This is a genomic window from Providencia sp. Me31A (assembly GCF_050487165.1).
Classification (GTDB): Bacteria; Pseudomonadota; Gammaproteobacteria; order Enterobacterales; family Enterobacteriaceae; genus Providencia.
Genome location: NZ_JBKQGZ010000004.1, coordinates 1 through 57,671, shown reverse-complemented (window position 1 = coordinate 57,671; position 57,671 = coordinate 1). Strand labels below are relative to the sequence as shown.

Annotated in this window: 53 protein-coding genes, 1 riboswitch and 1 other annotated feature (1 of these 55 running past the window's edge); of the genes, 36 read left to right on the top strand and 17 right to left on the bottom strand. The window is 40.3% G+C overall.

Translation table 11 applies throughout. The annotated features are described in order from the left end of the window. On the bottom strand, positions 1 to 106 hold the 5' portion of the coding sequence (rpiB, locus tag ACLPIE_RS04220) for a ribose 5-phosphate isomerase B (protein WP_430259979.1). Its footprint begins 347 nt before the window's first position; the window shows 106 of its 453 coding nt (coding positions 1-106); its start codon is at positions 104 to 106; its stop codon lies beyond the left edge, outside the window. 325 nt (positions 107 to 431) lie between these two features. On the opposite strand from rpiB, the gene ACLPIE_RS04215 reads away from it, so the two are divergent. The 6 genes from ACLPIE_RS04215 to crcB all read left to right on the top strand — a co-directional run bounded on the left by ACLPIE_RS04215 (position 432) and on the right by crcB (position 6,584). Then, positions 432 to 1,544: an MDR/zinc-dependent alcohol dehydrogenase-like family protein gene (locus ACLPIE_RS04215; RefSeq protein ID WP_430259977.1), complete on the top strand. Its 1,113-nt coding sequence runs from the start codon at positions 432 to 434 to the stop codon at positions 1,542 to 1,544. A 128-nt stretch (positions 1,545 to 1,672) separates the two neighbouring features. Then, positions 1,673 to 2,944 (top strand): MFS transporter, encoded by a 1,272-nt coding sequence (locus ACLPIE_RS04210; RefSeq protein ID WP_430259975.1) that lies wholly within the window; start codon positions 1,673 to 1,675, stop codon positions 2,942 to 2,944. Between the two features lie 12 nt (positions 2,945 to 2,956). Then, positions 2,957 to 3,958 (top strand): dihydroxyacetone kinase subunit DhaK, encoded by a 1,002-nt coding sequence (locus ACLPIE_RS04205; protein ID WP_430259973.1) that lies wholly within the window; start codon positions 2,957 to 2,959, stop codon positions 3,956 to 3,958. An 11-nt stretch (positions 3,959 to 3,969) separates the two neighbouring features. After that, complete coding sequence (gene dhaL / locus ACLPIE_RS04200) at positions 3,970 to 4,623, top strand: dihydroxyacetone kinase subunit DhaL (protein ID WP_430259971.1); 654 nt, start codon at positions 3,970 to 3,972, stop codon at positions 4,621 to 4,623. A gap of 158 nt (positions 4,624 to 4,781) precedes the next feature. Further along, complete coding sequence (locus ACLPIE_RS04195; RefSeq protein WP_430259969.1) at positions 4,782 to 5,744, top strand: sugar-binding transcriptional regulator; 963 nt, start codon at positions 4,782 to 4,784, stop codon at positions 5,742 to 5,744. 279 nt (positions 5,745 to 6,023) lie between these two features. Then, positions 6,024 to 6,093, top strand: a riboswitch (Fluoride riboswitch). Between the two features lie 110 nt (positions 6,094 to 6,203). Further along, a complete protein-coding gene (gene crcB / locus ACLPIE_RS04190) occupies positions 6,204 to 6,584 on the top strand; it encodes a fluoride efflux transporter CrcB (protein WP_430259967.1) in 381 nt (126 codons plus the stop codon). Between the two features lie 264 nt (positions 6,585 to 6,848). On the opposite strand, the gene ACLPIE_RS04185 is transcribed toward crcB, so the two are convergent. Next, entirely contained in the window at positions 6,849 to 7,799 is a 951-nt protein-coding gene (locus ACLPIE_RS04185; protein WP_430259965.1) for a sugar-binding transcriptional regulator, read from the bottom strand. A gap of 177 nt (positions 7,800 to 7,976) precedes the next feature. On the opposite strand from ACLPIE_RS04185, the gene dalD reads away from it, so the two are divergent. The 6 genes from dalD (at position 7,977) to ACLPIE_RS04155 (ending at position 16,567) form a co-directional block, all read left to right on the top strand. Beyond that, entirely contained in the window at positions 7,977 to 9,365 is a 1,389-nt protein-coding gene (gene dalD, locus ACLPIE_RS04180) for a D-arabinitol 4-dehydrogenase (protein WP_430259964.1), read from the top strand. Positions 9,366 to 9,376: 11 nt separating this feature from the next. Next, a complete protein-coding gene (gene xylB, locus ACLPIE_RS04175; protein ID WP_430259962.1) occupies positions 9,377 to 10,846 on the top strand; it encodes a xylulokinase in 1,470 nt (489 codons plus the stop codon). Positions 10,847 to 10,935: 89 nt separating this feature from the next. Beyond that, positions 10,936 to 12,225, top strand: a complete 1,290-nt coding sequence (locus ACLPIE_RS04170; protein ID WP_430259960.1) for an MFS transporter — start codon at positions 10,936 to 10,938, stop codon at positions 12,223 to 12,225. A 636-nt stretch (positions 12,226 to 12,861) separates the two neighbouring features. Continuing rightward, positions 12,862 to 14,085: a hypothetical protein gene (locus ACLPIE_RS04165; RefSeq protein WP_430259958.1), complete on the top strand. Its 1,224-nt coding sequence runs from the start codon at positions 12,862 to 12,864 to the stop codon at positions 14,083 to 14,085. 6 nt (positions 14,086 to 14,091) lie between these two features. Further along, positions 14,092 to 15,327, top strand: a complete 1,236-nt coding sequence (locus ACLPIE_RS04160; RefSeq protein ID WP_430259957.1) for a Zn-dependent hydrolase — start codon at positions 14,092 to 14,094, stop codon at positions 15,325 to 15,327. Positions 15,328 to 15,382: 55 nt separating this feature from the next. Then, positions 15,383 to 16,567, top strand: coding sequence for an amidohydrolase (locus tag ACLPIE_RS04155; protein WP_430259955.1), 1,185 nt, complete (start codon positions 15,383 to 15,385; stop codon positions 16,565 to 16,567). Positions 16,568 to 16,677: 110 nt separating this feature from the next. On the opposite strand, the gene ACLPIE_RS04150 is transcribed toward ACLPIE_RS04155, so the two are convergent. Beyond that, on the bottom strand, positions 16,678 to 16,854 hold the full coding sequence (locus tag ACLPIE_RS04150; RefSeq protein WP_430259953.1) for a DUF2526 family protein: 177 nt from the start codon (positions 16,852 to 16,854) through the stop codon (positions 16,678 to 16,680). 66 nt (positions 16,855 to 16,920) lie between these two features. Next, a complete protein-coding gene (locus ACLPIE_RS04145; RefSeq protein WP_430259951.1) occupies positions 16,921 to 17,526 on the bottom strand; it encodes a helix-turn-helix domain-containing protein in 606 nt (201 codons plus the stop codon). 34 nt (positions 17,527 to 17,560) lie between these two features. On the opposite strand from ACLPIE_RS04145, the gene ACLPIE_RS04140 reads away from it, so the two are divergent. Together ACLPIE_RS04140 and ACLPIE_RS04135 are read left to right on the top strand one after the other, a co-directional pair. Beyond that, entirely contained in the window at positions 17,561 to 18,229 is a 669-nt protein-coding gene (locus ACLPIE_RS04140) for an AzlC family ABC transporter permease (protein WP_430259949.1), read from the top strand. Between the two features lie 2 nt (positions 18,230 to 18,231). Beyond that, positions 18,232 to 18,549: an AzlD domain-containing protein gene (locus ACLPIE_RS04135; protein ID WP_430259947.1), complete on the top strand. Its 318-nt coding sequence runs from the start codon at positions 18,232 to 18,234 to the stop codon at positions 18,547 to 18,549. Positions 18,550 to 18,590: 41 nt separating this feature from the next. On the opposite strand, the gene ACLPIE_RS04130 is transcribed toward ACLPIE_RS04135, so the two are convergent. Both ACLPIE_RS04130 and ACLPIE_RS04125 read right to left on the bottom strand, forming a co-directional pair. After that, positions 18,591 to 18,779, bottom strand: coding sequence for a YegP family protein (locus tag ACLPIE_RS04130; RefSeq protein WP_430259945.1), 189 nt, complete (start codon positions 18,777 to 18,779; stop codon positions 18,591 to 18,593). 291 nt (positions 18,780 to 19,070) lie between these two features. Continuing rightward, positions 19,071 to 19,466, bottom strand: coding sequence for a hypothetical protein (locus ACLPIE_RS04125; RefSeq protein ID WP_430259943.1), 396 nt, complete (start codon positions 19,464 to 19,466; stop codon positions 19,071 to 19,073). A gap of 176 nt (positions 19,467 to 19,642) precedes the next feature. On the opposite strand from ACLPIE_RS04125, the gene ACLPIE_RS04120 reads away from it, so the two are divergent. Continuing rightward, positions 19,643 to 20,647 (top strand): luciferase-like monooxygenase, encoded by a 1,005-nt coding sequence (locus ACLPIE_RS04120; protein ID WP_430259941.1) that lies wholly within the window; start codon positions 19,643 to 19,645, stop codon positions 20,645 to 20,647. 100 nt (positions 20,648 to 20,747) lie between these two features. Here ACLPIE_RS04120 and ACLPIE_RS04115 read toward each other — a convergent pair whose 3' ends face one another. The 4 genes from ACLPIE_RS04115 to hxpB form a co-directional block, all read right to left on the bottom strand. Further along, complete coding sequence (locus ACLPIE_RS04115) at positions 20,748 to 21,134, bottom strand: YkgJ family cysteine cluster protein (RefSeq protein ID WP_430259939.1); 387 nt, start codon at positions 21,132 to 21,134, stop codon at positions 20,748 to 20,750. Positions 21,135 to 21,381: 247 nt separating this feature from the next. Beyond that, complete coding sequence (locus ACLPIE_RS04110) at positions 21,382 to 22,773, bottom strand: L-cystine transporter (protein ID WP_430259937.1); 1,392 nt, start codon at positions 22,771 to 22,773, stop codon at positions 21,382 to 21,384. A gap of 181 nt (positions 22,774 to 22,954) precedes the next feature. Beyond that, a complete protein-coding gene (locus ACLPIE_RS04105; protein WP_430259935.1) occupies positions 22,955 to 23,530 on the bottom strand; it encodes a metal-dependent hydrolase in 576 nt (191 codons plus the stop codon). Between the two features lie 191 nt (positions 23,531 to 23,721). Next, entirely contained in the window at positions 23,722 to 24,387 is a 666-nt protein-coding gene (hxpB, locus tag ACLPIE_RS04100) for a hexitol phosphatase HxpB (protein ID WP_430259933.1), read from the bottom strand. 281 nt (positions 24,388 to 24,668) lie between these two features. Here hxpB and ACLPIE_RS04095 point away from each other — a divergent pair, with 281 nt between their 5' ends. Then, positions 24,669 to 25,208 carry a YniB family protein gene (locus tag ACLPIE_RS04095; protein WP_430259931.1) on the top strand — a complete coding sequence of 180 codons (540 nt, stop codon included), beginning with the start codon at positions 24,669 to 24,671 and terminating at the stop codon, positions 25,206 to 25,208. A gap of 416 nt (positions 25,209 to 25,624) precedes the next feature. Here the strand turns inward: ACLPIE_RS04095 and ACLPIE_RS04090 are convergent, their stop codons facing one another. Beyond that, the gene (locus ACLPIE_RS04090; RefSeq protein WP_430259929.1) at positions 25,625 to 26,494 is read right to left on the bottom strand and encodes a fructosamine kinase family protein; all 870 of its coding nucleotides are present in this window, start codon (positions 26,492 to 26,494) and stop codon (positions 25,625 to 25,627) included. Between the two features lie 275 nt (positions 26,495 to 26,769). Between ACLPIE_RS04090 and ACLPIE_RS04085 the strand changes: the two genes are divergently transcribed. Genes ACLPIE_RS04085 through ACLPIE_RS04070 form a run of 4 tightly spaced genes read left to right on the top strand, consistent with a single transcriptional unit; the run spans position 26,770 to position 36,919 of the window. Next, entirely contained in the window at positions 26,770 to 28,611 is a 1,842-nt protein-coding gene (locus tag ACLPIE_RS04085) for an AAA family ATPase (protein ID WP_430259927.1), read from the top strand. A gap of 1 nt (position 28,612) precedes the next feature. After that, positions 28,613 to 29,245, top strand: a complete 633-nt coding sequence (locus tag ACLPIE_RS04080; RefSeq protein ID WP_430259925.1) for a 4Fe-4S single cluster domain-containing protein — start codon at positions 28,613 to 28,615, stop codon at positions 29,243 to 29,245. Between the two features lie 16 nt (positions 29,246 to 29,261). Beyond that, positions 29,262 to 35,570, top strand: coding sequence for a protein kinase domain-containing protein (locus ACLPIE_RS04075; RefSeq protein ID WP_430259923.1), 6,309 nt, complete (start codon positions 29,262 to 29,264; stop codon positions 35,568 to 35,570). Next, positions 35,567 to 36,919 (top strand): hypothetical protein, encoded by a 1,353-nt coding sequence (locus ACLPIE_RS04070; RefSeq protein WP_430259921.1) that lies wholly within the window; start codon positions 35,567 to 35,569, stop codon positions 36,917 to 36,919. Before ACLPIE_RS04075 ends, ACLPIE_RS04070 begins: the two co-directional genes overlap by 4 nt. A 122-nt stretch (positions 36,920 to 37,041) precedes the next feature. Here the strand turns inward: ACLPIE_RS04070 and ACLPIE_RS04065 are convergent, their stop codons facing one another. The 4 genes from ACLPIE_RS04065 to ACLPIE_RS04050 are packed head-to-tail and all read right to left on the bottom strand — an operon-like array spanning position 37,042 to position 40,591. Next, positions 37,042 to 37,908 (bottom strand): metal ABC transporter permease, encoded by an 867-nt coding sequence (locus ACLPIE_RS04065; RefSeq protein ID WP_430259919.1) that lies wholly within the window; start codon positions 37,906 to 37,908, stop codon positions 37,042 to 37,044. Then, positions 37,901 to 38,791, bottom strand: a complete 891-nt coding sequence (locus ACLPIE_RS04060; RefSeq protein WP_430259917.1) for a metal ABC transporter permease — start codon at positions 38,789 to 38,791, stop codon at positions 37,901 to 37,903. Before ACLPIE_RS04060 ends, ACLPIE_RS04065 begins: the two co-directional genes overlap by 8 nt. Then, the gene (locus ACLPIE_RS04055) at positions 38,788 to 39,678 is read right to left on the bottom strand and encodes a manganese/iron ABC transporter ATP-binding protein (RefSeq protein WP_430259915.1); all 891 of its coding nucleotides are present in this window, start codon (positions 39,676 to 39,678) and stop codon (positions 38,788 to 38,790) included. Before ACLPIE_RS04055 ends, ACLPIE_RS04060 begins: the two co-directional genes overlap by 4 nt. 1 nt (position 39,679) lies before the next feature. After that, positions 39,680 to 40,591, bottom strand: a complete 912-nt coding sequence (locus ACLPIE_RS04050; protein ID WP_430259914.1) for a metal ABC transporter substrate-binding protein — start codon at positions 40,589 to 40,591, stop codon at positions 39,680 to 39,682. 291 nt (positions 40,592 to 40,882) lie between these two features. Here ACLPIE_RS04050 and ACLPIE_RS04045 point away from each other — a divergent pair, with 291 nt between their 5' ends. Continuing rightward, a complete protein-coding gene (locus tag ACLPIE_RS04045; protein ID WP_430259912.1) occupies positions 40,883 to 41,542 on the top strand; it encodes a transglycosylase SLT domain-containing protein in 660 nt (219 codons plus the stop codon). Here the strand turns inward: ACLPIE_RS04045 and ACLPIE_RS04040 are convergent. Beyond that, complete coding sequence (locus ACLPIE_RS04040; protein WP_430259911.1) at positions 41,536 to 42,240, bottom strand: MarC family NAAT transporter; 705 nt, start codon at positions 42,238 to 42,240, stop codon at positions 41,536 to 41,538. The two genes, ACLPIE_RS04045 and ACLPIE_RS04040, sit on opposite strands and share 7 nt — an antisense overlap. An 886-nt stretch (positions 42,241 to 43,126) precedes the next feature. Between ACLPIE_RS04040 and ACLPIE_RS04035 the strand changes: the two genes are divergently transcribed. The 15 genes from ACLPIE_RS04035 to ACLPIE_RS03965 all read left to right on the top strand — a co-directional run bounded on the left by ACLPIE_RS04035 (position 43,127) and on the right by ACLPIE_RS03965 (position 57,243). Further along, entirely contained in the window at positions 43,127 to 43,528 is a 402-nt protein-coding gene (locus ACLPIE_RS04035; RefSeq protein WP_430259909.1) for a hypothetical protein, read from the top strand. 99 nt (positions 43,529 to 43,627) lie between these two features. Then, entirely contained in the window at positions 43,628 to 44,077 is a 450-nt protein-coding gene (locus ACLPIE_RS04030; RefSeq protein WP_430259908.1) for a methyltransferase family protein, read from the top strand. Positions 44,078 to 44,141: 64 nt separating this feature from the next. Further along, positions 44,142 to 44,729, top strand: coding sequence for a hypothetical protein (locus ACLPIE_RS04025; RefSeq protein WP_430259906.1), 588 nt, complete (start codon positions 44,142 to 44,144; stop codon positions 44,727 to 44,729). Between the two features lie 257 nt (positions 44,730 to 44,986). Further along, positions 44,987 to 46,915: a threonine--tRNA ligase gene (gene thrS, locus ACLPIE_RS04020; RefSeq protein ID WP_430259904.1), complete on the top strand. Its 1,929-nt coding sequence runs from the start codon at positions 44,987 to 44,989 to the stop codon at positions 46,913 to 46,915. Between the two features lie 3 nt (positions 46,916 to 46,918). Continuing rightward, on the top strand, positions 46,919 to 47,458 hold the full coding sequence (gene infC / locus ACLPIE_RS04015) for a translation initiation factor IF-3 (RefSeq protein ID WP_206084385.1): 540 nt from the start codon (positions 46,919 to 46,921) through the stop codon (positions 47,456 to 47,458). A 422-nt stretch (positions 47,459 to 47,880) separates the two neighbouring features. Next, positions 47,881 to 48,420: a translation initiation factor IF-3 gene (infC, locus tag ACLPIE_RS04010; RefSeq protein WP_430260246.1), complete on the top strand. Its 540-nt coding sequence runs from the start codon at positions 47,881 to 47,883 to the stop codon at positions 48,418 to 48,420. A gap of 81 nt (positions 48,421 to 48,501) precedes the next feature. Next, a complete protein-coding gene (rpmI, locus tag ACLPIE_RS04005) occupies positions 48,502 to 48,699 on the top strand; it encodes a 50S ribosomal protein L35 (RefSeq protein WP_004263702.1) in 198 nt (65 codons plus the stop codon). Positions 48,700 to 48,744: 45 nt separating this feature from the next. Next, positions 48,745 to 49,101, top strand: coding sequence for a 50S ribosomal protein L20 (rplT, locus tag ACLPIE_RS04000; protein WP_430259903.1), 357 nt, complete (start codon positions 48,745 to 48,747; stop codon positions 49,099 to 49,101). Between the two features lie 87 nt (positions 49,102 to 49,188). Continuing rightward, positions 49,189 to 49,319: a sequence feature (Phe leader region), on the top strand. Then, positions 49,195 to 49,239, top strand: coding sequence for a pheST operon leader peptide PheM (pheM, locus tag ACLPIE_RS03995; RefSeq protein WP_430260244.1), 45 nt, complete (start codon positions 49,195 to 49,197; stop codon positions 49,237 to 49,239). Its footprint overlaps the feature before it by 45 nt. A 123-nt stretch (positions 49,320 to 49,442) precedes the next feature. Further along, positions 49,443 to 50,426: a phenylalanine--tRNA ligase subunit alpha gene (pheS, locus tag ACLPIE_RS03990; RefSeq protein ID WP_430259901.1), complete on the top strand. Its 984-nt coding sequence runs from the start codon at positions 49,443 to 49,445 to the stop codon at positions 50,424 to 50,426. A 14-nt stretch (positions 50,427 to 50,440) separates the two neighbouring features. Further along, a complete protein-coding gene (gene pheT, locus ACLPIE_RS03985) occupies positions 50,441 to 52,828 on the top strand; it encodes a phenylalanine--tRNA ligase subunit beta (RefSeq protein ID WP_430259899.1) in 2,388 nt (795 codons plus the stop codon). Between the two features lie 4 nt (positions 52,829 to 52,832). Next, positions 52,833 to 53,129: an integration host factor subunit alpha gene (ihfA, locus tag ACLPIE_RS03980; protein ID WP_004263721.1), complete on the top strand. Its 297-nt coding sequence runs from the start codon at positions 52,833 to 52,835 to the stop codon at positions 53,127 to 53,129. Positions 53,130 to 53,332: 203 nt separating this feature from the next. Further along, a complete protein-coding gene (locus tag ACLPIE_RS03975; RefSeq protein ID WP_430259897.1) occupies positions 53,333 to 53,968 on the top strand; it encodes a hypothetical protein in 636 nt (211 codons plus the stop codon). A 325-nt stretch (positions 53,969 to 54,293) separates the two neighbouring features. Beyond that, entirely contained in the window at positions 54,294 to 55,442 is a 1,149-nt protein-coding gene (locus tag ACLPIE_RS03970) for a hypothetical protein (protein ID WP_430259895.1), read from the top strand. A gap of 10 nt (positions 55,443 to 55,452) precedes the next feature. Continuing rightward, a complete protein-coding gene (locus tag ACLPIE_RS03965) occupies positions 55,453 to 57,243 on the top strand; it encodes an ATP-binding protein (RefSeq protein ID WP_430259893.1) in 1,791 nt (596 codons plus the stop codon). Between the two features lie 31 nt (positions 57,244 to 57,274). Here ACLPIE_RS03965 and ACLPIE_RS03960 read toward each other — a convergent pair whose 3' ends face one another. Further along, positions 57,275 to 57,493 carry an ogr/Delta-like zinc finger family protein gene (locus ACLPIE_RS03960; protein WP_430259891.1) on the bottom strand — a complete coding sequence of 73 codons (219 nt, stop codon included), beginning with the start codon at positions 57,491 to 57,493 and terminating at the stop codon, positions 57,275 to 57,277. Positions 57,494 to 57,671: the final 178 nt, after the last annotated feature.

Sequence of the window (57,671 nt, the reverse complement as noted above, 5' to 3'; positions counted from 1 at the left end):
TTAAGCAGTAATCGGTGACTTCAATGTTTAGCGACTCTAAGTGCGCTTTAATCAAATCTTTCATTTCAAATGCAGCGTCGTCAGCACCAATGGCAATAGATTGCATGATAGAGATCCTTATAATTGAACAAAAGTTCATTAGCTATTCAAATGTACTATTTCAAAAATAGAATCTTATGAACAAATAATCAATAGGTGAGCATATGTTTTTACTTTAGTGATGCTTGATTTTGTGATCTCTAGCCTTAAATTTCCTTTTTTTGGCAGTAAATGCAAAAAATAGTCTATTTATGGCTATTTAATAAGAATATTTGCACTGAATCACACTTTGAAACTCTGGTTATGGGCAATGATGAACAAAAGAAGGTATGGTTAATTTGTATCTTCATTGAACTAATGTTCATTTAAAAAAAACCACAGAGGATAGAACTATGTGTGAACACTGTGATTCAAAAGCAACCATGAGCGAAGGCATTCCGGAAAAAATGAAAGCTGTGGTGGCTTATGCACCGAAAGATTACCGCTTAGAAACAGTCAATGTGCCAACAATTAGTGAAGAAGAAATTTTAGTCCGTGTAGAAGCATGTGGTATTTGTGCGGGTGATGTGAAAGCCTTTGAAGGTGCACCAAGTTTTTGGGGAGATGCAGATCAGCCAGCCTACATTAAAGCACCGATGATCCCAGGACACGAGTTTATTGGTCATGTGGTTGGATTTGGGTCAAAAGTTGAAGGTTTTGCATTAGGTGACCGTGTTATCTCTGAGCAAATTGTGCCTTGTTGGGAATGTCGTTTCTGTAAACGTGGCGAGTACTGGATGTGTGAAAAACACGACCTATATGGCTTCCAGAACAATGTAAACGGCGGGATGGCTCAGTACATGAAGTTTACCAAAGAGGCGATTAACTACCATGTTCCTGTTGATATGCCAATTGAAAAAGCCATCTTGATTGAGCCATATGCCTGTTCTTTGCATGCAGTGCAACGTGCCAATATTAAATTAGGCGATGTGGTGGTGTTGTCGGGTGCAGGAACCCTTGGGCTCGGAATGATTGGGGCGATTAAAAAGTCCGGTGCGGGCAAACTCGTGGTATTGGATTTATTTGATAAACGCCTTGAATTAGCCAAAGAGTTTGGTGCCGATATCGTGCTAAACCCGAAACGCGATGATGTCGATAAAATAATTAAAGGCATGACGGATGGTTATGGCTGTGACATCTATATTGAGGCTACGGGTGCGGGTAAATCGGTAGAACAGGGACTGAAAATGATCCGTAAACTTGGCACATTTGTCGAATTCTCTGTATTTAAAGATCCTGTGACGGTTGACTGGAGCATTATTAGTGACCGTAAAGAACTGGACTTATTAGGTTCCCACCTAGGCCCATACTGCTACCCATTAGTGATTGAAGGGATTGGTAACGGTGATTTCCCAACCAAAGGCGTCGTGACCGATATCCTACCGTTAGATAAATTCGCGGAAGGCTTCTCGATGATGGCGCAGGGCGATCCACATATTAAAGTGGTTCTTGACCCGAACCTGTAATGCTGTAGTGGGTTCAAAAACATCAAATATAAAAATATAACGATAAAAATTGGACCTGAATAAATGTCACCCTACCAAGGCTTAATATTCAGGTCCAAACCCAGCGAACAAGCACTGAGGTTAACAATATGATAATCAATAAATTGTCTAAAGTAACGGGATTTTCTCCAAAGTTGCTACTTGGCTATTTTGGTGTCCTAATCTTTATGATGGGTGAAGGTTTAGAACAGGGGTGGTTATCACCTTTCATTATTAATCGTGGAATGACGATTGAAGAATCTTCACTTCTATTTAGTGTATATGGTTTTTGTGCAGCGGTTGCCGCATGGTTATCTGGGGTGCTCGCTGAAATTTATACCGCCCGTCGGGTGATGATTTTGGGCTTTATGATGTTTGTCATAGGCTCAATTATTTTCTTATCAGTGGGACTACCGAGTAACAGTTTATCTATCATGATCCCAACTTATGCGTTACGTGGATTTGGTTATCCCATGTTCGCTTATGGTTTTTTAGTTTGGGTTGCGTATGAGGCCCCGATTAAGAAACTAGGTTCCGCAGTAGGTATTTTCTGGTTTGTTTATAGTGGCGGGCTAGGGGTTTTAGGGGTGATGTATTCAAGCTATGCATTACCCGTTTTAGGTGAAATGGCGACGTTATGGAGTGGATTAATTTTTGTCACCATAGGGGCATTTATTGCGATTGCCCTTAATCACACCAAAGCAGGGGATACACAAGAAAAACCAAAAGAAAAAGTATCGTTTAGCTATGTGTTTAAAGGGATCACTATTGCATTTGAAAACCCCAAAATTGGTTTAGGTGGGATTGTTAGAACCATAAATACTTCAGCCGCTTATGGTTTTGTGATCTTCATGCCAATGTTTCTTGCTGATTTTGGTTTTTCCCGTACGGAGTGGTTACATATCTATGCTGCGCTTTGGACTGTGAATATTGCCTTTAACCTAATCTTTGGTGTTGTAAGTGACCGTATTGGCTGGCGCAATATTGTGATTTGGTTTGGTTGTGTGGGCTGTATGCTCTGTACCTTGATGTTTTATTACGTGCCATATTATTTCGGACATAGCTATGTCTTGATGATGATTGCAGCAGGCTTATTTGGTGCGTGCCTCGCAGGATATGTACCACTTTCAGCCATCATGCCAAGTTTAGCACCTGAAAATAAAGGTGCTGCAATGTCAGTACTGAACTTAGGCGCAGGGTTAAGTACTTTTGTTGGTCCTGCATTGGTGGGGATCTTTATTAGTACTGTCGGGGCACTCGGCGTGATTTGGATCTTCTCAGGGCTGTATCTACTTAGTGCCATATTGATGAAATTTATTACTGTACCGCAAGAACTGCTTGACCAGTCGGCGAACATGCAGCTAACACCAGAAAATAAGTAAAATGAGGGAATTATGAATAGAATCATTAATGAACCTGATCTTGTAGTTGAAGACGCTATTCAAGGCTATTTGAAAGCGCACCCTGAATATTTTGCGCCAACTGATAATGCGCGTGTATTGAAGTATCCGAAGGCGCCAGTACAAGGCAAAGTCGGCATTGTAACAGGAGGCGGCTCAGGCCATGAACCTGCATTTTTAGGTTATGTGGGTGAAAATATGTTAGATGCAGTGGCAATTGGTGAAATTTTTTCGTCACCAACCGCAGGGGCATTCTTAGATGCTTTTAAAGCCGCTGACAGTGGTGCTGGCGTGGCTTGCTTATATGGCAACTACGCGGGCGATAACATGAACGTGAAAATGGCGATGAAAAAAGCTGAAAAAGCGGGCATGAAAATAAAGACTGTCGTGGCGACAGACGATGTTGCGTCAGCACCAGCCAGCGAAAAAGAAAAACGTCGTGGTGTTGCGGGCGAAATTTTGATGTGGAAAGTGGGCTCTGCTGCGGCAAGTCAGGGTTATGACCTCGATGGGGTGATCAATGTGGCACAAAAAGCCATCAATAATTGCCATTCTATTGGTGTGGGACTGACTTCTTGTACTATTCCTGCGGTAGGTCACCCGAATTTCCATATTGAAGATGGCATGATGGAGCTAGGAATTGGCCACCACGGTGAGCCGGGCATCGATATTATGCCTATTCAATCGGCGGCCCAAATGGCACAAACCATGTTAACGCCAATTTTAACAGATATGCAGGCAAAACAAGGGGATGAAGTTGTTGTACTCGTTTCTGGTTTAGGTGCGACGCCAGTGATGGAGCTTTACATTTACTACGCTGAAGTTGAAAAACAGCTAAGTGAAAAAGGGGTTCGCATTGTGCGTAATTATGTTGGCAATTACTTTACATCATTAGAAATGATGGGTGTGACTCTGACATTAATGAAAGTAGATGATGAATTGAAAACATTAATGGATGTACCTGCTTATTCATTAGGTTTAACTCAAGTAAAGTAAAGGAGTGAGTTATGCAAGTTATATCAACGGATTGCGGTAATGAAATTACCCTTGATTTAGTGAAAGTCATTGTGTCGAACCGTGAATACCTCAGCGAAATTGATGGTGCTATTGGTGATGGTGACCACGGGATCAACATGGCGAAAGGTTTTAATATCTGTGCTAAAGCGATTGAAGGTCGCCAATTATCGTTAAGCGAAGGGTTTGAAGAAATTTCAGATGCGTTGATGGAAGGTATCGGCGGCTCAATGGGGCCATTGTATGGCAGCTTCTTTATGGGAATGTCAGACAGTATTTCAGGGAAAAACACGTTATCACAACAAGATTTTCTCGAGATGCTACAAAATGGCTTATCTGAGCTACAAGATATTAGTAGTGCCACGGTGGGAGACAAATGCTTGATGGATACCTTGATCCCCGCAATTAATGCCTTTGAAGAGGCAACAAAGTCAGGGAAAAACTTCAAGCAAGCTCTGGATGACATGCAGGCTGCGGCAGTAGCTGGTCGTGATTCAACGCTCGATCTTGTGGCAAAAATTGGCCGAGCAAGTCGTCTTGGGGAGCGCTCTCGGGGCGTGCTAGATGCGGGAGCAACATCTTGCTGCCTATTACTCTGCCAGTTGGCTCAAAGTGTTGAAAAACAGAGCACCTTAACTAAAGCATAACCGTTTTATATCACTCTTTCGTGGATATATAGTCAAAAATTATTGTTATATATCCACTCTCTTTTCCAACTCACTTATTAATTGCCACCAGAAACGCTATACTAAAACCTTATTACCCTTGTTGCGATTAACACCAATAAAGAGGAAACCACGACCTTATGGATAGATCACAAACATCTTCCGATATCGAGCTGCTGACTGAAATTGCGATTGCTTATTATCGTGATGAAATTACTCAGGAAGAGATCGCCAATAAGTTTGGTATATCACGCATTAAGGTGGGCCGTTTATTAAAACGCGCAAAAGAAGAAGGGATAGTTGAAATCAATGTTCGTTATCATCCTATTTTCAGTACTCAGCTAGAGCAACAACTGCTTTCTCGTTTTCCAATTTCCCGCGCATTGATTGCATTAGACCATCCAGATGAAGAAGAACAGCGTTACCAAGTTGGTGCTTTAGTCGCAAATTATTTATCAACGACATTGCGCGATAATATGATTGTCACGGTTGGGCAAGGGCGTAATGTGGCGGTAGTTGCCGATAGTGGTGGCGCAGTACCTGAAAAAGATTGTCGCTTTATTTGTGGAATTGGGGGAACGCATCGGCCGGGGGATTCGATTAATGCGGATCATATTAGTCGCCGATTGGCCAAAAAATTCGGTGGAACCAGTGAAACCTTATATGCGCCAGCTTATGTTGAAAATAACGAATTAAAACAATTTTTTATGAAGAATGGAACCATTAAGGAAACCTTAGATCGCGCTCGTAAAGCGGATATTGCCTTAATTGGTATTGGTGACATGAATGAAGATAGCTATATGGTGAAACTAGGTTGGTTTACTCCGCGTGAAATTGTTGATGCTAGCTTAAATCAAGGAGTGATCGGCGATATTGCTGGCTATGATTTTTTTAATGCCCAAGGGCAGCATGTTGATACCGTAATGAACGACCGCGTGATAGGCTTAAGTATTGATGAACTAAGGAAAATTCCATGTGTGATAGCCATTGCATCAGAGTCATCAAAAGCGATGGCTATCATGGGGGCATTGCGCACGGGAGCGATTGATATTATTGCCACGAGTGCGAGTAATGTGCGGACGATTTTAAAAATGTCCCAATAACTCGTCATACTTCAAGCTGTCGCGTTGTTGACCGCGTTCATTCGCACTAGTCACATACTTATGTATGCTCCTAGCGACTCATTCGCTTGTCGCCTAGCTACAACTTGAATTATTTAGAGTATTTATTTGTCATACTTCAAGCTGTCGCGTTGTTGACCGCGTTCATTCGCACTAGTCACATACTTATGTATGCTCCTAGCGACTCATTCGCATGAGTCATATATTTTTATTGTAAAATAGGTTTACATCAGTTAATTAGTTGCCTTATTATTTTTATGTAAACCTTTGGGAGATGGCATTCCTCCTGACGTAAAACCGCCCGTTGAGGGCTGATGATGCCTACGTTAACCTTTTCATTTGATGGGGTACGTAGGTATTATGTGCCCTGAAATTAGGGCATGAATGATCTAACAGGAAACTTTCCTTTCATTTATCCCACAGACATTAAAGGAAGTTTCTATGTACGTCTCTTTATTTGCAATCGCAATTGGTTCCGTTCTGGGTGGATGGCTAAGATGGTTTGTTAGCTTAAAACTCAATCACCTTTATCCCCATATTCCTCTTGGTACTGTTGCCGTTAACTTAATCGGTGGTTTTGTCATTGGTTTTGCAATTTCTTATTTTGCCAGTGCCAATATCAGCCCTGCCTATAAGTTATTTATTGTCACGGGTTTTTGTGGCGCATTCACCACTTTCTCAACGTTTTCTCTCGAAGTACTTGTTTTAATCCAAGAAGGTAAGCTAGGCTTTGCCATCAGCACTATTGCTATCCATGTTATCGGTGCGTTGGTATTCACTTTACTCGGGATGTTGTGTCATAACTGGCTGACACAGGGGTGAAGTCGATAGCCTACTAATTTTGTCACAATTGCTAATAGCACCGTGGATAAGCAGCAAAACGCTACACCGTAGGGCAAGGTACTCGGAACATTGAAAAACGAAAATCCGATGTATTTCATTATTGCTGTGCCTGTTGCAACAACTTAGATTTGGAATCTAATGATACTGATATTAGCAAATTAGGCAGTTACATAATCAATATTGTTCCGTCGTCGCTAATATCTAAAATCACTCAAGCGACCTTAGACCGCTTGAGTTTAATGGCTAATTATTCGCTAATAATTGATGGGCTGTCGCTTCATCGGTCACGAGTCCGGTGACCCAACTACCATTTAATACCGCTTGGATAGCTTGGGTTTTATGAGCCCCGCCTGCAAAAGCAATCACTGGTTTGTTTGGCGGGGTGAACAGAGGAACGCTAGTGTGAGTATCATCTAGCGCCGTTGACAGTCGTTCCCCATTGGCTTGAATAAAATGCCCTAACAGTTCCGCCGCAACGCCTTTTTCTTTCAACATTTCCAATTGCTCATCAGTGACAAAGCCTTCTGAATTTAATGGACAGCCTTTACCTACCTCGCCAATACCAATGAAGGTGATATCTGCATTCAGGGCTTTTTCTGTGACTTCTTTATAGACACGGTGCTGGCACCACATTGCTTTATCTTCTGGATCATCGGCATACAGTGGTGCAGGTAAAATATAGTGGCGGCATTGCAGCTTCTCCGAAAAACGTAGGGGAATATCATAACGCGTTGCTGAACTGTCACGGGCGATAGCACCAATTAATGAAACACATTGATGCTGTGGCGTTTCTAAATAAGGTAGAGCATCAATAATACTGCGTAATGTTCGGCCAGAACCTATACCAATGACTTGAGGTTTATCTGTCTCGATTAACTGAGCCATTAATTCGGCACCTGCCACAGAAATCATATCCAGTGTTGAGTCAGTATCTAGCAGACCTGATGGGACGACAACGCAATGGGTTAGTCGGTATTTTTGTTGGATCTCATTGGCCAATCGCAAACATTCGGTGACTGGGTGAGTGATTTGAACATGAACCATGCCTTGCTCTTTTGCCAATGAAATGAGGCGCTGTGCGACTTGCCGCGATAAGCCCAGTTCATGAGCAATTTCTTGTTGAGTTTTGCCCGCCACAAAATACAGCCACGCTGCACGTGCGGCTTGTTCCATTTTTTTCAATTCTTTCTGCATGGACGCTCTCCTGCTTTTTTACTTATTGTAATTCTGGGCAATTGCTTATTAAAAGGGCAAAAGTTAATACTGTGAGCATTATCGCAGTAATTCTACTCAAATTGAAACTAAAATATAACAAACGGGCATATGCCCACAAAAATAGCAAATATTTACTTTTTAGGTTAAGGGGTCACAATGCTAAAGCAGAAATCAGTGTGGATGCACATCGGTGCTGGGTCATTTCATCGTGCTCATCAAGCGTGGTATTTACATCGCCTGTGTCAGCAAGGGGATGACAGTTGGTCAATTGCATTAGGTAACATTCGTAATGATGCGAACGCATTACTGGATAACTTAGCTAAACAAAATGGTGAATACACACTTGAAACCGTTTCGCCAGAAGGAGAGCGCCAGTACGAAAAAATCACCTCGGTGCGTAAGGTATTGCAGTGGGATGAAAATTTAAGCCAATTAGTCGAACAAGGCCGTGATAGAGCAACTCGAGTGATTGCTTTTACTGTTACGGAAGCGGGGTATTATTTAACGCCTCAACATCAACTAGATGTAGAGCAATCGGATATTAAAGCCGACTTAGCTGGCGAAATGTGCACGATCTACGGTGCCTTAACGCAAATTCTGCGTGCACGTTTAGCCGCTCATGGTGAACCTGTAACCTTGTTAAATTGTGATAATTTACGCCATAACGGTGAACGCTTCAGACACGGTTTTTTATCATTCTTACAGTTAAAAGGTGAAAAAGAGTTATATCAGTGGGTGAAAGAGCATACCCGTTCCCCGAATACCATGGTAGATAGGATCACGCCTCGTCCAACACCAGATGTGGCTGAACGTGTAAAACAGCATACAGGTTGGGATGATAAAGCCCCTGTGATGGGGGAAGCATTCATTCAGTGGGTGATTGAAGATGACTTTATTAATGGCCGTCCTGCATTAGAAAATGTAGGTGTTGAGATGGTGGAGTCAGTTTTACCTTGGGAAGAGGCGAAAATTCGTATTCTGAATGCCAGCCACAGTTGTATTGCTTGGGCTGGCACATTGATTGGCTTGAATTTTATTGATGATAGCACTCGCGAATCTGCAATCAAGCAAATGGCGTGGAACTATGTCACACAAGATGTAATCCCTTCATTATCGCCAAGCCCGTTAGATTTAGCGCAGTACCGTGATGTGGTATTGGATCGTTTTAGTAATCCATACATTAAAGACACCAACCAACGTGTTGCCGCAGATGGGTTATCTAAAATCCCCGGCTTTATCACACCGACCCTGCAAGAATGTTATCAACGCAATCAAATTCCAGCGGCCACTGCGGTGTTGCCTGCTTTATTCTTCGTATTTTTACAGCGCTGGGCTCAAGGTAAATTACCGTATGAGTACCAAGATGGTGTGCTGGATGTCGAATACTATCAGTCGTTGATGAACGCAAGTGATGCGTTGGCGCAATTTGTGTCGAGTGAAATGTTATTTGGTTCACTGGCAAGTTCAACGCAATTTCATGAACTTATGCAAAAAACAGTGGCGGATGTTGAACGCTGGTTACAATCACCAAAGCAGCCTCTGTAAGGAGAAGGTCCATGTATCTTGGAATTGACCTCGGCACATCAGAACTCAAGGCGGTTCTTATTAATGCTCAGGGTGAGATTATTGCCTCAAGCCATATGGCTTTGACTGTGCAAAGGCCATATCCTCAGTGGGCAGAACAATCGCCGGATAGCTGGTGGGAGGCTACGAATGCAGTTGTTGCGACATTGCGTCAAAAAGCCCCTGAAGCATGGGCTGCCGTTAAAGGGATTGGCTTATCGGGACAAATGCATGGTGCAGTCCTGCTTGATGACCAAAACCAAGTGCTGCGTGACTGCATTTTATGGAATGACACCCGTAGTGCAAAAGAATGCGAATGGTTGATGGAAAATCATCCTGAGTTTTTAACGATTGGAGCCAATCTGGTTATGCCGGGTTTTACCGCACCTAAATTATTGTGGGTAGCGCGTCACGAGCCTGAAACCTTCCAAAAAGTGGCTAAAGTATTGCTGCCGAAAGATTATTTACGCTGGAAAATGACGGACTTATTTATCAGTGAAATGTCGGATGCATCGGGCACATTATGGCTAGACGTTGCAAAACGTGATTGGTCAGATGAATTATTAGCCGCGACAAATCTAACGCGTGAACAGATGCCTTCCTTAGTCGAAGGTGCTGAAAAAAGTGGGGTGTTACGTGCTGACCTTGCATCACAATGGGGGTTAAGTGCTGACGTGATTATCGCTGGTGGTGGGGGCGATAACGCAGCTTCTGCTGTTGGTGTTGGTGCGGTTAATGAAGGGGACGCATTGATTTCCCTTGGAACATCCGGTGTCATTTTTGTGGTTAATAATCAACTACAAGCGGCTCCTCACCAAGGTGTTCACGCCTTTGCTCACGCATTGCCTAACCGTTGGCACCAAATGAGTGTGATGCTAAGTGCTGCCAACTGCCTACGCTGGCTCTGTCAGTTGCTTTCTACGACTGAAAATCAACTGATGGACGAAGTTGGTCAATTGACCGAACAGCAAAAAAAACAATCGCCAGTGTTTTTACCTTACCTTTCAGGGGAGCGAACGCCTCATAACGACCCTTATGCAATGGGTTCTTTTTTTGCATTAAAAAATGAAACAACGCGTGCTCAACTAGGTTATTCCGTCATTGAAGGTGTGACCTTTGCGTTAGCAGATGGTATGCAAGTGCTTAAACAAACAGGGACGCAAGTGAGTCGTTGTAGTTTAACAGGCGGTGGTGCACGTAGTCCTGTTTGGGCGCAACTTATTGCGGATGTCATTGATATACCAATAGTGACGCACCCAGCCAGCTCTTCCGGCGCATTAGGTGCGGCGCGTTTAGCGTGGCTGGCAAATGGTGGCGACACAGCAATGGTGTGTCAAAAACCTGATGTCTTAGAAACGTATTCACCACAAAAACAGCACCAAAATTGGTTAAATCAACGGCTTGAGGTGTTCCGTTTATTATACCAACAGCAAAAACAAGCAAGAGAATTACTGCCACAGTAAGTCAGTATGGCGGTATTTCCCTACTCACCGCCATCACTGTTATCTCTCGTGATTGATTAAAATAACAAAATGACAATGAGGAAACTGCAATGGAACAGAAGCAGTATTGGCTTGGTTTACCTAAGCATTTGTTCTGGGGCTTCATCGCTATCGCTATTTTTATGAGTGGCGATGGCTTTGAAATGGCTTTTTTATCAAAACATATTACTGACTTAGGCTTTACACCTGCTCAATCCGCAATGGTATTTACAGTATACGGTTTAATGGCTGCTGTGGCAGCGTGGGCATCCGGTGTGGTCGCTGAAATTATTACCCCGTTAAAAGCCATGATGATTGGTTTTATCTTATGGATTGTCATGCATGCCTTATTTATGGCTTTTGGCTTGGGAATGAAAAGCTACAGCATGATGTTGTTATTCTATGGTATTCGTGGTCTGGCTTACCCTCTGTTTATCTATTCTTTTATGATGATGTTAGTGCAGGTTATTCCTCGTGCTCACTTGGCTGCGGCAACAGGCTGGTTCTGGGCAATGTACTCTGTAGGAATTGGCGTCATCGGCAGTTATCTGCCAAGTTTTTCTATCCCTATGATGGGAGAGACAGGCACATTATGGATGGCAATAGCCTGGGTTGCTATTGGCGGTGCCATTGCTTATTTTAGCCTACGCAATATCCCTGTTGACCGTTCAAAAGTTAACTTGCCGATGAAAGATAAAATGGCTGAATTATCGCGGGCTGCCACCATTTTATTTACCAATAAAAACATCTTTATGGCGAGTTTGATCCGTATTATTAATACAATTTCATTGTTTGGTTTTGCGATTATCATGCCATTGCTTTTTGTTGACCGTTTAGGCTTTACCATTTCTGAATGGCTACAAATTTGGGCGGTGTTCTTCTTTGTAACAATATTCACCAATATTTTTTGGGGAATCGTTGGTGAACATATTGGTTGGATACGCCAAGTTAGATGGTTTGGTTGTTTAGGTATGGCGATATCTAGCCTGATGTTCTATTACTTACCTGTTTATGCTGGTCATAATTTTGCGATTGCTTTAATACCTGCAATTTTACTAGGGATTTTTGTTGCGGCTTTTGTACCGATGACGGCGGTTTTCCCAAGTATTGAACCTCACCATAAAGGTGCTGCGGTTTCAATTTATAACCTTTCTGCGGGGCTAAGTAATTTTGCGGCTCCGGCAATTGCAAGTTTAGTTTTGCCGTTCTTTGATATAGTTGGCGTTGTTTGGGCGTACACAGGGTTATATATCTTTGCTGGCGTTCTGACATTCTTTATTAAAGTGCCGCAACCCGGTTTTGAAAATAACCGCAAAATAAAAACTGAGAAGACAATAACGAAGCAGCAAATTAGTCACTAGATTAATTTACTTATAGTTTGTTATAGCCCCGCCGATATTATTTTATCTGCGGGGCTTTCGCTTATGAAGCGTTAGTCTCTGTATTAAGGTATGCGAGGTAATGAAAGGGATATCTTCCTTTACAATGGCAATATAAAGCGAACGTATTTAAATATAAAATAAAGTAGAATATTTTCCATAAATAGGAATATTAGTCATATTTATAAGGTGACTATTCACCTAGTCGCGAGATTTATTGAAAATACACGCCTAGGCAATAGAATATAATTTTTTAGATTAAAATTTAATCTAAAGATGATCAGTTTATAAATAATCAGATAGCTGAAATTAAATATTAATATCTGAAGTATCATTCAGATAATTTTAAGGAGCTAGAACTTTCTGTTGTTATATATGACTGTTTAACAATTTTATTATCTTTAATCCAGACGGCTTAAATCCCACAGAGTCATCTATACATCTGTATTTTCGGTGTTATGATGATTTTTGTTGCAATTTTGTGTTTTTGCAGCGAATTGCTCTTAACATTTATGTTTTATCGAATATAACTAAGCGTTAAGTCTATTCTTAATTAAAATTAAAAGCTTTCAATACTAAAAATACACTAATAAAAAAGATAAATGCGGGGAAAAAGTCATGTCACAGATGTTAGCGCTGTTTTTAATCGTCGGAATATTATATATCGGGGATGCCATCGCTGTTAGAACGAAGGCCTGGATACCCTCTGTATTTGTATGTGCGGTACTTTTCCTTTTAGGCTACTGGACTATTTTCCCGAAAGATATAGTGAGCATCGCAGGTATTCCTCAAGTGGTTGCGGTTTCCTTGATGTACTTATTAATTACTAACATGGGAACTTTATTATCACTAAAAGAATTATTACGCCAATGGAAAACTATTCTTATCTCTCTAGCAGGGATATTAGGTATTATTATTTTAACCTTTATTGTAGGTATCGTGTTATTTGATTTAAATACAGTATTGGTTGCAGTTCCGCCATTAGTCGGTGGTATTGTTTCATCCTTAATTATGTCTAAAGGGGCGGCGGAGGCTGGCTTGGTTGATCTGTCTGTCTTTGCCATTTTAATCTATGTGATGCAGGGGTTTGCGGGCTATCCACTAACCGCAATCATGTTAAAAAAAGAAGGCCGCCGAGTTCTGGAAAAATACCGTAACGGTCAATGGGCAGAAACCTTGTCAGTAGAAGGCGCTAAAGATATTGAGGTAAAAACAGTCGTTTCTGAAGATGAAATGCCACGATTGTTTAAAAAAATTCCTAATCACTACAACACAAACTATTTTAAATTTTTACGTTTAGCGGCAGTAGGGTATTTAGCGTACTTAGCATCTTCTTATGCCGCACCTTATGTGAATATTAGCCCATTTGTATTATGTTTATTATTTGGGGTAATAGCGTCTTCACTGGGCTTCTTAGAAAGGCAACCATTACAAAAAGCCAATGGCTTTGGCTTTGCTATCATGGCATTAATGTTGTTCATTTTTGATACATTAAATCACGCAACGCCAGATATGTTATTACGCCTAGTTTATCCTATGGTGGTCTTAATTAGTGCTGCGGTTATTGGGATGTATATTGCATCTTGGGTTGTCGGCAAAATTTTAGGGGTAACCAAAGAAATGGCATTTGCTGTTGCATTAACGGCATTGTATGGTTTCCCAGCCGATTACATTATTACTAATGAAGCGATTAACGCATTAACGAAAGATGAAAAAGAGCGTCAAATATTAACTAGCCATATGTTAGGGCCAATGTTGGTCGGTGGTTTTATTTCGGTCACTATGGTTTCTGTGGTATTAGCAGGCATTATGGTTGCTTATATTGTTCCGGTTGCAGGGTAAAAGATTATGGAAACAAGCACTTCAAGAATTCAGCGTCATTTAGAACAGTTAGCGGAATTCACCGCGACGCCGGGCCAAGGCACAACACGGATGAGCTATAGCGTGCAAGACAAACAAGCTCGAGCCTATCTCAAACAAGAAATGGCTGCGTTGGGCTTGCAAGTTCGTGAAGATGCAATAGGTAACATTTATGGTCGCTTAGAGGGACTGGAAGCTGATTTTCCCGCCGTAATTATTGGCTCACATTTTGATTCAGTCCCTCATGGTGGTGCGTTTGATGGTCCTGCTGGGATTGTTACAGGCTTAGATGTTATCGCTCGAATTCGCGAACAAAAATTAACGCCTAAATACCCTATAGAAGTAATTGCGCTGGTGGAAGAAGAGGGCACCAGCTTTGGTCGAGGTTTGATGGCATCCAGTGTGATAACCGGCCTGATTGGTACCAAAGAATTATACCAACTCAAAGATAGGCAAGGGGTGAGCGCGGCAAAGCGTATGGCGGACGCAGGATTTAATGCGGATAACGCATCACAAGCCGTGCTCGATCCTAAAAAAGTCAAAGCTTTTCTAGAATTGCATATTGAGCAAGGGCCTGTATTAGAACAGGCCAATGAAGATGTCGGTATTGTTGAAACTATCGTTGGCATTAGCCAACTGGAAATTAAATTAATGGGAAAAGCAGGGCATGCAGGAACAACGCCGATGGATATGCGTGCCGATGCGCTAGTTTGTGCAAGCCAAATTATCAGCCAAATTCCTAAACTTGCTAAAGCGGTGGGCGATAATACCGTTGCAACGGTGGGGCGATTAGCCGTTTTACCAAACGGGGCTAATGTGATCCCGAGTGAAGTCATTTTCAGTGTTGATATTCGTTCTAAAAACGATGAGGCGTTAAAAAAGGTCATTGCTCAAATTATCACTTTAACAGAACAAGAAAGCTCGGATGCAGGGATAAGCTGCGACATTATTCAGTCGCTATATGTCCAGCCCACAGAATTAAATAGCGAAATTCATCAGTTAATGCAACAACATGCAGGGGCACAAAATTTACGCTTTCGTAGTATGGTGAGTGGTGCAGGACACGACACGATGATTTTTGCGCAAATCACTCAAACAGGACTGATATTTGTGCCAAGCCGTAATGGATTAAGCCATCACCCTGATGAATGGACTGACTATGCACAGATTGCTCGTGGTGCTGATGTTATGTTTGCCACCGTTAAGTCATTGACCGAATGTTAATTAATAAATGAGTCAGGTAAGTACCTGAGTTTGCAATAGGGTAAAAGGTAGAAAAATGATTAATAATACTATTACAGCTGCAATCAAAAAATATACGCCAGAAATGATTGCTTTTCGTCGTGATCTACACGCTCACCCTGAACTGCCATTTGAAGAAGTGCGCACGACGAAACGCATTGCAGAAGAATTAGATAAAATCGGTATTACCTACCGTTTAACGGAACCTACAGGGGTTATCGCGGAAATTAAGGGTGGTAAACCGGGGAAAACCGTCGCATTACGTGCAGATATCGATGCTCTTCCTGTATTGGAGTTGAATGATTCATTGGAATACAAATCCACAACGGAAGGGAAAATGCATGCTTGTGGGCACGATGCTCACACGGCGATGTTATTAACGGCAGCGAAAGCGCTGTATGAGGTGCGTGAGCAATTGCCAGGTAATGTGCGTTTGATTTTCCAACCCGCAGAAGAGATTGCCCAAGGCGCATTAGCCATGATCAAACAAGGGGCTATCGAAAATGTCGATAACGTGTTTGGTATGCACATTTGGACAACGACGCCATCTGGTAAAGTGTCATGTAATGTCGGTGGCTCATTTGCATCAGCGGACTTATTGAAAGTCACCTTTAAAGGACGCGGTGGTCATGGCTCTATGCCTGAAGCCACCATCGATGCAGCGGTTGTTGCGTCTGCATTTGTGATGAATCTACAAGCGATTGTTTCTCGTGAAACATCATCACTGGACTCTGCGGTTGTTACTATCGGCAAAATGGAAGTTGGGACTCGCTTTAATGTTATCGCTGAAAATGCGGTGTTAGAAGGAACAGTGCGTTGTTTTGATATTGAAACTCGCAACCGTATTGAGGCAGCTATTCATCGTTATGCTGAACACACCGCGGCAATTTATGGTGCGACTGCACAAGTGGATTATACCTACGGAACTTTACCCGTTATCAATGAAGAGCGTAGTGCGCTGCTTGCTCAGTCTATTATCACAGAGGCTTTTGGTGAACAAGCCCTGATTAACGAAAGACCAACCCCCGGTGGCGAAGACTTTAGCTTCTACATTGAAGACATTCCAGGCTGTTTTGCGCTGTTAGGTACTGGAAATGCCGAAAAGGGTACTCAATGGGCACATCACCACGGCTGTTTTAATATCGATGAGGATACGATGGCGACAGGTGCTGAATTACACGCACAATATGCATGGAGTTATTTACAGCAACAGGAGTTTTAATTGAGCATGATTATGCTATTAGGTGTACTTATTTTATCAATCCCAGGTTTACCAATCGCCCTGATTCCGGTGTAGTTTACGTATCGCTATAGCGGCCAGTTGTATGGTCGCTATACATTATGATGAGCAAAAATCGCCTCTCTTAAGCGCTGTTGTTGTTCAAAACGTTGATCTTGATTGAGCTGGTCGTCATGGGAAAGGTGCATTAACATTTCATTCATATTGTGAATAGAATTTTCATCTATTAATGAGTCGACTTTCTGAGTTATTTCATTGTAGTAGGACATTTTTTGGCTCCAATTAATATAGTCTGTAGCTATCATAACGCAAAACATATTCAGGTGGTGAGACAGTTAGTTTTGTTTATCAATGATCATGACTGCCATAGTATCAGGCTCTAAGGCTCGCATGATATGCGGCTCATCACCTGGGTAGTGAATATAATCACCCATGTGTAGCTCAACGGGATTATCAAGAGGTCCCACCAAAGCGCTACCAGACATGATAATAATATGTTCACTCACGCCATGCATATGAGGCTCTGAAATACGGTCACGCCCGGGTTGTGCAATCACAGTGTAAATATCTCGACGTGAATCATCTGGGGCAGACGATAACAAAAAAGCTAAATAATTAGCGTGTTCTGCGCTGACAGGAACGGCATCTTTGTGGCGAATAACAGTCACTGTCTCTTGCTTTTCTTCAATTAATCGAGCAAAAGGAATATCTAAAGCCACACACAACGCCCATAACGTCTCGATACTTGGGTTGCCACTGCCCGACTCTAATTGAGACAACGTAGATTTGGCAATACCCGCCTTACGAGACAATTCGGACAGCGACAGCCCACTTTTTTGCCTTTCGCGAACGAGGGACTTAGAAATGAGTTCAATAGGGGGCGAAGGTAGGTTCAATTTTAATATCCTATTTAGATTGCACTTTACTGTAACTATCGACATAATGAACAAACGTATTATATATCGAACGATCGCAATGTTAACTTCAACAATAAGCTCAACACTTAATAATAGCACAGTGAAAAATATAGCTCTCGTATGTATTGCCGACTTAATTGTTGGTGTCTCATATGGGGCGTTAGCAATTTCCCAAGGTTTTGATTGGTGGATACCTCTCACTCTATCTATCCTAGTGCTTGCTGGGGCATCTGAATTCCTATTTATTGGTGTTATTTTCTCTGGTGGAAGCCCCATTTCTGCGGCATTAGCTGGGTTACTAGTGAATTCACGGCATATCCCTTTTAGCTTTGCGGTGAGTGAACTAGCAGGTAAGGGGGCAAAGTCGTTGCTGGGTTATCACATAATGAATGATGAAAGTGTCGTATTTGGCTTAGCTCAAGAAACACAAGCGGAAAAACGCGCTGCATTTTGGCTATGCGGTATTGGTATTCTATTGTGCTGGCCTATCGGTGTCGTAATTGGGGAGGTGTTAGGAAGTTTCATTGATGACACCCATATTTTTGGGATGGATGCTATGTTCCCTGCTATTATTTTAGCACTTTCCTTACCTGCATTAACGGATAAAAGGCTAAGGTTAACGGCGATTATCGGCGCGGTGGTTGCGGTAGCCACCACACCTGTGTTACCCGCAGGGCTCCCCGTTTTGCTGGCTTTATTGAGCTTAGTTATTTATATAAGGAAATGATAATGATGGATAACTCTGGGTTAATATTTAGCGGGATCATCATATTAGCCGTTGGTACTTATTTGATGCGTGCATCGGGGGCGTTGCTGAAAGGGCGTGTGGTGTTATCGGAAAATAGTAAAGCGTTATTTTCTGCTGCGGCCATTGTTGTTCTCTTTTCGGTAGCAGCGACATCCACATTATTTTCAGGTGATCATTTTTCTGATTGGCCAAAAATTGCTGGTGTGTTAGTGGCGGGTGTACTGACTTGGTACAAAAAACCGTTTATTGCGATTGTCTTATCAGCGGCGGTTGTCACTGCATTGCTGAGGCTAATATAAACTTAAAAAAGCCCCTGCCAGAATCCGACAGGGGCAAAAAATTACTCGGTTAAGTCTTTAATTATTTCAGAAGAGCCATTCTTTTGCACAGAAGCGATACCTTTTAATGCAGACTGTTTGGACGTATACATTTCACTAGTCGCAATGACTTCATGATTTGCAGCTTTTAAAACAAAATAGAATGGCTGAGCAACATCTTTAGTGGATTTTTTTAACTCAAAATACCCCATTATAAGCTCCTGATTTTTATTCGAAAAGAAAGTAGAGGCTTATTATAAGTACTAAAAAGCCTCTACTTTGAATGAGGTTAGTCGCTATCAGGTATCATTACTAGGAGGTAGAAAGACTTTCAGAAAAACTTCAAAAAAAAACCTCTGATATACAGAGGTAATCGTAGGAAATATAGAACTCTTTATTATTTGAATAAGTTACCGACTTTTATTGATGGATGCTACCCGATTATACTTATCAATAAAAAAGGTTTTGCCGATAACTTAATCAATATTAATCAGTTTAATCCATTATTGCTCTGTTGGCTCATTAACTGGTTTTGGCGCAGGCATGGTATTCACTGCTGGATATTCAGGGGCTTCCATAACGCTAACTTTCACGATATAGCGTTTGCCATCTTCAAGTTTAGGCGCACTATTCGCCAATTTTTTTACAGTTTCATTCGGTGTTGTCGTTTGTTCTGTTACGCTGTAGATCATATTATGGTGGTTGCCCATATGATGGCGTGGCATTTTGGGGTTAACGCCATTCGCTGCTGCTGCAAAACCGATGGACATTAATGCAATAGCGAATAAACCTGCATTTAATTTTTTCATTTCGATTTCCTCTAGGTTAGTAATGAGCAAATCATCAACTAATTCATTTTGCCTCGCAATCGCTTTTACCTGCGTTGACTGAAGCTTCATATTTACTGCACTTTTTATCCATGCTTAATCCATATTGCTAATAAAATAGTGGGTTAGTAGGCTTTGATTTACATTTGTAGTTCCCTTGTGCTACTGGAAGCTTAAGTACTGGAGACATCAAATGAGATCGTCTAGGATGGTAAATAAAGTCAAATACCCTAACAAAGTGAGCGTGTATGCTAGATAAAAATATTCCCCTTTCACTGCTTGATTTAGCGCCGATTATAGAGGGCTCTACAGCGAAAGAGGCCTTTGCACATTCTCTTGATATCGCCAAATTAGCACAAAAGTTGGGCTACCATCGTTATTGGTTAGCAGAACATCACAATATGACAGGGATCGCTAGTGCAGCGACGTCGGTATTGATTGGTTATCTCGCCGCGAATACGCAATCATTGCGACTCGGTTCTGGTGGTGTGATGCTACCGAATCACTCACCACTCGTGATAGCAGAGCAATTTGGCACATTGAATACGTTATACCCTGAACGTATCGATTTAGGTATCGGGCGTGCACCGGGAAGTGATCAACGCACCATGCAGGCACTGCGCCGCCATATGAATACGGATATTGATAATTTTCCACAAGATGTGGCACAAATCGTGAATTGGTTTGATGCGACTAACCCTGATCCTGCTGTGCGTCCAGTTCCAGGCTTTGGTGAAAGAATACCTGTTTGGCTATTGGGTTCAAGCTTATACAGTGCGAGGTTAGCGGCTCAAATGGGGCTGCCATTTGCCTTTGCTTCCCATTTTGCGCCTGACTTATTATTGCAGGCGCTTGATGTTTATCGTGCCAATTTTCAGCCATCAGAAAGGTTATCAAAACCATATGCTATGGTGTGTATCAATATCATTGCTGCGGATACACAACGTGACGCTGAATTTTTATTTACCTCAATGCAGCAAGCGTTTGTCATGCTACGCCGTGGCCTGCCTTCTCAGCTGCCTGCTCCGGTCGAAAGTATGGAAAACATTTGGTCTCCAGCAGAAGAATATGGTGTGCAACAAGCTTTAGGTATGTCATTGGTAGGCGATAAAGCCAAAGTCAGATATGGTTTAGAAACGATTTTACGCCAAACCCGAGCTGATGAAATTATGGTTAATGGTCAAATTTTTGATCATCAAGCACGTTTGTATTCATTTGAACTAGCGATGCAGGTGATGAATGAGATTGTTTGATAAAGCGGATTTATAGGATTTTCCAGCAAGGATGCGGCTTAGGGGCTGCTAGCGATAAGCAAGTAAAGATAACCCAGAAAAACTCTGGGTCATTGACGGGTTAGCAAGCAATTTGTGGATTGCTAGGCTTTAATGGCGGCAATCCATGTGCAGCACGCGCTCTATCGCAGGCTTCATTGTATATTCCATCCAGCCACGATTGTTCAAATTCACGACATGGTGTTGGCCTTTGTGCATAAATTGAACAAGAGACACACTCACCTATAGTGCCTTCTAAAGCAGTACAGCGGGTATTTTGTTTTTGATTGGTGCCATGCATGCAACTCATAAATGGGGTAATTTGCTCGGTTAAATGTTGGGGTACAACACCTCCGCCACTTTCGGCTTCAGCCCAGTAGAATGAGACACGAAAATAGGCGCAACAAGCACCGCAGCTTATACAAGGATTATCTGAAGAAACCGTTTTTAGGTTATGAATATTAGTCATATTAAAAACACATAATCAAGTTGATAAAGTTCCCACAGGGAATGGGATGACGCAACACAAGCAGGAAGCTCAAGAAAACGTTGCTCAGATTTTATTATCGAATGTCAGAATAGTATTTGGCAATACTTTTTAGTATAAAAATCTGGTTTCTTTTGTAATCAATAAAGAAAGCGAGACTAATCTGCAATTTAAAGTGATAAAAAAACCTGCCGTAGCAGGTTTTTTATATAGGTTATAATCTTAATTATTAAAGATGTTTTAATTCTGAGTCATCATCTTTATTAAATATTGCTTTATCCGTTTCGCGCATCAACTGGCTAGTTACTGTACCCGCAGTCATTGAGCCACTGACGTTTAGTGCAGTACGACCCATATCAATTAATGGTTCGACAGAAATTAATAGTGCAACCAAGGTGACAGGCAAGCCCATCGCAGGTAATACAATTAACGCTGCAAATGTTGCACCACCACCAACACCTGCCACGCCGGCAGAGCTGACAGTAACGATACCCACTAAGGTTGCTATCCACAGAGGGTCAAATGGGTTAATACCCATTGTTGGTGCCACCATTACAGCTAACATAGCAGGGTAAATCCCCGCACAACCATTTTGGCCTATTGTTGCGCCAAAAGAAGCAGAGAAGCTAGCAATGGACTCAGGAATGCCGAAACGACGCGTTTGAGTTTCAATATTCAGCGGGATACTTGCTGCACTTGAACGGCTCGTAAATGCAAACGTCAATACAGGGCCCGCCTTTTTAAAGAACTTAATAGGATTTAAGCCTGTTGTCGCGACCAAAATGCCGTGAACAACAAACATAATGGCTAAGGCAACATAGGATGCAACAACAAAAGTACCCAAATTAATGATGTCGTGAAGGTTTGAGCTAGCAACAACTTTAATCATCAATGCCATCACACCGTAGGGTGTTAGCCGCATAACTAAACGAACTAATTTCATTGCCCATGCTTGCAACACGTCGATGGCAGCTAGTGCTTTTTCACCACGCTCTTTGTCATCTTTAAACATCTGTAAGGCCGCAACTCCTAAAAATGCAGCAAAAATGACCACACTGATAATCGAAGTTGGGTTTGCACCTGTTAAATCTGCAAAAGGGTTTTTTGGAATAAAGGAAAGAATTAACTGTGGGACAGTTAAATCAGCAACCTTACCGATATAGTTGCTTTCAATTGCAGAGAGGCGCGCAGTTTCTGACTGCCCTTGAACTAAGCCTTCTGCCGTTAAGCCAAATAAGTTGGCAATTAAAATACCCACAAGTGCAGCGATAGCAGTGGTAATCAGTAAGGTGCCAATTGTTAGAAAGCTAATTTTACCCAGTGAAGATGCTTTGTGCAGTCTTGCTACGGCGCTTAAAATTGAGGCAAATACTAACGGCATGATCACCATTTGTAATAGTTGAACATAACCATTACCGACAATATTAAACCATAGAATGGAGTCTTTAACCGTTTGGTGATCACTGCCATAAACGAGGTGCAATACAACCCCATAGGCGACACCGAAAACCAGACCAACTAAGACTTTTTTAGATAGACTCCAGTCTCTCGCCCCCAGTTTTGCTAACAGTATTAGCAGTGCTACAAAGCCGAGCACATTAATAATTAGAGGAATATTCATTCCGAACTCCAAATTATATTTTTATAAGGTGTATTACTTGCCCTTTAATCCTTAAAAGTTATAAGGATTTAGTTGATTCAAACAACTTGTTATATGTTATCAATAGAAAAAACACATTTCTTATACTAAATAGTAATAAGATAGTATTATTCATACTTACATTATATTACAAAACTCGTATTTAGATAGGGAATCGCATATCTAGTTGATAATGAATGTATTTTATGGTGTTCTCGAATTGATGATAAAAATCAAGTTGGTAACCGGCAGGTAAAAAACAGGCACAAACTGTCAAAATAACCGCAATAAACCGTTCTGCTCGTTTACTATTTTTACCGCGAATGATTGGAAAACAGAAGCGTTGAGGTAATGGCCATAGAAGTGGAATTCCTGAAGGTGTCAGTATATCGGCGATAAGGTGGCTGATATAACCCAATAAAAAGGCTTGAATGAGATCGCTTGGAATACCCCATTCCATCGGTATCCATTGATAACAAGAAACCATCAATAGCAACCATGCAAGTAAGCTATGGGTAAACCCCCGGTGGCCACATAGTTTAGAAATAGGAAGTGATAAAATGCGTAGCAACCGACCAGGAATGGAGGAAGGGTGATCGATATCGGGCAATAATGCCCCCAGTAATACGCCTGGAACCATGTGCAGCCAATCGCCTTGAGCAAGCTCAGGGGTGAGTTGAAGTTTATGAGCCGTTATTAAAGAAGCGACGGAAAAAAGCAGGTGCCCTTCAGCTGTCATGGTGGATAAAATACCATCTGTTTATCTATACAGTTGATTGGCAGTATAAAGCGTTTAAAAAGAATATGATAGAGGGAAAAAGGTAAAAAAACTCTTATTTATTAGCAAATAAGAAAAGAATTTTATTTTTTTTGGCAATTCCCCTACCTAAGTCAGATAGGGGGAACACTTATTGAACACTAATACGATAACTAGCGTAAATGTTCGGCAGTTAATTCATTTAGTGAAGCCAGCTTAATGTCCGCTAAACCGAAACGTGGGTCGTCAAAGTGCTGGCGGTCAGGTACAACAATCGAACGCATTCTTGCAGCTTTAGCTGAAATCATGCCATTAAATGAATCTTCTAGTGAAACACAATTGATAGGCTTGGTCGATAGCTCAGCCGCCGCTTTAAGGTACACTTCAGGATGTGGTTTACTAAGAGGTAAATCCGCTGCAGAAATCACCGCAGAAAAATAATCACGGATATCAAATAATTTTAAAACTTTTTCTAACATGTACAACGGGGATGCGGAGGCGAGCGCGATTTTTAAATCCATCGAACGGCACAGTTCCATTGCATGCTGCACGCCCGGTAAAATAGGGCGAGTTTCTTCAACTAAACCAACAACGCGGTCAATAATACGCTGTTTAGCTTCTTCTTGACTGCATCCTTGCCAAGGGGAAGCGTGGTACCAAAGCTCAACCACATGGTCAATACGTAACCCCAAAGTATCAGGCAGGGTATCTGCAATTGAAACATCGACACCTAATTGTGAAAAAACTTCAAGTTCAGCCTGTGCCCAGAACGGTTCCGAGTCGATCAGTAAACCATCCATATCAAAAATGACGGATTGGATGGGAAGGTTATGGTACATGTTAAAACTCCATTCATGTCGTATCAATTAACGAGCTACTGATGATATCAGTAAATGATAAATATTCGTATTAATTGCCATCAGTATTGCCGTACTTATTATGTGATAGTTAGGTATTATGGGCGAAAAGGTGCAATTAACCCATCATGTTAGCCAGTTGAATAATCTGAAAGTCGAATTATTACTAATAATACTGAATTCAAATTTGGAGGCGTTTCATTATTTCGGCTATTATTAGCCCTGAAAATTGTTAAGGACAATAACTCTGAGGAAAAGCAGTCATGAATTACCACAATGCCAATTATGTCGCAATCGGCAAACGTATTATTGGGTGGGTTGTTTTTCTGGTGGCACTAATTTCGACGCTAGCGTCTCTAATTAAACTTGCTGGCATGAAAGGTCTCACAGGTGAGGGTATCAATGCAGTAGCTAATGATTTTATTAAATTAATGGCTGAAATGGCGCGCCAAACCACACCATTTTTAAACTTTTTTTGGAATAACTCACCGGTGCCTCAGGTTGCTAATGGGTTTTCTGGTAGCAACATCAGCTTTATCATTATTTTTATTTTTATTTTTGTTGGGTTAGCGCTGAGTGCATCTGGTCTGCGAATGTACCGACAAATTAAGTTTATACGTGAAAGCATAGAAGACCACGTAATAATAGAAAAAGCAAAAGGGAGTGAAATTTCGAAAGAAGAACTCGAAGCTAAAGTGACTATTCCTCGCCACACTATTTTCACTCAATTCTTCTTGCTTTATTTTTGGCCAATTGTATTGGGGGTGGTGTTATATTTTCTTTTACGCTTCCTTAACTGGTAATTTTCGTCATACTTCACGTTATGAGGGTGTTGGCTGCGTTTAGCTACTCGGGTCACATACTTATGTATGCTCCCCGAGATATCTGCACTTGCCGCCTACTCATAACGCGAATTATATAGAAAATTAATGCGTTGTCGTACTCCATGCCATGAGTGTGTTGGCTGCGTTTAGCTACTCGGGTCACATACTTATGTATGCTCCCCGAGATATCTGCACTTGCCGCCTACTCATAACGCGAATTATATAGAAAATTAATGCGTTGTCGTACTCCATGCTATGAGTGTGTTGGCTGCGTTTAGCTACTCGGGTCACATACTTATGTATGCTCTCCGAGATATCTGCACTTGCCGCCTACTCATAACGCGAATTATTTAGAAAATTAATTAGTTGTCGTACTGAATATTAAAAACAGGAAATTATTTTTCGTTGATTAGATTATCTACAATCGTATGTGCCTGTTGATAACTTTGCTCATGACCAAATATATGGGCTTTGTTGAGTAAATAGTAAAGTTGATAGATGGGTTGTCTATCTAAAAAGCCATTTGGTAACGGCCAAATACTTTGGTAGCCATCAATAATCTGTATTGGCAATTCGTTATACAGTGGCAACATGGCGATATCACATTCTCTGTCCCCCCAATAGCAGGCAGGGTCATACAGCACGCCATCAATCTGATGAGTGATAGCGCAGTTAGCAGGCCATAAATCGCCATGCAATAAGGAAGGCTGTGGTTGATGTCCAGCAAGTTTTTGTTTAACAATGTCGACAATCAACTGAATGTCACCAAAAACCATCCCCTTTTCTGAGGCCAGCTGTAATTGCAAACCAATGCGTTTTTCTGCAAAGAATGAATTCCAACGCTTTTCCCAACCATTAGGCTGAACAATAGTGCTGAGCATGGTATCAAAATCAAACCCATAGCTAGGCTGTTCTTCCCATTGATGTAAACGAGCTAATTGCTGACCAAAGTGCCAAGCATTAGTATTATCAAAGGGCTTAAGAGGGAAATATTCGAGGAGAAGAAAACTGTGGTGCTTATTACTGCCAACACCATAAACCTTGGGTACAGTTATAGTTTGGCTTTTGGCGAGCATTTCAAGTTGTTCAGCTTCTTGTTTGAACAAAGGTAAAAACTCACGCCGATTTTGTTTAATGAACACAGTATGTTCGCCATAGTCAATTCTTAACGTATGGTGAATATCACCACCAGAGAGAATGACTTTGTTACGTAGCTCTGCTTCACCTAAGTGCTCACTTAGTAAACGACACATTGCTTGCCACATGACTCACCTCGCTCTGCTTTGGTCTTCATTAACACAATACTATAGCGACAGTTTAGGAATTAACAGTGATAATTGTTTAAAAAGAAGAGACTATCACGAAATAATTGAATAATTATCGGGTGAATAAATCCAAAATTAACCTGTTTTTAAATTTAGTCTATATTTTTATCCAAATGAGAATGTTCAGATAATTCAGTATGAGTTCAAGTTCCTGACGCCATTTGCTTGCGATTTCGGGTAAACTGCAAAAAATACTTTCATATTTAAGGGTTGCTATGAACACGGATTTTCAAAAACCGCGCTGGTTAAGAGACTTATTGCGATTTATTCCTCTGAAAAGTCAGTTTGTTCTCTTTGGTAATGTTCGCGATCTACAAGCCTGTGAAATTGCGCCCACCGTAGTGACTCCTCTGCTATTTAACCAAGCTCTCTTTAATAACTTATTTCAGGCTGGGTATGCTTATGTGATCACCTATACGCCACTCCTTGGCTTTCAGTGTGTTGCTAACCCGACAGAAAATTCGCAAGCTAGTACTACCACCTTGATGCAAAACTTGGGTTTGCATATGGCTGATGATAAAGCTGCTGGTGGTATTGATATGCTAAATCATTTGCTGGAAAAATTTATTAACTACAAGCAGCAGCCGATTGCATTATGCATTGATTTTGCCTCTTGCTTGATTTCTCATCGCGATAATCTGACTAGTGCTGAGCACAGCTTATTTACTCGGGCCTTAGTGGTTTCCCATCAAGCCAAAGCACGACCATCAGGGGAAAATAACCAACCGTTTTACAATTCTATTTTTTGGATCGTGGAAAAAGAGACCGACTTGCCAGATTGGTTTTTAGTCAATAACCCACGCGTGAGAGCAATTCCTGTAGCGAAACCTGATAGTCAAGTTCGTCGGGCACTTACGCCGATGCTGTTGACGTCATTGGTTGATTTTAAGGATATTGAGCAGTCTGATAAAGATAGCTTAATTAATGATTTCATTGATGAAACGGAAGGGTTATTGTTGCTGGACTTAACCGCGATAGTGCAATTGGCGCGGATCGAAAATGTGCCCGTTACGCGAATTAGTGATGCGGTACGACGTTATAAGGTGGGCATAACGGAAGATCCTTGGAAAAAAATTGATAAGCAGAAAATACATAACGCACCGCAGATAATTTCTCGCCGAGTGAAAGGGCAACAGCATGCAGTTACCCATTTGTTAGATATTATTAAACGTGCAATGACGGGGGTGGGGGGGCATAAAGGCGGCAGACCTCGGGGCGTTTTATTTCTAGCAGGGCCAACAGGGGTTGGAAAAACCGAGCTCGCTAAAACGGTGACACAATTACTATTTGGTGATGAAAGTGCTTATATCCGCTTTGATATGTCTGAATTTAGTGCTGAACATGCAGACCAACGCTTAATTGGTGCACCTCCGGGCTATGTTGGTTATGATTCAGGCGGGGAGCTAACTAACGCCATTCGAGAAAAGCCCTTTAGCGTGGTGCTGTTTGATGAGATAGAAAAAGCACACCCCCATTTAATGGATAAGTTTCTACAAATTATTGATGATGGGGTATTGACCTCTGGCCGTGGAGATCGCGTTTATTTTTCGGAATCTTTAATCATTTTTACGTCAAACCTCGGTATTTACCGCTTGGATGCGAACGGTGAGCGAGTGGCGAACGTACAGCCCAATGAGCCTTTTGATACCGTGACGCGCAATGTGAAAAGCGAAATCGAACGTCATTTTAAATTAGTCTTAAATAGACCAGAGTTGCTCAATCGAATTGGGGAAAATATTATTGTTTTTGACTTCATTCGTCCTGATGTCGCGTTACAAATATTTGAACAAATGGTGGAAAACATCTTGTCTGGTTTGGAAAAACAATTGTTGACGATTACTATTTCACCACAAGCCAAAGAAACATTAAAACAACATTGCTTAGCCGATTTATCTAATGGGGGACGAGGAATTCGTAACCAATTGGAAAGCTATTTAATTAACCCATTATCTCGGGCGATTTTTGACCAAGATATACAGCCTAATTCAGCCTATCAAATTGTCGAAATTGCCACGGGGGAAACCACGCAAATCACTTTAGCGGCGATGAGTAATTAATGTGGTGAATATTAGTATTTCACGAATTCATTTTCCTATTATGGCTCTAGGCCCGGGAAAGCGCATCGGTATTTGGTTTCAAGGCTGCTCATTACGTTGCAAAGGCTGCCTTTCTCCTGATACATGGCAAGTAAAAGACAATCGCATTACGGTGGAAAAATTACTGGAACAGATAACTGAATGGTTACCCTTGGCTGATGGCATCACGATTTCAGGAGGAGAACCGTTTGAGCAACCTGACGCGTTATCAGCTCTAGTCTATGGAATTAAACAGCGAACGGATACGGATATTTTGGTTTATAGCGGTTATCAATGGGATGACATCAAAGAGCGAGTGTTACAAATGGTTCCATACATTGATGCCTTGATCAGTGAACCATTCAAGGTGGAGCTTGCGCAAACCCAAATGCTCAAAGGCAGTGATAACCAGCAGTTACATATGTTGACGCCATTAGGCAAAGCCCGATTTATGGCCTATCAGCGCTCGACGACACCAGAGGATAAAGTGTTGGATTTAGCATTTGATGAAACAGGGCGGCTATTCTTAGTAGGAGTTCCTGAACGTGACGATATGTTACGTTTACGCACCTTGATTGAACAGCAAGACCAATCTTTGCAGCAACTAAAAAAATAACTTATTGGAAGAATGGATGACCATGATACGTTTTTGCCCACACTGCCAAACAGAGCGACCGTTAACTGAAATTTTTTGTGCAGGGCAAATTAAAACACCGCAAGGGGATTACCAGCTTTGTGGTTGGGATTTAACTCTTGAGGCCATCCATGAGGCTGGTTGGCAGCCCACAGAAGATCCTCCTGTTGCCACTAAGCCATCAACGCTCAATATTGATGAAAACAATCAAAATAATCAAATTGTTGAGCGAAGAGTTTGTATGAACGGGCATCCAATGGATGAAGGCGATTTTATTTGTCTCGAATGTGGTGCGGATGCAGACCCTGAAGCAAACAATATTGAGAAACAATTTCAAGAGGTTATTGGTAATTGGCGTCTTGAGCGCCGTATTAACCAAATCGATAGCCCACGGGAACGGTACTTAGTCACACAGATTGAAAACGGGAAAAGTGGTGTACTTACCTTATACCAAAAAGGTGAAGAGCCTGATCCCTCTATTTACCAAGTGCTTAAATTGATCCCAACAGACCATGTGCCTGAATTTTATGAAACAGGCCGTTGGGAAAATCGTGCATGGCATGTGACTGAATTACTTGAAGGTGGCTCACTGAGTCAATTTATTCAGCAAGGAGATTTTTGGCAATCTCATGAAATTCCGAAATTAGTTAAGGAAATAGGGCAAGCTATAGCAGTGTTTACAGAGCATGGCTTGCGTCATCGTAATTTGTGCCCAGCTAATTTATTGATCCGCAGCCGTGAGCCTTTAGATATCGTGGTGATTGAATATGGCTCTGCAAGTTTGTCTGAATTTGATCTTGATATCGTGACCCCCTTGGATATTTCTCGTTATAGCGCACCAGAAATCTTGGCCGGTGGAGTGAGTGCAGCATCCGATTGGTGGAGTCTCGGCGTTATTTTATTAGAACAACTGACTCGAGGGCAGTGTTTTGCTCACGTTCATGATAATGCATTTTTAATCCAAGTCATGACCAACGGTATTGATCTACCTGATGATTTAGACCCAAATTTACAATTATTATTACGCGGATTGCTGTGCCGAGATCGTTTTTTACGTTGGCAATGGCCGCAGGTGTCTGCATGGTTAGAGGGGAAAGCCGTCCAAGCGCCTCAAATGGCAATAGCCGGCTCTAAAACTGAGTACCATCAAGTCGAATTTGTGGGGCAACAATTTTCGCAACCCGATGCTTTTGCTATGGTTGCGGGAGAACAAACGCATTGGGACGATGCAGTCCAGTTTTTGTTACGTGGAGAATTAACCTCATGGCTAGCCAAATTTGATAATAGTCAAGGGCAGTTAAAGCAAATTCAGGGCTTTTTAGATAATGCAAAACCGTTAGATGGAGCCCAGCAAAGTGAAATGAATCAAGATATTAAGCTCACTTTAGCGTTGAAGATCTTAAACCCTAACATGCCATTTATCTATCGTGGTGAAATTATTACGCCTGCATGGTTATTAGAACAGCCCACTCTTGCCTATGCATTAATCAGTGAGCCATTAAATCAGCACATTCAGAATATCGATCCTCAACATTGGCTAGTACAGCTCTACCATCGGCAATGTTCAGTACGAGAGCGAGCTGAACAATTAAATATCCTGCTCAATGAAGAAAGCTTGAAACTGTATCTGCTGATAACATCAATAAGCCAGCTAGCTGCGCGTTGGGAGCTGCTGCATAGTCAATTTCCGGATTCTCATAACGAAAGTCTACAAGCCTTATTGGATAGACAAAATCTGCAAGAAATCGATTATATTTTATTGTTGAGTGCCGATATTGGACAGTTTATTGCACTAAGCTCGTTAGTTGAACAGGCCTTTGAATTAGCTAGGCAACATGATATCCACAATTTTGATAATGAATTAGCCAAAAAACAGCTTTTATTACCAAGAGGGGAGCTATATCAGCTGATTAATCATCGAGTCAGTGATTTTAAACGTATAGGGCTTCCTGAATTAGATGGTTGGGTGGACGATTTTTTATTAACGCGTCGTTTGCCATTAGACAAAATCCTTGTATTACTCGCTATTCCTATCGAACACTGGCAAGTGCCTGAATCACAAAAGTATGTTCTTGAAGTTTTAAGATTTTTTACGCAAAAACTCACGTCGGTGACACAACGTGGGAACTTAGTCCGTATGCGTTTAACGCAAAATACTGGGCGAGTCGATTTAATGGAGTGTGATAGTCCTGCTCGTCATGCAAGTGAGTTACTTGAACATTTATTGAACCGCAAAAAAAGTGCGATCTCCATTGATAGTGATTTGCTATTGCAACATCGAGGTATCAATAATCGATTACGGATGCTGCAATCAGATACACAGTTATATCAAAGGGATACGGGTATTGATGGCATGTACCTTGGTTTCCCATTCTTATTACTGCACACACAACCGAATCAAATTAAACCGCGAATAGCGCCTTTGTTTTTATGGCCAGTTTCGTTGCGTGCTTCCTTAGCTCAAAATAGCCCCATCCAGCTCAGTTTTGACCATGAAAGGGGGGCTATACGCCTAAACCCTGCGCTGGCAAGCTTTGTGGGTATACCCCCAGTGAGTGAATGGCAATCAGTATTAGATAATCTATTGTCAAAAGCGGGTTTAGGCATTTCAGATCTGATGGAGACACTTTCGTCATTATTGCCAGTACAAGGGGGGGAGCTCACGCCACTTCCTTCACTCACCGCCCCAATCGCAGAGAATAGCGCACAAATTTGTTGCTCAGCGGTACTTTTCCATACGTCGTTTATTGGCCAAGCGATGAGTAGTGATTTACAGCAAATTGCAGGGCTACCTATCTCGCAAACGGCATTAGCGACAATGCTAAAAGTCGAACCTATCAATAGCACTAATGAAATACAGCCGAATAATTTACTTAATCAATTTGCATTGTCATTGTCTGACCCGTCACAGGAACAAATTGTTCAAGCAGCACAAGGCAATAGAGGGCTGTTGATTGAGGGGCCTCCAGGGACAGGTAAAAGTCAAACTATCGTGAGCTTAATCGCGGATGCGATAGGGAGACAGAAAACTGTTTTAGTCGTGTGCCAAAAACCTGCGGCATTAGAGGTAGTCTATAAGCGATTGATAGCCAATGGATTAGGAGATAGAGCACTATATATCGGTCAAAGCCAAAGAGGTCGTGACATTATTTTGGCGGTGAGGGAACAAATTGAGCAACTTTGGGAACAACAAAAAAGTCAACTTGTTGAGCGTGATTGGTCAGGAGAGAGAATTCATCTCGTCAGCCGTGTTCAGCTGTTTGAGCAGAAATTAGATAGATATTTCCATTCACTCAATAATATTGATAAAAAATTTCAAGTCTCTTATAAACAAATATTAAGCCAACTAATTGAGTTTGAAGCGCTTCCTCGTTTTGATATTGATGAACAGCAAATTAAACCATTATTAGCACAACTAGATAGGCATGGGGTTGAACAACTCACCGATGACTTAAAGTTACATGCGCATACATGGTGGCAATTAGATTATGAAAATAATCCACTAAAAGCCTTAGCGCAGTTTACTGAGCGTGACCCTCAATATGTGATTTTTAGTCAATTAATTATGGAATTGATTGGTGTTGAAAAACAACGTGATGAAGCCTACAGAACACAATATCAGCAAATTACGTTGACTCAATTATCGACCCATGAACAATGGTTATCACAGCATGAAGAACAATTTAACCAATTAACGACCGAACAATGGCAGTCACTTTCTCGTTGGTTAACGCTATTTCGCAGTGAAATGGGGAATTCAATTATTCGCCAACTTGAGCAGTTGTATCAGCGCTTGTTATCGATTAATGAAGAAAATATTGACCCGTTATTATTCCCAGTGTTTAGGGAGATTGATAATCACAATCTTGCCCAATTATCCCTCGCATTGATGGAAACGTTACAAGGTTCATGGTTGCGTTTCTTTAACCCATTTTATTATCGTCGGCAAAAGCAGTTGCAGTCATTTATGGCGTTCAGCGGTTTAACACTTACGATTGAAAAACGTGCTTCAATAATTAGCACTATTGGTGTCGAGCAACAATTTCGCCTCCTTGAACAAGAGCTACAGCCTTTATATCAACAGCTTGGTATTGAAATTCTGTCAAACCATCAGTGGCGTAGTACCTTGCAATCGTTGATCATGCAACTAAAGCAAGTGGCGGATATGGCTGCGCTTTTAGCTCAGTATCCTGAGCCTTTGCATTTTGTTGAAGCGATTATTGAACAACAGAAAGCCGGTTTTATTCACCAATGTCATGAAATCAAGGCTGCAATCGGCAAATTGCGTGCAAGAACGGAAAGCTTAAGGAAATTGAATGAGTTAGATAGCCTATTTTCATCAGAAACCCTAGAACGGTTTAAAATGGCGGTCGTAAACGGCGAGTCATATACGGCAGAATTGATAAAAATAGAACAGCAGAAAGAAAATATATTGCGCTATCAATTGTTTAGGTTAGATACGCAACATTTTTCAAAGCAGCAGTGGGAGATTTTAGCACTATCAAAGCTTGCAATTAAACAACTTATTGGCGTTGAGGGGGGGACAACACAATGGCAAGATCGACTCGTTCAAACAATTAATTATTATTTCTGCTTGTTTACTCAAGCTCAATTGCTTGCCACATTACCTGCATTAAATACCAATCACGACCAACTAATGTCAGATCTAGCGGAACTGGAGAATGCCCAAAGACGATTACAGCAATTCAACAAAGAAGCACTGACGGCCAATATTGATATCAAAACGTTAGGAAAACGTGGTGAATGGGAAGAAATTACCCGTTTAGCAGGGCCAAGAGCTCGACGTTTAAGAGAGTTTATACGAGAAGGTTGTGATATTGGGCTGATGCAATTACGACCTATTTGGCTAATGACACCGGATGTGGCGAGCCAAGTACTCCCTCTTGAAGGCGCTATGTTTGACAGTGTAATTTATGATGAAGCGTCACAGATGCCGATTGAATTTGCATTATCGACCTTATTTAGAGCCAAGCAGGCCATTGTCAGTGGTGATGAAAAGCAAATGCCACCGTCAAAATTCTTTACAGGTAAGTTAGCTGAAGGTGACATTGATGAAGAAGATGATGACCAACAAGAGCTGGCTGGAGAACAGTGGGACTATCGACAAATTAGTGATTGTCCTGATTTGCTGCATCTAGCACGTATGGTATTACCTATCCATACACTGGATATTCATTATCGCTCTGCCTACCGTGAACTAATCAATTTTTCCAATTTTGCTTTTTATGAAAATAGGCTTAACATCCCAGCGCAATTCTCAGCCAAAATGGTCAATAAAATTAAGCCATTACAGCTTATTCCAGTTAATGGTGTCTATGTGAACCAAAGCAATGAAGCCGAAGCAATGGCCATCGTTGAACATTTGGCCTCAATGTGGCAACAGCCTTTCGAGCAGCGACCTTCTGTGGGAATCGTCACATTTAACCAAAAACAAGCCACATTGATAAACCAAATAATTCAAATGCGTGCAGCACAAGATGAAGACTTTCTTCATGCCTATACGCAGGAAAATCAGCGTACACATGATGATGAAGATATGTCGTTTTTTGTCAAAAATGTGGAAAATGTACAAGGCGATGAGCGCGATGTGATTTTGTTTTCTACCACATTTGGTCGTAATGCGCAGGGAACATTCCGACGTAACTTTGGGGTGTTAGGGCAAACCGGCGGAGAACGGCGTTTAAACGTCGCTATCACGCGTGCTCGCCAGCAAGTAGTGATAATGACATCGATGCCAATAGATGAAATTTCTGATTTATTATCCACTTATCGGAAGCCGGAGATCCCACGGGATTATCTACAAGGCTATCTGGCTTATGCACTAAATGCGTGTAACCCATTAATGCAAAAAGAAAATAAAAAGTTACTAAATCGCATGTGCCATACACAGTCTGTGGTTGATAGCGAAATGCTTCCACAAAATGCGTTTGTTGATTCGGTGATGCAGTTTATTCGACAAAGTGGATGGCAGTTGACTACGGCAAGTCAAAATGGGTTATTCGACTTTGATGGCATTGTAGAGGATCACAGCAGTGGCCGTTTGGTAATCGGCATTGAATGTGACATACCATCACATCCACTCTTGAAAACAGCTCGTTCTAGGGAACTATGGCGCAGCGCTGTTCTTGCGCGAGTGGTACCTGCTCGCTACCGAGTTTCTATTATCGAGTGGTACCAAAATCGGGACTTGGCCCAACAACAATTGCATGACGCCATTTCTCATGCTTTTCTAACTCAATCTATCTCTCAAAAAGAGAATAGAAAACCGCAAGAGGGTGCGTTATGAGTTCATCGGTTCATCGTATTACCGTTAGGGAAATGAATGAAATTCAGTGCAGGCGCCAGCTTGCGGTAGTAAAACGTCGATTTAAACAGTGGCAAGTATTGGCAAACAATAGCCAATATCATCAACCGCGTATTGCACAAATTACGCAAGCATACCAACAGTTAATGGGAAATGGGGAGCAGCTTGCCGCATTATCAGTACGCGATTTAAGCTTATTGAATAACCAACTGGTTGAGTTTACAGGGACATTAAATAACGAAGTACAGGAAGTTCGTGAGCAACAAATTGAAAAAAAAGCATTATTAGCACGGACAAAAAGCCATAGAGAACATAATTTGGCTGAGTTAATCACATTGGTACGTGAAAAACTGCCAAATGAAAGCGAACTTCTGGCACAATTAGTTGCATCGGATAAACAGACAGAAAATCAGACTAACCAATTAATATTTAAAGCATTAACTTTATTGAGTTCGCAATCAACGTCACTAACGCCATCCGCAGTGACATTATTAAATCAGCTAAAAGCACAATCTGAAGGTGTGAAGCAATTTTGGCAGTCAGGTTTACCTCAAACGCCATTTGCTCAGCAATGTGAGCAGATCTTATTGATGATTGAAAAGTTAAAATTAATGGCTTCGTCTAATGATGTTCAACGTGCTGAACAACAATTGGTTGAGCTTAGGGAACTTAAAGAAGGTACACCGCGCCATTTACGTGCTGATTCACTGATAATGACATTGGCAGAACAATTGAAATTAAGCCAGCAACGTATTGAACTTATAGATAAAATTGAGCAACTTTGTGATGAGTTAGCTATTTTTGCTGATAATGAAAATAACGCTATGATTTCGAATGTTTTAGCGAGTATGGAATCAAGTTCGATAGAAGCGTTAAACGCATGGATAGATAAGCTAGATAGCGCTGTTAGTTTTGCTGAGCAACAGGTTGTTGCCACCGCACAAAGAAAAACGGTACTCGATGGACTAGGGAAACTCGGTTATCAAGTTCAAGACACGGATGTTAAAGCGTGGTTGGATGATGGCAAAGTGGTAGTCACTCATCCAGCAACACCGGGGTATGGGTTAGAATTAGGGGGCAAACAAGCTCGTTTTCAGGCTCGTACAGTGGCTTTTTCTACCCAGCGGGATAATTTGCGTGATCGGGATATTGATGCCATTTGGTGTAATCAGCATCAGCAATTACAAGATATTATTGCTCAGACGGATGCACAGCTGGTTATTGAACAGGCGTTACCGGCAGGAAGCGGGGAAATGAAAGTGTATGAAACTCAATCTGAAGAGCAACGTCGTAATATCGCTGTGAACCATCTAAAAAATCGTAGCAAATAGATAATTGTTCCAGACGGTTTAAATTACTAAAAAAGGTTTTGTTGCATACGAGGTTAGTATTTAAAATAAAAAAGCTGAATTCGTTATGTGTGAATTCAGCTTTTTGCTATATCGCTTATTTGTTATGCGGTATGCATACTTTGTGGGTTAGTTCGACTTCTTTTACGTGCAAGTACTAACTTGCTATAGAGTAGAGCTATGACAAAATAAACCGCTTGAGTAACAACTATTGTTGGCCCAGTAGTCGCATTGATATGGAAACTCAAGATAGTGCCTATCACGCTAGATGTTACAGAGGCGATGATGGCGACTACGAGCATTTTTCCGAAGCTCCTACATAGAACAAATGCAATAATCCCCGGTGAGATCAGCATAGCAATTACCAGAATGATCCCAACAGCTTGCAGTGAAGCGACAATAGTTAGCGCCAGTAAAGATAGTAAACCATAATGTATCAGTTTGACGGGTAGGCCAATCACGCGGGCTTGGTTTGGGTCAAAACAATACAGCATAAAATCTTTACGTTTTAGTAAAATAATTGCGATTGTGATACTCGCAAACAGTAAAATCTGTTTAAATTCGCTATCGGTTATCCCTAAAATATCGCCGAAAAGAATATGTGTAAGGTGTTGTTCAGTATCGATTTTAGCAAACATTACTAAACCAATAGCAAACATTCCAGAAAACACAATCCCCATAACGGTATCTTCTTTTATCCGGCTATTTTCTTTTAAGTATCCTGTCGCAACAGCGCAGAATAAGCCAGAGGCAAACGCGCCAATAGCCAAAGGAATGCCTAACAAAGAGGCGATGATGATTCCGGGTAACACTGCATGGGAAATAGCATCGCCCATGAGTGACCAGCCTTTTAATACTAAAAAACACGATAAAATGGCGCACACAGTGCCACTGACAATGGCCGTAATTAATGCTTTTTGCATAAAAGGGAAAGCAAATGGAGCCATCAATAAGTCAATGAAATCACTCATGAGAAGCCCCTTGTTGGTGTGATTGATGTAATCGAGCAACTTCTTTTTTCGCTTTGCGGCGTGATGCAAAAATGCCGTGTTTAGGTGCGAAGAAGAATGCTAATAGGAAAATAAGGGTTTGTAAGGTGACGATTAACCCGCCTGTTGCACCGTTGAGGAAATAGCTAATGTAAGCACCAACTGCACTGGTTATGGTTCCAATAGCCACAGAGATAATTAACAAGCGTTTAAACTGATCGGTTAGCAAATAAGCAGTTGCTCCAGGAGTGACGACCATGGCAATGACTAAAATTGCACCGACGGTTTGTAAGGCGGCAACGGTACAAGCACTTAATAGCGTAAAGAAAATGATTTTAAGACGCAGTGGATTCAAACCAATAGAACGGGCATGGTTTTCATCAAAAAATACGGCTAATAAATCTTTCCATAAACACATTAAAACAATAAACGAAACACCGATAATAATCTCAACCTGTAAAACATCGGTATCTGCGATCCCTAAAATATTACCAAAGATAATGCTTTGCACGTTCACAGATGTTGGGTTCAATGAAACAATCAACAAACCGGCAGCGAAGAAGGTTGAGAATATAAAACCGATTACGGCATCTTCTCGTAACCGCGTTAAATGTTTAACTAATGTCATGGCAAGTGCTGCAAGGATACCTGTAAAAAAGGCTCCTGCGGCATAGGGCAAACCGAGAGCATAAGCCCCTGCAACACCGGGAACCACAGAGTGAGAAAGGGCATCTCCCATTAACGACCAGCCTTTTAACATCAAATACGCAGATAAAAATGCACAGACAGCACCAACAATGGCACTAACCCAAATGGCTTTTATCATGAAATCGTATTGAAAAGGCTGCAATAATATTTCAATCATTCGGAAACCTTAGGTTGATTTTTTCGAACGGGAGCATCATGGTCATGACCATAGAAAACCGCTGCTCTTTCGTCGTCAGTGATCACCGTAACAGAACGTGGGTCATCGTCATCATGGAGTTCTTGACCTGATAGGTTAATGTGGCGCAATACTCCACCAAACGCTTTTTGTAGATTGCGTTGTGTAAATGTAGTTTCGGTTGGGCCACTGGCTAACACAGTGCGATTGATCAAAATCACGTGGTCACAAAATTCAGGCACACTTCCTAAATTATGGGTAGAAACAAGGATGAGATGTCCTTCATCTCGTAGGCTGCGCAGTAAGTCGATGATGGCATTTTCTGTTTTAACATCAACACCAGTAAACGGCTCATCTAGAAGTAAAACTTTTCCTTGCTGGGCAAGTGCTCGTGCTAAGAATACCCGCTTTTTCTGACCACCAGAAAGCTCGCCAATTTGGCGATGCTCAAGGCCTGCAAGGTCAACACGTGCTAAGGCCATTTTTACTGCATCTTTATCTTCTTGCTTAGGAATACGAAAGAAGCCCATTTTCCCGTAACGTCCCATCATCACTACATCAGAGACTAAAACGGGGAAGTTCCAGTCAACTTCCTCAGTTTGTGGTACATAAGCAATTACATTTTCTTTCAGTGCTGCTTTGATAGGTTGCTCGTTTAATTTAACACTGCCAGAAGAAGGGGTGACTAGCCCCATAATCGTTTTAAATAGCGTAGATTTACCACTCCCATTAACACCGACAAGCGCGCAAATGGAGCCACCTTCAATAGCAAAGCTTGCATCATAGATGGCGGTATGGCCGTTGTTATATGTCACTGTCGCATCATCAACGACAAGACTTGGGTGCTCGAATTGATTAGAGTGATTCATATTACTGTGAAAATCCTTTCGCTATAGTGTCTACAGTTGTATTTAACAGGTCAATATAAGTGGGTACAGGACCATCGGCTGTTGATAATGAATCAACATATAATACACCACCGTATTTTGCGCCAGTTTCTTTACTCACTTGGCGAGCTGGCTTATCGGAAATAGTACTTTCACTGAATACGACAGGAATATTATATTTACGAACAGTATCAATAACTTTTTTAACCTGTTGAGGAGAACCTTGTTCTTCCGCATTAATTGGCCATAAATAAACTTCTTTAAAACCATAGTCTTTAGTTAAATAACTGAATGCACCTTCACTTGAAACTAACCAGCGTTCATTTTCTGGAATACGATTTAAACGTTCACGAAGCGGTGCATCAAGTTGCGCAATTTGTTGCGCGTATTTTTTGGCGTTAGCATTATAGATTTCAGCGTTTTCAGGGTCATATTTCACTAACGCTTGGCGAATATTTTCAATATAAATTTTCGCATTTGCAGGGGACATCCAAGCGTGTGGATTTGGATTATCTTTATACTCACCCTCACGAATTGGCATTGGCTCAATTCCCTCAGTGACGACAACAGCTGGGACATTTTTAAAATTTTCAAAAAAACGTTGGAACCAAACCTCTAAATTCATCCCATTCCATAAGATTAGGTCAGCATCATAAGCTTTCATAATATCTTTTGGTGTTGGTTGATAACCATGAATTTCAGCCCCTGGTTTGGTGATAGACTCGACAATTGCAGCATCACCCGCTACATTTTGAGCAATGTCTTGAATTATAGTGAACGTCGTTACGACTTTAAACTTTTTTGCAAATGCGGGTTGGCTAGCAAACAAAATTGCAGCTAATGCAAGTATGGTTGTGAATAACGGTGCAGATAATCGAGATAAATTCTTCTTCATAAAGTTGACCCTGACATTATAGGTTTAGTGTTTTCTAATATTTAGCATATAGTTGTTAAGGTTTATAACAATTGTATTTTATAACCCAACTGATAATGATTATCAATATCAGTTGTGGAAAATAAACATAAAAATTGTGGAATAATATTTATGCTCATTATGAGACCTGGGCCTCTTATTGTTATTTTGTATGACTAAAACATGTCCTGAAGTAAAAGTTAAGTAAAAATTATTTTATTTTTCTTAGGATTAGTTATTCTTCCATCGGCTTCGGTAGTAGAGGATATGACAGTGAAAAAAATAATTGGCGGTACCTTTGTGTTACTGCTACTCGCAGGTTGTTCTAGTGAGCCAGATAGACCTATTGCAAAGCAGAGAATGCTGGACAACCGTAATTTGGGGACAACAAGCACACAAATTACCTCATTCCCTCGAACGCCTTTTGATGAATTCATTCGAGATTCTGCATCTCGTTATCGTGTTGATGAAAATTTAATTAGAGCCATCATTGAGGTTGAGTCTAATTTTCGACCGGATGTCGTGAGTAAATCGAATGCGATTGGCCTGATGCAAATAAAAGCCTCTACTGCGGGCCGTGATGCATACCGTTATCAGGGAAAATCGGGTGAGCCTAGTTCGAGTGACTTAAAGGACCCACAGAAAAATATCGATATAGGCACTGCATATATTCGAATTCTAAGGGAACAACATCTTGCTGGAATTAATCACCCTCAAACGTTGTATTATGCAACAGTTGTGGCTTATGTGAATGGTGCCGGTGCGCTTTTACGGACTTTTGATAATGATAAAGGGCGAGCGATTACAATGATCAATAATCTGTCACCTGAAGAATTTTATCAACATGTGCAGACTAAACATCCAGCACCGCAAGCGCCACGTTATTTGTGGAAAGTTAAAAATGCCTATAATGCATTAGCAGTATCTTATTGATATTCTTTCATTAAATGTGGGAGTAGCGCGACGATTTCAACAATACCGTTGATAACAAACTGCACTCCCATACAAATCAACAAAAAACCCATCACTCGTGCAATTGCATCAATACCACTGTTTCCTAACCATCTCATAATCGACGTTGCGCCACGTAAACCAATCCAAACGATGAGACTCGCAATTAAAAAAGTGAGTATTGGTGCAACTTTTAATACCCAAGGTGCAAAAATGTCATTGCCCTGTAGTGTGGCTGTGGAGCTGATGATCATTGCAATTGTACCGGGTCCCGCAGTACTCGGCATTGCAAGAGGAACAAAGGCAATACTTGGTGACTCTTGGCGTTTTTTGGGGACATTTGGGTCATCAAGCGTTGAGGTTGTGGTGTCGTCATTGACATCATTATTAGGAAATAGCATCCCAAAACCGATAAATGCGACGATTAAGCCACCTGCAATTCGAAGCCCAGGGATTGAAATTCCAAACGTAGTCATCATCAATTGTCCAGCATAAAAAGCAATTGTCATGATGGCAAATACATAAATAGAGGCTAAAAATGATTGGTGATCGCGCTGTTCTTTGGTCATGTTTGACGAAATACTGAGCATAACTGCTATGGCTGTTAAAGGGTTGGCAAGTGGAAGCAGTAAAACGAGGCCAATGCCGACAGCTTGAAATAGCTCGAGGAAATTTGTCATGGTAATTTATACAAGCTCCCAAAGTCTGTGAATAGGTAAGTTTCCTTAACTTAAATATAACAAAAATCATACAGATCGGTATGTTAGCATATTTATTGAGTTGCTGTTTTATTATTAAAATTAACCAAGAACCATGAAAGCTAGGAATTTATGCGGACTATAAATTATTAACGGTTAGATAAAGTTGTACACATTAACTGTGGATAACAGTCCTATTCGTTTGTGAATAACTCAATTAATATCATTAATAACATGAAGATAAGTCACTGAGCTAAAAGTATTCAATTTACGTAGGTAAAAAAAAGACCTTTTTATGGGGTATAAAAAGGTCGAGGGCATCTATTAACAGGTGTTTTTAATGTCGATATAAGAAGATTATAACGAGTACAATGTTATTTACTGGTAATTAATGTAAATTCATTAAAAGAATTCGGTTTTGCCTTAAACTAAGAGAGTAGAGTATGTTTAACGAAATCTAACATTAAACTTTAGCCGTAACTGATTTAGATAAAATATTGGTTTTTACCCGTCTCTATGGGACATGAATTACATCCAAGTTGGAGATGAGCACCTATATTTCCTGTAGTAACCTATGGTTAACCGTATCATTAGACTCAATTTATTAGTTTTTCCTCAAGAAAAAACAAATTATACGTATTTACCATTGAAGAAAGCTTTTTTATCGTTATTGATAGGAGTTAATAAAAGTACATATAGGTGGAATATAGCAGCGTTTAAAGAACTGCCAAGAAAAATCATATGAAGAAATGAAATTTTATTAAAAAGAGTCAGGGAATTCTTTACAAAGGATTTTTAATTTTAAAAATAGTTTTACGCATAGTTGTATATCCTACATTCAATAAGTTTAGTGAAAGTAGGGTAGAAAATGAAAAAGCTAATAGGAACCTTAACGGGAGCATCAATGTTGCTAGTTTTAGCAATAGCGATGTTGTTTATCGTTTTTCCTCAGCAATGGAAACAAAATATTTATCCAAGCATATCGAAAATATTGCCTCCATCGTTCAGCTATGTCTTACCGCAAGGTCTAGCGAGTAATAATATTTGTGATAACTTAGAAGATAATCTGCAAAATTTTGCTAACTACTTAAAGGTTAACCAAGATGTTGTAGATATTAAAGGTATGAATAGCCTAGATGAGCAGCTAGCAAATATTAAAAATCGAATCGACGCAATGCCAAGCGGTGTACGTAATTTAGTATGCCAGCAGGAATATAGTAAACTAGAGGGATTAAAAAGTGTTTTTTCATTAGGCCGTAATAATGAATAGCTTCCTTGACTAGCGTGACCTTTCTTACTACCTTTCTTTTCAATCACTGTATTAGTTTATGATATGCTAATAACGTCACCCAAAATTGAAGGTAACGTAATGAGCATGTTTAAATATCCATTATTAAATTGGTTAATTGTCAATGGAATTGCCGCTTATTATCTTTCTAGGCAAGGTACTCTAGATTGGCAGTTTTCAGGTTGGATGGGTATTTTAGGTATTTTGGTGGCATTAGAAAGTGTGTCTTGGGTCGTTATTAGCCTTTATTATTTTTTTAAACATAAAACCTCACCCAATCCTATGGTCAAGGCAACGTATTTAGTTACAGATGGGCCTTATCGATTATCACGTAATCCAATGTATTTAGCATTTACTTCCATGAGCTTAGCGTTAGCCTTTTTCACTCATTCTACATATTTTTTAGTGGCAGGTTTAGCCTTTTGGTTAATGACTGATCTGTACACTATTCCCCAAGAGGAACGCTTTTTAGCGGAAACATTCAATGAAGAATGGGAACACTATCGCAAGCAAACACGGCGTTGGTTATAATCTCTGTTAATGAGACACTTTATCATTTAGTATGATATTTCTAACTCTAATATTAAGGTTGCCTATGAACTATCAAATTGCACCATTTTGGATCAATTCTGGGAAGTTAGCCTGTTTAATTGTTATTAGCCTTTTCCTTGGTTTTTTTTCAGTAAGTGGGTTTATTTTTTATTTACTGGCTATTGGTGTTGGATGGGCTGTAGTGGTTTCTTTTAGAATTCATGCACTGAAAGAGAAAGGGTTAATATTAAAAAATAGTGATATCTCTGACTGGATGGTTTATATCCAAGGTATTCCAGTTGAAGAAAAAAGGCAGTCCCTCGCAAATCCTTGTTTTGCAATTTTACAGCATGGGCAATCATTTTTCAGTAATGCACTTATTTTAAAAGCAATTATTCAGGCTATTTTTTCCGTTTATATTCTGCAGCAAATCTACTTTGTGGATAATATTTATGTGCAGATATTAGCTTTAATTTCGGTGGGTTATGTTTTGAACTCATTATGGAGCACCCTTAAAAATTATAACGCAGTTAAACGAAATAAGATTATTACTGAAGAATTAATCGCACCTAGTGGATCGCATTGGTATCGGCTTTCTTTCGCAAGAAAAGAGAAACTATTTCCTGCATTAGATAGCTTATTCGCCATATAATCGGGAAGGTGTTGATTTTTCATATAAAGCCGAACAATAAACGGCTTTGCGCTATCGCCTTAAAATATGTCTGTGTTATCATTGATAGTTGAGTTGCTAACGATGTAGCAAATTATGCAGTCAAAGCTGTCTATATTTGTATACATATCTTGCATAGTGAAGTGAGAAATCGTTAGTAACGTATTGATTTATAAACTTTGGAATAATCAAGCAAGTGATCTGGCGTGTGGGTCACCACTGCTGATAAGGATTTTTTAATGCCTGTTATTACTCTTCCTGATGGAAGTCAGCGTCAGTTTGACCATCCTGTTTCTGTGATGGATGTTGCTCGCGATATTGGTGCGGGTCTAGCAAAAGCGTGCATCGCGGGTCGCATTAATGGTGAACGTGTTGATGCATGTGAAATGATTGAACATGATGCAAACGTGTCGATTATTACGAGCAAAGATGAAGATGGCCTCGAAATTATTCGTCACTCTTGTGCACACTTGTTAGGTCATGCCATCAAGCAGTTATGGCCAAATACTAAAATGGCTATCGGGCCAACTATCGACAATGGTTTTTACTATGATGTTGATTTAGACCATGCGTTGACGCAGGAAGACTTGGAAAAGCTTGAAAAGCGTATGCTTGAGCTTGCCAAAACAGATTATGACGTGGTGAAAAAACGTGTTTCTTGGAGCGAGGCTCGTGAAACTTTCGTTTCCCGTGGCGAAGACTATAAAGTTGAAATCTTGGATCAAAACATTAGCCAAGATGATCGCCCAGGTTTATATCATCACGAAGAATATGTTGATATGTGTCGTGGCCCTCACGTACCAAATATGCGTTTTTGCCATCATTTCAAATTGCAAAAAATCGCAGGTGCGTACTGGCGTGGTAACAGCGACAATAAAATGTTGCAACGTATCTACGGCACAGCATGGGCTGATAAAAAACAGCTAGCGGCCTATTTATTGCGCTTAGAAGAAGCAGCGAAACGTGACCACCGTAAAATTGGTAAACAATTAGATTTATACCATATGCAAGAAGAAGCGCCGGGTATGGCGTTCTGGCATAATGATGGTTGGACAATTTTCCGTGAACTGGAAACCTTTGTACGTACTAAATTGAAAGCTTATAACTATCAAGAAGTTAAAGGTCCATTCATGATGGATCGTGTACTGTGGGAAAAAACAGGTCACTGGGACAACTACAAAGACGCGATGTTTACGACTTCTTCTGAAAACCGTGAATATTGTGTTAAACCAATGAACTGCCCAGGTCATGTACAGATTTTTAACCAAGGCTTGAAATCATACCGTGACTTACCATTGCGTATGGCTGAATTTGGTAGTTGCCACCGTAACGAGCCTTCAGGTGCATTGCACGGCTTAATGCGTGTGCGTGGTTTTACTCAGGATGATGCGCATATCTTCTGTACAGAAGAGCAAATCTTAAGTGAAGTAACCAGCTGTATTGAAATGATTTATGATGTTTATGCAACTTTTGGTTTCGAAAAAATAGTTGTAAAACTATCAACTCGCCCTGAAAAACGTATCGGTACCGACGATATGTGGGATAGAGCGGAAGAAGATTTAGCTAACGCACTGAAATCAAAAGGTATTGAGTTTGAATACCAACCAGGCGAAGGCGCATTTTATGGTCCGAAAATTGAATTTACGCTGTATGACTGCCTTGACCGTGCATGGCAATGCGGTACTGTCCAGTTAGACTTCTTCTTACCGGGCCGTTTAACAGCTTCCTATGTAGGCGAAAATAACGAACGTATTGTACCTGTTATGATCCACCGTGCGGTGTTAGGTTCATTAGAGCGCTTCATCGGTATTTTAACAGAAGAGTATGCAGGCTTTTTCCCAACATGGTTAGCGCCACAACAAGTGGTCGTAATGAACATTACTGACAGTCAGGCAGATTATGTTCAAGAATTAGTAAGCAAGCTGCAAAGTGTTGGCATTCGTGCGAAAGCGGACTTACGTAACGAGAAAATCGGCTTTAAGATCCGCGAACACACACTGCGTCGTGTCCCTTATATGCTAGTATGTGGTGATAAAGAAGTTGAATCAGGTAAAGTTGCTGTGCGTACCCGTCGTGGTAAAGATTTAGGCAGCGTTGATGTCAACGAATTCATGACTAAACTGCTTGAAGAGATCCGCAGTCGTCAACTGAATCAGATGGAGGAATAAGGTATTAAAGGCGGAAAAAAACTCCCAACAGCACGCCCGAATCGTATTAACGAAGAAATCCGTGCTACAGAAATCCGTGTCACTGGTCTAGACGGTGAACAACTCGGTGTTATGAGCGTGCGTGAGGCACTCTTTAAAGCAGAAGAAGCAGGTGTCGACCTCGTCGAAATCAGCCCAAATGCAGAACCACCGGTTTGTCGTATTATGGACTACGGTAAGTATCTTTATGAGAAAAGTAAGTCTCAGAAAGAACAGAAGAAAAAACAAAAAGTTGTTCAAGTGAAGGAAATTAAATTCCGACCAGGGACAGATGAAGGTGACTACCAAGTGAAATTGCGCAGTCTCATTCGCTTTTTGGAAGATGGTGACAAGGCTAAAGTTACGCTGCGTTTTCGTGGTCGTGAAATGGCTCACCAACAGATTGGTCTTGAAGTGCTTAACCGCATTAAAACTGATCTGGATGAACTGGCGTCAGTGGAATCATTCCCTTCAAGAATTGAAGGTCGCCAGATGATCATGGTATTGGCACCAAAGAAAAAATAATTAAGCCAGTATTGGTTAAATTAAGCAGCGCTCATTTGGGGCTGCTTAATTTATATAATAAGTAATGTGAGCAATCGTCGAGTGTATTACGCTTATTAGTTGTTCATGCATACGTATGCAATTCATATACGGTATGTAGGACAGTAGACAGTATAAGTTTATAAAAAAGACAATTTGGCGGATAAACAGAAATCATTCATTCAAAAGCCAAGTTTTCAAACGCTTTAGTGCGATTTATTTCAATATTTACTTGAGTAATCTGGCAATAAGCATTAAAATCCGCGGTCGAATCGCTTTGTCAGCTTATGATTAAGCTTGGCAAGCAAAGAATATCGTACACACGTTAGGTGTTAAACAATCAATGACGGGTGTATTGCTTGAGAGAGTATGCAAATCTCTTTATCCAGTTGGAGGAATGAAGTATTAAAGGCGGAAAAAGAATCCCAACAACACGTCCAAATCGTATTAACGATGAAATTCGTGTTCCAGAAGTTCGTTTAACCGGTTTAGACGGTGAACAGTTAGGCATTATGAGCGCACGTGAAGCGCTTGAAAAAGCAGAAGAAGCGGGTGTAGACCTTGTTGAAATCAGCCCAAATGCTGAACCGCCTGTTTGTCGTATTATGGATTACGGCAAATTCCTTTATGAGAAGAGCAAGTCTCAAAAAGAGCAGAAAAAGAAACAAAAAGTTGTTCAGGTGAAGGAAATTAAATTCCGCCCTGGTACAGATGAAGGTGATTATCAGGTCAAACTGCGCAACCTGATACGCTTTCTGGAAGATGGTGACAAGGCTAAAGTTACGCTGCGTTTTCGTGGTCGTGAAATGGCTCACCAACAAATTGGTCTGGAAGTGCTTAACCGCATTAAAGCCGATTTGGATGAACTGGCGTCAGTGGAGTCATTCCCTTCAAGAATTGAAGGTCGTCAGATGATCATGGTGTTGGCACCGAAGAAGAAATAATTAGGCCTTGCAAGTAATAGCGGAAGTTATTCGCCTAATTAATTCGTAGTTAATCACAATGCGAAGTTGGAAATAAAAGAAATGCCAAAGATTAAAACTGTACGTGGCGCAGCAAAGCGCTTTAAAAAAACTGCAGGCGGTGGCTTTAAGCGTAAGCATGCAAACCTTCGTCACATTCTGACTAAAAAGTCAACTAAGCGTAAACGCCATTTACGTCCGAAAGGAATGGTATCTAAGGGCGATTTAGGTCTGGTAGTAGCCTGCCTGCCTTACGCATAAGTAAACAATTTAGTTAATTAAGATAAAGACGATAGGAGATAGCTTATGGCTCGCGCAAAACGTGGTATAATCGCCCGTGCACGTCACAAAAAAATTCTGAAGCAGGCGAAAGGTTACTATGGTGCACGTTCACGTGTTTACCGCGTAGCATTTCAGGCGGTAATTAAAGCTGGTCAATACGCTTACCGTGACCGCCGTCAACGTAAACGTCAGTTCCGTCAACTGTGGATCGCGCGTATCAACGCTGCGGCTCGTCAGAATGGTCTGTCTTACAGCCGTTTCATCAATGGCTTGAAAAAAGCTTCAATTGAAATCGACCGTAAGATCTTAGCAGACATCGCAGTTTTCGATAAAGCAGCATTCACTGCTTTAGTTGAAAAAGCAAAAGGCGCTTTAGCTTAATTGTTTGCTTGGAAAGAGGAAGGTAACTTCCTCTTTTCATTTATAATGATATGTGTTAATAATTTAGTATTGTGTTTTTAAGAGAACTACAGCATGCATTGCGTTATTTTCCGTTTCTTTTTTTACTTTAGCACCTGAATTTCGGGGGCTTTGTCGCGTAAAGATGAAATAAGAAACGAAATGTTACGCTAAAGCCTCCTTAGGGAGGCTTTTTTGTTTCTGGTTTAAGATAAAATACAGTAAAATCAGTTAAGTACTCATCCATTTTAAAATGGAATGTGCAACTTAATAAATATAGTGAATAACTAGCAAAAAGACCAAGAGGTCATAAAGGGGAAACAATGCCACATCTCGCTGAATTGGTTGCACAGGCAAAAGCAGCCATTGAACAGGCCCAAGATGTTGCTACGTTGGAATCAGTGCGTGTTGAATTTTTAGGCAAAAGCGGCCACTTCACACTGCAGATGAAAACGTTGCGTGATCTGCCTGCTGATGAACGCCCAGCAGCAGGGGCTGTGATAAATGAAGCCAAAATACAGGTTCAAGATGCACTGAACGCCCGCAAAGATGTAATGCAAGCTGAAATTCTCAATGCACGCCTCGCATCTGAAAAAGTGGACGTTTCATTGCCTGGGCGACGTATGGAAAATGGCGGGTTACATCCCGTTACCCGCACAATTCAGCGAATTGAGGAATTTTTTGGTGAGCTTGGTTTCTCTGTCGAAACAGGTCCTGAAATTGAAGATGACTACCATAACTTTGATGCGCTAAATATTCCAGCTCACCACCCAGCACGTGCAGATCATGATACTTTCTGGTTTGATGCAAAACGTTTATTACGTACCCAAACCTCTGGGGTACAAATCCGTACAATGAATGGTCAGCAACCGCCTATTCGTATTATTGCGCCCGGTCGAGTATATCGTAATGACTATGACCAAACACATACACCGATGTTCCATCAAACAGAAGGCTTGATTGTTGATAAAGATATCAGCTTTACTAATTTAAAAGGCACATTGCATGATTTCCTGAATAACTTCTTTGAAGAAGAGGTTCAGGTGCGCTTCCGCCCATCCTATTTTCCATTCACAGAACCTTCAGCAGAAGTTGATGTTATGGGAAAAAATGGTAAATGGTTAGAAGTATTGGGCTGCGGTATGGTGCATCCAAATGTATTACGTAACGTAGGTATTGACCCTGAAGTTTATTCAGGTTTTGCATTTGGTATGGGGATGGAGCGCTTAACAATGTTACGTTATGGCGTCTCTGACTTACGTGCATTTTTCGAAAATGATCTTCGTTTCCTCAAACAGTTTAAATAAGGCGGGTCTATCTCATGAAATTCAGTGAACTATGGTTACGCGAATGGGTGAACCCGGCGATCAGCAGTGAAGCATTGTCAGAGCAAATCACCATGGCGGGTCTTGAAGTTGATGGTGTTGAGGGTGTAGCTGGTCAATTCCACGGTGTCGTTGTTGGCGAAGTGGTTGAGTGTGGGCAGCACCCAAATGCGGACAAATTGCGAGTAACAAAAGTCAATGTAGGCGGTGAACGTTTACTTGATATCGTATGTGGTGCGCCAAACTGCCGTAAAGGCCTTAAAGTTGCAGTGGCAACGGTAGGCGCGGTATTACCGGGTGATTTTAAAATTAAAGCGGCAAAACTGCGTGGTGAGCCATCTGAGGGGATGCTGTGCTCTTACTCAGAACTGGGTATTTCTGATGACCATGATGGGATCATCGAATTACCTTTAGATGCCACAATTGGAACAGATATCCGTGAATATCTGAAACTGGATGATAATGCGATTGAGATTAGCATCACACCTAACCGTGCTGATTGTTTAAGTATTTTAGGCGTTGCGCGTGATGTTGCTGTTATCAATAAATTAGAGCTATCTGAACCTGCAATTAGTACGGTAGCTGTTACCACTAAAGATACTTTTCCAATCCGTGTTGAAGCTCCAAATGCTTGTCCTCGTTTCTTAGGTCGTGTGATCAAAAACATTGATGTGTCAGTACCAACGCCAATGTGGATGAAAGAAAAATTACGCCGTGGCGGTGTGCGTTCTATCGATGCCGTAGTGGATATTACTAACTATGTGTTATTAGAGCTGGGTCAACCTCAACATGCTTACGATTTAGACCGTTTAGACGGTGCGATTGTTGCTCGGATGGCAAAAGACGGTGAAAAACTGGTACTGCTCGATGGCAGTGAAGCAACATTAAAATCAGACACATTAGTAATTGCTGACGAATCAAAAGCCTTGGGTATTGCGGGTATTTTCGGTGGTGAACACTCAGGTGTTAATGCTGAAACTAAAAATATTTTGTTAGAGTGTGCGTTCTTTGACCCATTGTCCATTACGGGACGTGCTCGTAATTACGGTTTACACACGGATGCATCACACCGTTTTGAACGTGGTGTTGACCCTCAATTGCAGTTTAAAGCCATTGAACGTGCTACTGCGTTGATCGTTGATATTTGCGGAGGTGAAGTTGGTGAAATCATTGATGTCACCAGCGAACAGCACTTACCAAAAGCGGCAAATATCAAACTGACCCGTCAAAAATTAGACCGTTTAATTGGTCATTTCATTGAAGATGAATTGGTTACTGATATCTTAACTCGCTTGGGCTGCAAAGTGACTGCGTCTGCTAATACATGGGATGTCATTGCTCCAAGTTGGCGTTTTGATATGCAAATCGAAGAAGATTTAGTGGAAGAAGTGGCGCGTGTATATGGTTACAACAGTATTCCTGATGTACCGCTGCGTGCTGACCTGATTATGACCGACCACAAAGAGGCTGACTTGCCTTTGAAACGCATTAAGGCAATGTTAGTGGATCGTGGTTACCAAGAAGCTATCACTTATAGCTTTGTTGACCCTAAAATACAAGCATTGCTGCATCCTCAGGAAGAAGCGTTAGTTTTGCCTAATCCGATTTCTGCTGATATGTCTGCCATGCGTTTGTCCTTGTTGACTGGTTTATTAGGCACCGTTGTTTATAATCAGAATCGCCAACAACATAGAATTCGTTTATTTGAGACCGGTCTGCGCTTTATTCCTGATAATCAAGCAGAATATGGAATTCGTCAAGAATCTATGTTGGCAGGGGTCATTACAGGTAACAGATTTGAAGAACATTGGTCATTAGATAAACAAGTTGTTGACTTCTTTGACTTAAAAGGTGATCTTGAAGCTGTTTTTGAATTGACTGGGAAACTAAATCAAATTACATTTAAATCTGAGGCACATCCTGCGTTACATCCAGGGCAAAGTGCTGGTATTTATCTGGAAAATGAACATATTGGCTTTATTGGTGTGGTTCATCCAGAATTAGAACGAAAACTCGATTTAAATGGTCGTACGGTGGTGTTTGAGGTTCGTAGTGATGCGATAGCACAACGTGTCATCCCTGAAGCTAAGGCGATTTCACGCTATCCGTCGAACCGCCGTGACATCGCTGTGGTCGTGCCAGAAAATGTAGCAGCTGCAGAAGTTTTGGCAGAGTGTAAAAAAGTTGGCATAAATCATATAGTTGGCATAAACTTATTTGATGTGTATTGTGGTGAAGGAATAGCAGACGGTTATAAGAGCCTTGCTATCAGTCTTATCTTCCAAGATACCCAACGTACGATGGAAGAAGAAGAGATTACCGCTACCGTTGAACTGTGTGTTGCTGCGTTAAAACAGCGATTCCAAGCCTCCTTGAGGGACTAAACCTATGGCGCTTACTAAAGCTGAAATGTCAGAAAATTTGTTTGAAAAACTGGGTGTTAGCAAACGTGATGCTAAAGACCTCGTTGAAACTTTCTTTGAAGAGGTTCGCCTTTCCTTAGAAAATGGTGAGCAAGTAAAATTATCTGGGTTCGGTAACTTTGATTTACGTGATAAAAATCAACGTCCCGGACGCAACCCAAAAACTGGGGAAGATATTCCAATTACTGCACGCCGTGTTGTTACTTTCCGCCCAGGCCAGAAATTAAAAAGCCGAGTGGAAAAAGCAACACCAAAAGAGTAATTAATCTATTGATATAGAAAAAAGACCGCCTAGGCGGTCTTTGTTTTTCATATAACCAATTGTTTTATAAAAGGATTTATAAGCAATTATCCACATTACATCCACATGTAACCCACTTTTAGCATTAGCCCCTCAAGTGAGGGGCTTTACTTATCGGTTAAAGCAGACTTTAATTTATTCTCAATTCAATAAGGGGAAATATAATGCTTAGAACATTTTTTGGTGATGTAAAACACACTACGAGTACCAATTTTTTGACCCAAGTAAAAAAACTTTTTATTTGCTCTGTGTTTTCCATATTTGCCTTGGTTGCTAGTATCAGTTCGGCTTCTGCTGCACCGTACCTTAAATCAAGTGAAGATTGCACAAAGCAAAATGAAGTTTATGCAACAATGAATGATGCAATGGAATATTTCAGTGATTATTATCCTGAAAATAATTCACTCGAAATTATTAGCGAATCACCATTAAAAGTTAGGCTTTCAGCAGTAGCTTTTGAGCAAGACGGGCAAGACGTAAAGGAGCTACTAGCTAAACGAGCCATTGTCTATGGTGTTTATCGCTCATTAATTAATACGCCCAATGATAAAGTTACTGTCACTTCTTATTTAGTTGACACGAATGGAAAAAAACTGAAAGGCTCGCCTGAATACACAGCAACAATCAATAAGCTGCAGGCATTAGAGATCACTAAAAAATATGTTCCGATTAATAATTTGAGTGAGCTAACCGACGATAGCTGCTCTTTCACTGCACAGTTCAACGAGCTGCGATTTGATGATAGTGGCAAAAAAGGCTTTGATAAATTCTTTGATGAATTAATTAGTGTATCTAAATAGTAGTGAAGATTTCATTTTGAAGTATCTGCGTTAGGGGTTAATCACATAAAATAAAAGGGTTTACTCCCTCAAGCATCTACGTATTGAGCATATTTTAGATCAGTCCCTCATCATGAGGGGCTTTACTTATAAAATAGACCTGCATTTAACTTATTCTCAATTCAGCATTAGTTATTTAATATAATTATAGCCTGAAGACTAGTATATAATCATAAGAATTATGAGATTAGCATTACTTTCAATTTTTATAACTAGCACCCATTTTAATAATGAAAACTTATGTATAATCACTCCATTTAGAAGGACATTAAAGGATTTCAATTAAATGGCTGAAATTATAGATCATATTGATATTGATAAAATTCGTGAGCAAGAATTGTGCTTTTTGTTTGGCGCTGGTGCTTCATCTGGGCTTTTTCCTACACTTGCAACAGAAGTTAAAGATGAAAAAGGTAACTGGGAAACAATAGAAACACTGGCTCAATATTTTGAATCTATAGAGCGCTTTGATTTAAAAACATTACTTTTCATGTATTACTATGAAAATTGTATTGCACCAGTTATGAGTTTTGATTGGTTAGCGACGTATGAGAAAGCCAGTCTTGATGATGGTTATGACCAAGTTAAAGTTATAAAAAACTATGAAGTATTCTTAACTACACTTTTAAATATACTAGAGACCAAGAATGAGCATGATAAAACAATTAATTTATTTACAACTAATTATGATTCATGTTTTATTGAAGCGTTTGAAGAGTTACAAAAATATCAAGGCATAAATCTCACACTTAATGATGGAACTGACGGATTCAAAGTAAAAACTCTAGAGGCGAGAAATTTTGACTCTGTGAGAGTAAGAAAAAGTATTTTTGATAAAAGTAAAACTACGATACCTCAAATAAATATTATACATTTACATGGTTCAGCATATTGGAGAAAAAACAATGATAAGATTGAAATTCAATATGATAATCAAGATAGAATGATAGAACTTTCATCATTTCAGGCCGAATTAGATGTATTTACTGAAATCATAGAGAAGAAAAACGCTAAACGTGATGATTTTATTGGAACTGATTTCGGGGGTGATTGGCTTGTTAAATCCTCTGGTTTTTGGGACGAATATAATAAATTACCTATAGTTAATCCAACTAAATGGAAATTTCATGAGACAGTTTTTGAAGAACATTATTACCAAATGCTTCGATATATGAGTTATATTTTAGATAAGAAAAATATAACTTTAATAACATTTGGCTTTTCATTTGCAGATGAGCATATAAGAAACTTATTAAAAAGAGCATTGAATAATAAGCACCTAACTATGTACATTTGCTGTTTTAGAGAGTCTCACATTGAAAAATTAAAAGTATATTTCAGGGGTTGCAATAATGTAAAATATATTGCCATCAATGGTGAGCTAGATTTTAATGTTTTTAATGAAACTATTTTTACATTAAATGGTTTAATTTGAAAGGTGGTTTATGTCTATTCTAGTTGGGGAAGTTATTGGGATAAATGGTATTAAAATTACAATAAAACTGTTTGAAGATTCTAATAAAGACACTTTGTATTACGATGGAAGGATTTTTAAAGGTGTATCAATAAGAGAGCTTGTTAAAATAAAACGTGGATTTAAAGATATAATTTGTATAGTAGAAGGTGAGTTTCTTGATGAAAAAAAATATATAGATAATGATCAGAAACGCTATTATATTAGAACGGTAGAGTTAAGACCTATTGGCTATTTTGAGCGTAAAAAATTTAATGAGGGTATTAAATATTTACCATTAATAAAAGATAAGGTATATCTTTTAGAAGAAGATAAATTACCAGATATATTTGGACGAAATAATAATGATGGTTTTATTATAGGTAAGTTATTGAAAGAAGATTATCCTATCTCGTTAGACTGGAAACGGTTGTTTAATACACACATTGGTATATTTGGAAATACAGGGAGTGGAAAGTCAAACACTCTTACTAAACTTTATACAACATTATTTGAAAATAAAATTAAATATATTAAAGGGAAAAGTAAATTTGTTGTTATTGACTTCAACGGAGAGTATACGTCAGAACAACTTACAACTGCTGAATATAAGAGTGTATATAAATTAAATACAAATAATGAAGAAGATAAATTTCCTCTTATAGAAAGTGAGTTTTGGAATGTCGAATCATTGAGCATTTTATTTCAAGCGACTCCAAATACACAAAAACCCTTTATAAATAGAGTAGTTTCAAGTAGAAATAAATATAATAATTCCCCTAATAGTTTAGAGATTTACTTTAAAAAAACATTTGAGAGAATATTTACTGTAGCTTTGCCAAAAGCTGATAGTTTAGATTTAATAAGAGAGGTTGTGTCTATTATTGAAAATGAAAGATTACATAACAAACTTAAAGAAGTCAACTGGAATGGTACTAGGCTTACTTTTTACATGAATGGAAATATTTATTTTAACTCAGATTCTAATTCCTATGATCAACACTTCAAAGCTCTGGTAGATGAGGTATCTATGCCAGAACTTGGGGTTTTTAATGAATTTAAATTACGTTGCCATTTGCAATTAATCAATGATTTAATTTTGGGTTTTGTTCAATATGAATTTATTCAACCTTTACTTAAAAGAATAGATGCATCATTAAATTCGCTAAGAAAAGTTATTGCAGTAACAAGAGAACATCTTGATTCAAAAGTTATTACAATTATTTCTTTAAGAAAATGCAACCAAGATATAAAAAAAATACTCCCGCTTCTGATATCTAAACACTATTATCAGCCGCATAAAGATAGTGTCTCTAATCCCCCAAAAAAGACAGTTCATTTAATTATTGATGAAGCTCATAATATATTATCACATCAATCTACAAGAGAAAGTGAGAGCTGGAAAGATTATAGATTAGAGCAATTTGAGGAGATAATAAAAGAAGGTCGAAAATTTGGATTTTTTTTAACATTATCAAGTCAACGACCTGCTGATATTTCTCCTACTATCATGTCTCAAATTCATAATTTTTTCATACATAAATTAGTTAATGACCGAGATTTATTTTTGATAGATAATGCAATAAGTACGCTCGATAACATTTCAAAAAATATGATTCCAAATTTATCTAAAGGTTGTTGTATCGTCACAGGAACATCATTTGATATCCCTATGGTTCTTCAAGTTGACCTTTTAGATAAAACCCAGCAGCCAGATAGTGAAGATGTTGATTTAGCATTACTTTGGTCTGATAACCAAATAGATCAGAACGAGGAAGAATAATATAATGAGTCGTAATACGACTCATTATTAATTACAACCCCAAAGAAGCCTGCTGAAACTTATTCGGATGCGGTTCAACAACATTAATATGTGCAGGTTTAACAACAATTTTGGTCACTGATTCGTGACTGACAAATGTGCAACCACAATTAATATTTTGGCACTGGTTATAACGTTCTTTGGTTTCGGATGAGACTTGATAGGAGCTACGTGTATGTGCAGCATGACCGCATTCTGGACAATTCATCATGATAGATTACCTTTTGTCATGATGTTGATGTTATGTGAATTATATCATGTATATTTATGGGACTTCCCTTGTTATGGTGGCTGATAATATCATAATGCATATTTTATGATCAGGGATTACTATCATGGACGAAAAGTCTCTTTACGCCCGAATACTCAATTTATCCCCTCCTTGGAGT

Bases quoted from the DNA above. Each gene is read 5' to 3' on its own strand.
- ACLPIE_RS04035 (WP_430259909.1), top strand. From the start codon at position 43,127: ATGAAAAAGCTAATAGGAACCTTAACGGGAGCATCAATGTTGCTAGTT.
- rplT (WP_430259903.1), top strand. From the start codon at position 48,745: ATGGCTCGCGCAAAACGTGGTATAATCGCCCGTGCACGTCACAAAAAA.
- ACLPIE_RS04095 (WP_430259931.1), top strand. From the start codon at position 24,669: ATGAATTACCACAATGCCAATTATGTCGCAATCGGCAAACGTATTATT.
- ACLPIE_RS04205 (WP_430259973.1), top strand. From the start codon at position 2,957: ATGAATAGAATCATTAATGAACCTGATCTTGTAGTTGAAGACGCTATT.
- ACLPIE_RS04070 (WP_430259921.1), top strand. From the start codon at position 35,567: ATGAGTTCATCGGTTCATCGTATTACCGTTAGGGAAATGAATGAAATT.
- thrS (WP_430259904.1), top strand. From the start codon at position 44,987: ATGCCTGTTATTACTCTTCCTGATGGAAGTCAGCGTCAGTTTGACCAT.
- ACLPIE_RS04040 (WP_430259911.1), bottom strand. From the start codon at position 42,240: ATGACAAATTTCCTCGAGCTATTTCAAGCTGTCGGCATTGGCCTCGTT.
- ACLPIE_RS04060 (WP_430259917.1), bottom strand. From the start codon at position 38,791: ATGATTGAAATATTATTGCAGCCTTTTCAATACGATTTCATGATAAAA.
- ACLPIE_RS04135 (WP_430259947.1), top strand. From the start codon at position 18,232: ATGATGGATAACTCTGGGTTAATATTTAGCGGGATCATCATATTAGCC.
- ACLPIE_RS04145 (WP_430259951.1), bottom strand. From the start codon at position 17,526: ATGTCGATAGTTACAGTAAAGTGCAATCTAAATAGGATATTAAAATTG.
- ACLPIE_RS04140 (WP_430259949.1), top strand. From the start codon at position 17,561: ATGTTAACTTCAACAATAAGCTCAACACTTAATAATAGCACAGTGAAA.
- ACLPIE_RS03970 (WP_430259895.1), top strand. From the start codon at position 54,294: ATGGCTGAAATTATAGATCATATTGATATTGATAAAATTCGTGAGCAA.
- ACLPIE_RS04050 (WP_430259914.1), bottom strand. From the start codon at position 40,591: ATGAAGAAGAATTTATCTCGATTATCTGCACCGTTATTCACAACCATA.
- ACLPIE_RS04160 (WP_430259957.1), top strand. From the start codon at position 14,092: ATGGAAACAAGCACTTCAAGAATTCAGCGTCATTTAGAACAGTTAGCG.
- ACLPIE_RS04085 (WP_430259927.1), top strand. From the start codon at position 26,770: ATGAACACGGATTTTCAAAAACCGCGCTGGTTAAGAGACTTATTGCGA.
- ACLPIE_RS04090 (WP_430259929.1), bottom strand. From the start codon at position 26,494: ATGTGGCAAGCAATGTGTCGTTTACTAAGTGAGCACTTAGGTGAAGCA.
- ACLPIE_RS04170 (WP_430259960.1), top strand. From the start codon at position 10,936: ATGGAACAGAAGCAGTATTGGCTTGGTTTACCTAAGCATTTGTTCTGG.
- ACLPIE_RS04210 (WP_430259975.1), top strand. From the start codon at position 1,673: ATGATAATCAATAAATTGTCTAAAGTAACGGGATTTTCTCCAAAGTTG.
- dhaL (WP_430259971.1), top strand. From the start codon at position 3,970: ATGCAAGTTATATCAACGGATTGCGGTAATGAAATTACCCTTGATTTA.
- ACLPIE_RS04065 (WP_430259919.1), bottom strand. From the start codon at position 37,908: ATGAGTGATTTCATTGACTTATTGATGGCTCCATTTGCTTTCCCTTTT.
- hxpB (WP_430259933.1), bottom strand. From the start codon at position 24,387: ATGTACCATAACCTTCCCATCCAATCCGTCATTTTTGATATGGATGGT.
- ACLPIE_RS04115 (WP_430259939.1), bottom strand. From the start codon at position 21,134: ATGACTAATATTCATAACCTAAAAACGGTTTCTTCAGATAATCCTTGT.
- ACLPIE_RS04105 (WP_430259935.1), bottom strand. From the start codon at position 23,530: ATGACAGCTGAAGGGCACCTGCTTTTTTCCGTCGCTTCTTTAATAACG.
- ACLPIE_RS04075 (WP_430259923.1), top strand. From the start codon at position 29,262: ATGACCATGATACGTTTTTGCCCACACTGCCAAACAGAGCGACCGTTA.
- pheS (WP_430259901.1), top strand. From the start codon at position 49,443: ATGCCACATCTCGCTGAATTGGTTGCACAGGCAAAAGCAGCCATTGAA.
- ACLPIE_RS03960 (WP_430259891.1), bottom strand. From the start codon at position 57,493: ATGATGAATTGTCCAGAATGCGGTCATGCTGCACATACACGTAGCTCC.
- ACLPIE_RS04125 (WP_430259943.1), bottom strand. From the start codon at position 19,466: ATGAAGCTTCAGTCAACGCAGGTAAAAGCGATTGCGAGGCAAAATGAA.
- ACLPIE_RS04130 (WP_430259945.1), bottom strand. From the start codon at position 18,779: ATGGGGTATTTTGAGTTAAAAAAATCCACTAAAGATGTTGCTCAGCCA.
- ACLPIE_RS04120 (WP_430259941.1), top strand. From the start codon at position 19,643: ATGCTAGATAAAAATATTCCCCTTTCACTGCTTGATTTAGCGCCGATT.
- ACLPIE_RS03965 (WP_430259893.1), top strand. From the start codon at position 55,453: ATGTCTATTCTAGTTGGGGAAGTTATTGGGATAAATGGTATTAAAATT.
- ACLPIE_RS03975 (WP_430259897.1), top strand. From the start codon at position 53,333: ATGCTTAGAACATTTTTTGGTGATGTAAAACACACTACGAGTACCAAT.
- ACLPIE_RS04195 (WP_430259969.1), top strand. From the start codon at position 4,782: ATGGATAGATCACAAACATCTTCCGATATCGAGCTGCTGACTGAAATT.
- ACLPIE_RS04155 (WP_430259955.1), top strand. From the start codon at position 15,383: ATGATTAATAATACTATTACAGCTGCAATCAAAAAATATACGCCAGAA.
- dalD (WP_430259964.1), top strand. From the start codon at position 7,977: ATGCTAAAGCAGAAATCAGTGTGGATGCACATCGGTGCTGGGTCATTT.
- xylB (WP_430259962.1), top strand. From the start codon at position 9,377: ATGTATCTTGGAATTGACCTCGGCACATCAGAACTCAAGGCGGTTCTT.
- rpmI (WP_004263702.1), top strand. From the start codon at position 48,502: ATGCCAAAGATTAAAACTGTACGTGGCGCAGCAAAGCGCTTTAAAAAA.
- ACLPIE_RS04185 (WP_430259965.1), bottom strand. From the start codon at position 7,799: ATGCAGAAAGAATTGAAAAAAATGGAACAAGCCGCACGTGCAGCGTGG.
- ACLPIE_RS04215 (WP_430259977.1), top strand. From the start codon at position 432: ATGTGTGAACACTGTGATTCAAAAGCAACCATGAGCGAAGGCATTCCG.
- crcB (WP_430259967.1), top strand. From the start codon at position 6,204: ATGTACGTCTCTTTATTTGCAATCGCAATTGGTTCCGTTCTGGGTGGA.
- pheT (WP_430259899.1), top strand. From the start codon at position 50,441: ATGAAATTCAGTGAACTATGGTTACGCGAATGGGTGAACCCGGCGATC.
- ACLPIE_RS04165 (WP_430259958.1), top strand. From the start codon at position 12,862: ATGTCACAGATGTTAGCGCTGTTTTTAATCGTCGGAATATTATATATC.
- ACLPIE_RS04150 (WP_430259953.1), bottom strand. From the start codon at position 16,854: ATGTCCTACTACAATGAAATAACTCAGAAAGTCGACTCATTAATAGAT.
- ACLPIE_RS04110 (WP_430259937.1), bottom strand. From the start codon at position 22,773: ATGAATATTCCTCTAATTATTAATGTGCTCGGCTTTGTAGCACTGCTA.
- ACLPIE_RS04055 (WP_430259915.1), bottom strand. From the start codon at position 39,678: ATGAATCACTCTAATCAATTCGAGCACCCAAGTCTTGTCGTTGATGAT.
- ihfA (WP_004263721.1), top strand. From the start codon at position 52,833: ATGGCGCTTACTAAAGCTGAAATGTCAGAAAATTTGTTTGAAAAACTG.
- ACLPIE_RS04025 (WP_430259906.1), top strand. From the start codon at position 44,142: ATGAACTATCAAATTGCACCATTTTGGATCAATTCTGGGAAGTTAGCC.
- ACLPIE_RS04030 (WP_430259908.1), top strand. From the start codon at position 43,628: ATGAGCATGTTTAAATATCCATTATTAAATTGGTTAATTGTCAATGGA.